General features: G+C 64.6%; 39 protein-coding genes, 1 tRNA gene and 2 pseudogenes. 24 read left to right on the top strand and 18 right to left on the bottom strand.

Going from position 1 to position 40,580, the window contains the following annotated elements:
- From DYZ14_RS21725 to DYZ14_RS21705, 5 genes and pseudogenes are all read right to left on the bottom strand, one after another.
- A pseudogene (locus DYZ14_RS21725) lies at positions 1 to 126 on the bottom strand (electron transfer flavoprotein subunit beta/FixA family protein); the annotation flags it as partial.
- Between the two features lie 182 nt (positions 127 to 308).
- Complete coding sequence (locus DYZ14_RS21720; protein WP_154722637.1) at positions 309 to 1,094, bottom strand: rhomboid family intramembrane serine protease; 786 nt, start codon at positions 1,092 to 1,094, stop codon at positions 309 to 311.
- Positions 1,095 to 1,122: 28 nt separating this feature from the next.
- Positions 1,123 to 1,701 (bottom strand): cob(I)yrinic acid a,c-diamide adenosyltransferase, encoded by a 579-nt coding sequence (locus DYZ14_RS21715; protein WP_154722636.1) that lies wholly within the window; start codon positions 1,699 to 1,701, stop codon positions 1,123 to 1,125.
- Positions 1,702 to 1,716: 15 nt separating this feature from the next.
- On the bottom strand, positions 1,717 to 1,914 hold the full coding sequence (locus DYZ14_RS21710) for a twin transmembrane helix small protein (protein WP_115670277.1): 198 nt from the start codon (positions 1,912 to 1,914) through the stop codon (positions 1,717 to 1,719).
- Positions 1,915 to 1,944: 30 nt separating this feature from the next.
- On the bottom strand, positions 1,945 to 2,778 hold the full coding sequence (locus DYZ14_RS21705) for an SDR family oxidoreductase (RefSeq protein ID WP_154722635.1): 834 nt from the start codon (positions 2,776 to 2,778) through the stop codon (positions 1,945 to 1,947).
- Between the two features lie 97 nt (positions 2,779 to 2,875).
- On the opposite strand from DYZ14_RS21705, the gene DYZ14_RS21700 reads away from it, so the two are divergent.
- A complete protein-coding gene (locus DYZ14_RS21700) occupies positions 2,876 to 3,775 on the top strand; it encodes a YihY/virulence factor BrkB family protein (RefSeq protein WP_154722634.1) in 900 nt (299 codons plus the stop codon).
- On the opposite strand, the gene gluQRS is transcribed toward DYZ14_RS21700, so the two are convergent.
- Entirely contained in the window at positions 3,743 to 4,624 is an 882-nt protein-coding gene (gene gluQRS, locus DYZ14_RS21695) for a tRNA glutamyl-Q(34) synthetase GluQRS (protein ID WP_154722633.1), read from the bottom strand. The genes DYZ14_RS21700 and gluQRS overlap by 33 nt on opposite strands.
- A 53-nt stretch (positions 4,625 to 4,677) precedes the next feature.
- On the opposite strand from gluQRS, the gene DYZ14_RS21690 reads away from it, so the two are divergent.
- On the top strand, positions 4,678 to 5,325 hold the full coding sequence (locus DYZ14_RS21690; protein WP_154722632.1) for a DNA-3-methyladenine glycosylase family protein: 648 nt from the start codon (positions 4,678 to 4,680) through the stop codon (positions 5,323 to 5,325).
- A gap of 97 nt (positions 5,326 to 5,422) precedes the next feature.
- The gene (locus tag DYZ14_RS21685) at positions 5,423 to 5,980 is read left to right on the top strand and encodes an HNH endonuclease (RefSeq protein WP_115670272.1); all 558 of its coding nucleotides are present in this window, start codon (positions 5,423 to 5,425) and stop codon (positions 5,978 to 5,980) included.
- A gap of 7 nt (positions 5,981 to 5,987) precedes the next feature.
- Here DYZ14_RS21685 and DYZ14_RS21680 read toward each other — a convergent pair whose 3' ends face one another.
- Together DYZ14_RS21680 and DYZ14_RS21675 are read right to left on the bottom strand one after the other, a co-directional pair.
- Positions 5,988 to 6,500, bottom strand: coding sequence for a disulfide bond formation protein B (locus DYZ14_RS21680; protein ID WP_154722631.1), 513 nt, complete (start codon positions 6,498 to 6,500; stop codon positions 5,988 to 5,990).
- Positions 6,501 to 6,512: 12 nt separating this feature from the next.
- Entirely contained in the window at positions 6,513 to 7,094 is a 582-nt protein-coding gene (locus DYZ14_RS21675) for a YqaA family protein (RefSeq protein WP_154722630.1), read from the bottom strand.
- 189 nt (positions 7,095 to 7,283) lie between these two features.
- Between DYZ14_RS21675 and DYZ14_RS21670 the strand changes: the two genes are divergently transcribed.
- Positions 7,284 to 7,368, top strand: a tRNA-Leu gene (locus DYZ14_RS21670).
- A gap of 67 nt (positions 7,369 to 7,435) precedes the next feature.
- Here the strand turns inward: DYZ14_RS21670 and DYZ14_RS21665 are convergent.
- Positions 7,436 to 8,303 (bottom strand): annotated as a pseudogene (locus tag DYZ14_RS21665) (LysR substrate-binding domain-containing protein).
- Between the two features lie 118 nt (positions 8,304 to 8,421).
- On the opposite strand from DYZ14_RS21665, the gene DYZ14_RS21660 reads away from it, so the two are divergent.
- Positions 8,422 to 8,829 (top strand): tautomerase family protein, encoded by a 408-nt coding sequence (locus DYZ14_RS21660; RefSeq protein WP_154722629.1) that lies wholly within the window; start codon positions 8,422 to 8,424, stop codon positions 8,827 to 8,829.
- A 42-nt stretch (positions 8,830 to 8,871) separates the two neighbouring features.
- Here the strand turns inward: DYZ14_RS21660 and DYZ14_RS21655 are convergent, their stop codons facing one another.
- Complete coding sequence (locus DYZ14_RS21655) at positions 8,872 to 9,318, bottom strand: hypothetical protein (RefSeq protein ID WP_154722628.1); 447 nt, start codon at positions 9,316 to 9,318, stop codon at positions 8,872 to 8,874.
- Between the two features lie 231 nt (positions 9,319 to 9,549).
- On the opposite strand from DYZ14_RS21655, the gene DYZ14_RS21650 reads away from it, so the two are divergent.
- Complete coding sequence (locus DYZ14_RS21650) at positions 9,550 to 11,187, top strand: AMP-binding protein (protein WP_154722627.1); 1,638 nt, start codon at positions 9,550 to 9,552, stop codon at positions 11,185 to 11,187.
- 15 nt (positions 11,188 to 11,202) lie between these two features.
- On the opposite strand, the gene DYZ14_RS21645 is transcribed toward DYZ14_RS21650, so the two are convergent.
- The 3 genes from DYZ14_RS21645 to secA form a co-directional block, all read right to left on the bottom strand.
- On the bottom strand, positions 11,203 to 12,480 hold the full coding sequence (locus tag DYZ14_RS21645) for a GNAT family N-acetyltransferase (protein ID WP_154722626.1): 1,278 nt from the start codon (positions 12,478 to 12,480) through the stop codon (positions 11,203 to 11,205).
- 2 nt (positions 12,481 to 12,482) lie between these two features.
- Positions 12,483 to 13,886 carry a lipopolysaccharide biosynthesis protein gene (locus tag DYZ14_RS21640; RefSeq protein WP_154722625.1) on the bottom strand — a complete coding sequence of 468 codons (1,404 nt, stop codon included), beginning with the start codon at positions 13,884 to 13,886 and terminating at the stop codon, positions 12,483 to 12,485.
- Positions 13,887 to 14,036: 150 nt separating this feature from the next.
- Positions 14,037 to 16,754, bottom strand: a complete 2,718-nt coding sequence (secA, locus tag DYZ14_RS21635) for a preprotein translocase subunit SecA (protein WP_154722638.1) — start codon at positions 16,752 to 16,754, stop codon at positions 14,037 to 14,039.
- A gap of 242 nt (positions 16,755 to 16,996) precedes the next feature.
- On the opposite strand from secA, the gene DYZ14_RS21630 reads away from it, so the two are divergent.
- From DYZ14_RS21630 to DYZ14_RS21605, 6 genes are all read left to right on the top strand, one after another.
- Entirely contained in the window at positions 16,997 to 17,848 is an 852-nt protein-coding gene (locus tag DYZ14_RS21630) for a peptidylprolyl isomerase (protein ID WP_154722624.1), read from the top strand.
- Positions 17,849 to 17,913: 65 nt separating this feature from the next.
- Positions 17,914 to 19,155, top strand: a complete 1,242-nt coding sequence (gene argJ, locus DYZ14_RS21625) for a bifunctional glutamate N-acetyltransferase/amino-acid acetyltransferase ArgJ (RefSeq protein ID WP_154722623.1) — start codon at positions 17,914 to 17,916, stop codon at positions 19,153 to 19,155.
- 8 nt (positions 19,156 to 19,163) lie between these two features.
- The gene (locus DYZ14_RS21620; RefSeq protein WP_154722622.1) at positions 19,164 to 19,946 is read left to right on the top strand and encodes a GNAT family N-acetyltransferase; all 783 of its coding nucleotides are present in this window, start codon (positions 19,164 to 19,166) and stop codon (positions 19,944 to 19,946) included.
- Positions 19,943 to 20,356 carry an 8-oxo-dGTP diphosphatase MutT gene (gene mutT, locus DYZ14_RS21615; protein WP_154722621.1) on the top strand — a complete coding sequence of 138 codons (414 nt, stop codon included), beginning with the start codon at positions 19,943 to 19,945 and terminating at the stop codon, positions 20,354 to 20,356. The genes DYZ14_RS21620 and mutT overlap by 4 nt, the downstream gene beginning before the upstream one ends.
- 103 nt (positions 20,357 to 20,459) lie before the next feature.
- On the top strand, positions 20,460 to 20,765 hold the full coding sequence (locus DYZ14_RS21610) for a hypothetical protein (RefSeq protein ID WP_154722620.1): 306 nt from the start codon (positions 20,460 to 20,462) through the stop codon (positions 20,763 to 20,765).
- 61 nt (positions 20,766 to 20,826) lie between these two features.
- Complete coding sequence (locus DYZ14_RS21605) at positions 20,827 to 20,994, top strand: Flp family type IVb pilin (protein WP_115670259.1); 168 nt, start codon at positions 20,827 to 20,829, stop codon at positions 20,992 to 20,994.
- Positions 20,995 to 21,082: 88 nt separating this feature from the next.
- On the opposite strand, the gene DYZ14_RS21600 is transcribed toward DYZ14_RS21605, so the two are convergent.
- On the bottom strand, positions 21,083 to 21,982 hold the full coding sequence (locus DYZ14_RS21600; RefSeq protein ID WP_154722619.1) for a methyltransferase domain-containing protein: 900 nt from the start codon (positions 21,980 to 21,982) through the stop codon (positions 21,083 to 21,085).
- Between the two features lie 91 nt (positions 21,983 to 22,073).
- Here DYZ14_RS21600 and DYZ14_RS21595 point away from each other — a divergent pair, with 91 nt between their 5' ends.
- The 5 genes from DYZ14_RS21595 to DYZ14_RS21575 are packed head-to-tail and all read left to right on the top strand — an operon-like array spanning position 22,074 to position 25,015.
- Entirely contained in the window at positions 22,074 to 22,823 is a 750-nt protein-coding gene (locus DYZ14_RS21595) for a ComF family protein (RefSeq protein ID WP_232365632.1), read from the top strand.
- 57 nt (positions 22,824 to 22,880) lie between these two features.
- Positions 22,881 to 23,138 carry a glutaredoxin 3 gene (grxC, locus tag DYZ14_RS21590; protein WP_154722617.1) on the top strand — a complete coding sequence of 86 codons (258 nt, stop codon included), beginning with the start codon at positions 22,881 to 22,883 and terminating at the stop codon, positions 23,136 to 23,138.
- A 13-nt stretch (positions 23,139 to 23,151) separates the two neighbouring features.
- Complete coding sequence (locus DYZ14_RS21585) at positions 23,152 to 24,009, top strand: carbon-nitrogen hydrolase family protein (protein ID WP_154722616.1); 858 nt, start codon at positions 23,152 to 23,154, stop codon at positions 24,007 to 24,009.
- Positions 24,006 to 24,434 (top strand): DUF1178 family protein, encoded by a 429-nt coding sequence (locus DYZ14_RS21580; protein ID WP_154722615.1) that lies wholly within the window; start codon positions 24,006 to 24,008, stop codon positions 24,432 to 24,434. The genes DYZ14_RS21585 and DYZ14_RS21580 overlap by 4 nt, the downstream gene beginning before the upstream one ends.
- Positions 24,431 to 25,015, top strand: coding sequence for a DUF3291 domain-containing protein (locus DYZ14_RS21575; protein WP_154722614.1), 585 nt, complete (start codon positions 24,431 to 24,433; stop codon positions 25,013 to 25,015). The genes DYZ14_RS21580 and DYZ14_RS21575 overlap by 4 nt, the downstream gene beginning before the upstream one ends.
- 25 nt (positions 25,016 to 25,040) lie before the next feature.
- Here DYZ14_RS21575 and DYZ14_RS21570 read toward each other — a convergent pair whose 3' ends face one another.
- The 3 genes from DYZ14_RS21570 to DYZ14_RS21560 are packed head-to-tail and all read right to left on the bottom strand — an operon-like array spanning position 25,041 to position 26,830.
- The gene (locus tag DYZ14_RS21570) at positions 25,041 to 25,592 is read right to left on the bottom strand and encodes a DUF924 family protein (protein WP_154722613.1); all 552 of its coding nucleotides are present in this window, start codon (positions 25,590 to 25,592) and stop codon (positions 25,041 to 25,043) included.
- Complete coding sequence (gene ubiG / locus DYZ14_RS21565; RefSeq protein WP_154722612.1) at positions 25,589 to 26,344, bottom strand: bifunctional 2-polyprenyl-6-hydroxyphenol methylase/3-demethylubiquinol 3-O-methyltransferase UbiG; 756 nt, start codon at positions 26,342 to 26,344, stop codon at positions 25,589 to 25,591. The genes DYZ14_RS21570 and ubiG overlap by 4 nt, the downstream gene beginning before the upstream one ends.
- Before the next feature lie 57 nt (positions 26,345 to 26,401).
- Positions 26,402 to 26,830, bottom strand: coding sequence for a hypothetical protein (locus DYZ14_RS21560; RefSeq protein WP_154722611.1), 429 nt, complete (start codon positions 26,828 to 26,830; stop codon positions 26,402 to 26,404).
- Between the two features lie 499 nt (positions 26,831 to 27,329).
- Between DYZ14_RS21560 and DYZ14_RS21555 the strand changes: the two genes are divergently transcribed.
- From DYZ14_RS21555 to clpB, 7 genes are all read left to right on the top strand, one after another.
- The gene (locus DYZ14_RS21555) at positions 27,330 to 28,085 is read left to right on the top strand and encodes an SH3 domain-containing protein (RefSeq protein ID WP_154722610.1); all 756 of its coding nucleotides are present in this window, start codon (positions 27,330 to 27,332) and stop codon (positions 28,083 to 28,085) included.
- A 218-nt stretch (positions 28,086 to 28,303) separates the two neighbouring features.
- Entirely contained in the window at positions 28,304 to 29,578 is a 1,275-nt protein-coding gene (locus DYZ14_RS21550; RefSeq protein WP_154722609.1) for an aspartate kinase, read from the top strand.
- A gap of 87 nt (positions 29,579 to 29,665) precedes the next feature.
- Positions 29,666 to 31,933: a phosphoenolpyruvate--protein phosphotransferase gene (gene ptsP / locus DYZ14_RS21545; RefSeq protein ID WP_154722608.1), complete on the top strand. Its 2,268-nt coding sequence runs from the start codon at positions 29,666 to 29,668 to the stop codon at positions 31,931 to 31,933.
- 23 nt (positions 31,934 to 31,956) lie between these two features.
- Positions 31,957 to 33,036: a peptide chain release factor 1 gene (prfA, locus tag DYZ14_RS21540; RefSeq protein WP_154722607.1), complete on the top strand. Its 1,080-nt coding sequence runs from the start codon at positions 31,957 to 31,959 to the stop codon at positions 33,034 to 33,036.
- Positions 33,033 to 33,896 carry a peptide chain release factor N(5)-glutamine methyltransferase gene (gene prmC / locus DYZ14_RS21535; protein ID WP_154722606.1) on the top strand — a complete coding sequence of 288 codons (864 nt, stop codon included), beginning with the start codon at positions 33,033 to 33,035 and terminating at the stop codon, positions 33,894 to 33,896. Before prfA ends, prmC begins: the two co-directional genes overlap by 4 nt.
- Positions 33,897 to 34,234: 338 nt before the next feature.
- On the top strand, positions 34,235 to 34,999 hold the full coding sequence (locus DYZ14_RS21530; protein ID WP_154722605.1) for a DUF4167 domain-containing protein: 765 nt from the start codon (positions 34,235 to 34,237) through the stop codon (positions 34,997 to 34,999).
- A gap of 319 nt (positions 35,000 to 35,318) precedes the next feature.
- A complete protein-coding gene (gene clpB / locus DYZ14_RS21525) occupies positions 35,319 to 37,922 on the top strand; it encodes an ATP-dependent chaperone ClpB (protein ID WP_154722604.1) in 2,604 nt (867 codons plus the stop codon).
- Positions 37,923 to 38,060: 138 nt separating this feature from the next.
- Here the strand turns inward: clpB and DYZ14_RS21520 are convergent, their stop codons facing one another.
- Positions 38,061 to 40,010 carry a M23 family metallopeptidase gene (locus DYZ14_RS21520; protein ID WP_154722603.1) on the bottom strand — a complete coding sequence of 650 codons (1,950 nt, stop codon included), beginning with the start codon at positions 40,008 to 40,010 and terminating at the stop codon, positions 38,061 to 38,063.
- Positions 40,011 to 40,580: the final 570 nt, after the last annotated feature.

The following is a 40,580-nucleotide window of genomic DNA, read 5'->3' as shown; positions in this document are numbered from 1 at the left end:
GGCGATTTCATCGAACGGGTTCATCGACATCTTGACGTTGGCCAGCTCCACGCCGGTCCCGTCCGTCTTGACGCGGATCTTGACGTTGTAGTCCACAACCCGCTTAACGGTCACGAGTATCTTCATGGGTTCCTTCCTTCACTGCTCCCGCCGGAAAATGCGCTCAAGCGCGGTCCGCCGATGTTCGAATGGCGACATCGATACGCATTTTTTCCCCAAACACAACGCTCCTGCGAAGGGCGTTCTGATTTTGCCGAAGGAATAATTGACGTTTACGTGCGCGTCAACATTTCTCGTCGCGATTTTGCTCAACGGCCCCAGTGAACGGGGCGCTTCGCCTCAACCGGGGCCGGCAGGACCACCCGCGGAGCGGGCTCGAGGCGATGCCGGACGGCAGCCGGCGTGACGATGGTACGGTCGAACAGCGGCACCCCGCGACGGCGCATGAACAGCACGAGAATTGCGCCTGCCAGGATGCCGCCGACATGGGCGCCCCAGGAGACATTGGTTTCGCCGTCGGCCAGCAACATGAAGAACTGCTGGCCGATCCAGAAGGCCAGTGGCACGAAGGCGGGCAGCGGCAGGGGAAAGCGGAACAGCACGAGGACCCAGATCCGCACCTTCGGATGGAGCATGAGATAGGCCGCGACCACGCCGGAGACGGCACCTGAGGCGCCGATCAGCGGCGCTTGCGACAGCGGCGCGACGAGGGCGTGGAACAGGGCGCCGGCCGCGGCGCAGGCGAGATAGAAGATCAGGAAGCGAAAATGCCCCAGCGCATCCTCGACATTGTCGCCGAACACCCAGAGGAACAGCATGTTGGAGCCGAGATGCATCAGGTCCACATGCAGGAAAGAATAGGTGAGAAAGGTCGCGTCGGGCGGCACGATCACCAGCGAAGGATCGAGCACGGCGCTGTCGAACACCACGGCCGGGATGAAGCCGAAGCCGAAGACGCTCGCCTCCGCCACCGCTTCCGGCGTCAGAAGGACGGTGAAGGCGAAGATCAGGACATTGGCGAGGATCAGGCCGAAGGTGACGTATTGCCGCCGGATGTGCTTGAGGGCGTTGCGGTCGTGCAGCGGAATGAACACTTGACGACCCCCTTGGCCTGTCGGCCGTCTATCGGTTCTTGCCCGGAACCCAGAGAATGTCGGCCTTGCCGCCGTCATTGGCGAAGCGGGCGGCAACGAACAGGAAGTCGGACAGACGGTTGATGTATTTCAGCGCCGGTTCGTCGATCGTCTCGCCTTCGAAGCGCGACAGTTCGACCATGATGCGCTCGGCGCGCCGCGCCACCGTGCGGGCCAGATGCAGATGGGCGGCGGCCGGCGATCCGCCCGGCAGGATGAAGGACTTGAGCGGATCGAGATTGGCGTTCAGCTGGTCGATCTCGCCCTCGATGCGCGTGACCTGCGCCTCGATCACCCGCAGCGGCTCGTAGGACAGCGTCTCGCCGGTTTCGGGCGCCGCCAGATCGGCCCCGAGGTCGAACAGGTCGTTCTGGATGCGCATCAGCATGCCGTCCAGTTCGGGCATTCCGCCGGTGTGCAGCCGGGCGACCCCGATCGTCGAATTGGTCTCGTCGATCGTGCCATAGGCGTCGACGCGCAGATCGTGCTTCAGCCGGCGCGGGCCGGTGACCAGCGCAGTGGTGCCGTCGTCGCCGGTGCGGGTATAGATCTTGTTGAGCCTGACCATCTTGTCGTTCCTTTCCTAGCGGCCGCCGCCGGTCAGCCACAGCGTCAGCATGATCAGCGCGACCGCCACGGCCTGGAGGATCACGCGCATACGCATCAGCTTGTTGGAGGTGTTGCCGCTGCCGCCCTTCATCATGTTGAAAAGGCCCCGGATGAGAACCAGGACGACGAGCCCCATGACGATCAGGGTGAGCACGGTGGTGAAGGTGGACATCGTTTTTATGCGAGCTTTCTCAAAGGTTTGTCAGTCCAGCATCCGCATCAGCCGGTAGAAGAGATCGGCCGGCAGCAGGCGTTTCAGCAAAATGCCCCGCCGGGCTGGAACGGTAACGGGATAATGTGTGCGGGGGCGGGTGGCGGTCAAGGCGTGTTTCAGCACTTTGTAGACGGCGTCCGGACCGAGCTTGTAGCGGTTGACCGGCCCTGTCCCGTCGAGGCGCGCCAACTGACGTTTGTATTCCCCCGCATGGGCGGAATTGTCGAGGTCGACATTTTCCTCGATCATCTTCAGCGCATTGGCGGTGAAGCGGCTTTCGATCGGCCCCGGCTCGATCAGGCTGACGAGGATGCCTGAACCTTCGAGTTCCATCCTGAGCGTGACGGTGAGGCCTTCAAGCGCATATTTCGAGGCGGTATAGGCGCCGCGATAGCGGTAGGGCAGGAGCCCGAGGATGGAGGAGCACTGGACGATCCGGCCCTGGCCGCGGGCCCGCATCAGCGGGATCACCCGCCTGGTCAGCTCGTGCCAACCAAAGAAATTGGCCTCGAACTGTTGTCGGAGAACGTCGGTCGACAGATCCTCGATCGCGCCCGGCTGGCCATAGGCGCCGTTGTTGAACAGCGCGTCGATCCGCCCGCCGGCCCGTCTCGTCACCTCTTCGACCAGCGCGGCAATGCTCGCCGCGTCGGTATAGTCCATCAGCAGGGCCTCGATGCCGTCGGCCTCGAGAGGCTGAAGATCTTCCGGCCTGCGGACGGTTGCGAACACGCGCCACCCGTCGGCGGCGAGCGCCCTTGCGCAATGGGCGCCAATCCCGCTCGAGCAGCCGGTGACGATGATGGTCGCTCTGTCCGTCATTGATTGTTCCCTGTACAAACCGTGCGGGTTTCCCATATTCGTTCGCGGGTGACAATCGGTCCGTCGAGCCAGCGGCCAGCGAAAGCAAGGAGATCTGATGCCGGCGTTCCTGCGCATGCTCTACAAGGTCAGCTTCGACGCCCTCAATCATTTCAGCGAAGACGACGGCTGGGCCATGGCGAGCCATGTGGCCTTGTCGGCGCTGCTGGCCGTCTTTCCCTTCCTGATCTTCGGCACGGCGCTGGCGGGCCTGCTCGGTGCCGACAGCTTTGCCGACACGGCCGTGCATCTGATCTTCGACACCTGGCCGGAGGCGATCGCCAAGCCGCTGTCGGATCAGGTGGTCGAGGTGCTCACCATCCCGCGCGGCGGCCTGTTGACGATCTCGGTGCTGGCGGCCGCCTATTTCGCCTCCAATGGGGTGGAGGCGCTCAGGGCGTCGCTCAATCGCGCCTATCGCGTACCCGAGACCCGCCCCTGGTACATCACGCGCCTCGTCAGCCTCGGTTATGTCATCGGCGCGGTCATCGCGCTCGCCGCCATCAGCGCCCTTCTCGTTGCGGTCCCGGTGGCGCTCGCCTTTGCCGAAAAATGGTTTCCCCTGCTCGAGGATTTCCTCGCCACCGTCTCCAACTGGCGGATCTACGGCACGCTCGCCGTGCTGGTCCTCGGCCTGATGGTCTTCCATCTCGGCCTGCCGGCCGGCCATCGGCGCGTCCGCGACGTCATTCCCGGCGTGCTCTTGACCCTGATCCTCTGGCTCGTCGGCGCGCTGATCTTCGCCTATTATCTCGCGAGCTTTGCCAATTATGCCGCGACCTATGCCGGTCTCGCCTCGATCATGGTGGTGCTGGTCTTCCTCTACATGGTCGGCGCGATCTTCATCATCGGCGCCGAGTTCAACGCGGCGCTTCTGAAATTCGAGGTGTTCGGCCAGAAGGTCCGGGCGGTCGACGTGCCCAAGTCACAGCCCGACCAGCCGGCGGATGTCGGCTGAGGTCAGGCCCTGCCGGCGCAGTTCCCGCAGCCCGGTGTCGCCCTCGCTTTTCGACAGCTTGCGCCCGTCGGCCCCAAGGATCAGCCGGTGGTGATGATAGACCGGGGCCGGCAGATCGAGCAGCCTCTGCAAGAGCCGATGCACCGAAGTCGCATGAAAGAGATCGAGGCCGCGAACGACGTGCGTGATCCCTTGCCGGGCATCGTCCACGGTGACCGACAGGTGATAGCTCGACGGCGCGTCGGAGCGCCACAGCACGACGTCGCCCCAGGCCGCCGGATCGGCGGCGATCTCCCCGGTTTCCCCGTCGCCCGTTTCCGTCCAGGACAGTGGCTCGCCGCATGCTTCGATCGCCCGTCCCATGTCGAGCCGCCATGCGTGGCGGTCGCCGGCGGCGATGCGCGCCTTTCGCTCGCCGTCGGAAAGGCCGCGCTCGAAAGGCGGATAGTGCGACGCGCCGTCTGGATCGCGTGGCCAGGAACGGCCCTGTGCTTCGCTTGCCGCGACGTGCGCCTTCACCTCGCCACGGGTCATGAAGGCCGGATATGCGAGACCGCGGGCAATCAGCCTGTCGAGCGCCGCGCGGTAGTCGTCGAAATGCTCCGACTGGCGGCGCACCGGTTGCTCCCAGTCGAGCCCGAGCCAGGCAAGGTCTTCCAAGATCGCCTGTTCGAATTCGGGTGTGCAGCGGGTCACGTCTATGTCTTCCATGCGCAGCAGCAAACGGCCGCCGAGGGCTTCGGCCCTGTCGGCATTCAAGAGCGCCGACAGCGCGTGGCCGAGATGCAGCAGGCCGTTGGGGCTCGGCGCGAAGCGCAGGGCCGGTCTTTGACGGTGGGACGGGATCATGCTTCCATCTCGCACGAAATGCGGTTCGGGGAAAAGAGCGGGGTGAAAGCGAAATGATCATTGCCAGCCCGGCGGATGTGGCGTTGGGCCTCACCGAGCTCGTCGCGATCGATCCGCGCCTCGAGCCGCTCGCCCGACGCCTGGCGCCGCTGCCGCTGCGTCTTGCCGAACCCGGTTTCGCCGGGCTTGCCCACATCATCGTCTCGCAGATGGTCTCGCGCGCCAGCGCCGAGGCGATCTGGGGGCGGATCGTGGCGGCAACAGGCGGTCTGCCCGCGGCCGGAGCCTATCTCGCGCTCGATGCTGAAACCGTCGCCGGCCTCGGCCTGTCGCGCGCCAAGGCGTCCACCCTCGAGCTTGCCGCCCGCGCCGTCGCCTCCGGATCCCTCGACCTGTCGGCGATCGCTGCGCTCGATGCGGCCGAGGCGATCGGAAGGCTCACGGTGTTCAAGGGGATCGGGTTGTGGACCGCCGAGGTCTACCTGATGTTCTGCGGCGGCCATCCCGACATCTTTCCGGCCGGCGACGTGGCGCTGCGGGCTGCCGTCGGCGATGCTTTCGGCCACGATGCGCGGCCCGACATCCGACAGGTCAGTGCAATCGCCGAGGCGTGGCGGCCCTGGCGGTCGGTCGCCGCGCGGCTGTTCTGGGCGCACTATGCGGCGCGAACGGGCCGGGAGGCCGCGCCGGCGGCCGAATAGCGCGGCACAACGACACCCATCAGGAAGGGGGCTTCACAAGGCTGTCACAACGGACCTAATATAAAAACACAGGTGCCGAATCGATCAGGAGAATGCCTTGACGATTGCAGTCTCACCCCAGTCCTTGCCGGCGCTCGTGTTGAATGCCGACTACAGGCCGCTGAGTTATTATCCCTTGTCGCTGTGGTCCTGGCAGGACGCGATCAAGGCGGTCTTCCTTGACCGTGTGAACATCATCGCCGAATACGACCATTCCGTCTGCTCGCCGAGCTTTTCCATGCGGCTGCCGAGCGTCGTCAGCCTGAAGACCTATGTCCAGCCGACCCGCAATCCGGCGTTCACCCGCTTCAACGTCTTCCTGCGCGACAAGTTCGAGTGCCAGTATTGCGGCTCCGACGAGGACCTGACCTTCGACCACGTCATCCCGCGCGCCCATGGCGGCGAGACCACCTGGGAAAACGTGGTGGCCGCCTGCTCGCCGTGCAACCTGCGCAAGGGCAGCAAGCTGCCGCGTCAGGCACAGATGTTCCCGCACCAGAAGCCCTATCGCCCGACCGTGCAGGATCTGCACAACAATGGCCGGTCGTTCCCGCCCAACCATCTGCATGAAAGCTGGGTCGACTATCTCTACTGGGATTCCGAACTGCAGCCTTAGGCGGTTCTCAGCCGCGCTTGCGGAACGTCGCCCAAAGGGCGATCGCGGCCAGAACGGCACTCGTCAGCACATTCCAGCCGGCAAAGGACAGCCCCAGCACGCGCAGCGTCGCTTCGGTGCAGGACGGCGCCTTGGTCGAATTCAGCGCTTCGAGCACGTTGACCGGGGCTTCCCCGCCGGTCGCCCCGATCGTGCAACTTGCGGGGCCTTCCCAGAATTTCCACTCGACGCCGGCATGATAGGTGCCAAGCCCGATGCTGACGATCATCAGCACGGCGATCACGGCGAACAGGCCGCGCGTGACGGCGGGCGGCAGCTTGAAGATCGACGACAGGATGGCGAGCACGCCCACGCCCACGCCGATGTAGTACGGATTTCGCTGCAAGAGGCAGAGCGCGCAGGGAATGTAGCCGCCGATATGCTCGAAGCCGAGCGCCGAGCCGACGACGACGGCCATGCCAAGCGTCAGGACTGCGGCGATTGCGGTGTCGGATCTTGCGAGGGAGGCGGAGAGGCTCATTGTACGATCCCGTCAGAAGGCGAATTTCACCAGGTAGAAGCCGCCGAGAAGCAGCACCATGAAGAGGGTGAAAAGAAGGCCGAGATATTTTTCGATGAAGATGCGGATCGGCTCGCCGTAACGCCCCAGCAGCCATGCGACGAAGAAGAAGCGCGCGGCGCGGCCGATGATGCTGACCACGGTGAAAACGAAGAAGTTGAGCCCCGTGGCGCCCGAGAAGATCGTCAGGACCTTGTAGGGGAAGGGGGTTATGGCGGCAAAGAGCACACCCCAGCCGCCCCAGGTATTGTACCATTCGGCGATCTGGTTGAAGGAGTTCTCGGCACCGTAAAGCGCAAGGATCGGCTTGCCGATCAGTTCGTAGAGGAACATGCCGATCGCGTAGCCGAGGAAGGCGCCGAGCACCGAGGCGATGGTGCAGATCAGTGCCAATCTGATCCAATGCGTCGGCTTGGCGATCACCATCGGGATCAGCAGAACATCCGGCGGAATGGGAAAGAACGAACTCTCGACGAAGGAAACGCCGAACAGCGCTTTTTCGGCATGGCGCGTTGCCGCCAGCGACATGGTCCAATCATAGAGGCGGCGCAGCATGGTTATTTTCCTGTTCCTCGGGCCGAGCGGTTTTAGTCAAGCGGCAGGCCGCTGTAAATGCCCGGCGCTGCAACGCACCATTCCGATCGAAAACAATCATGTGAACGTGCTTCGGCGAAAAAGGCGGTTGACCGCCTCGGCGCGCTTCGTATAGTCCGGCGCTGTCTAACCGAAACAAGACGCTTCTGTGCCCCATTGGCGGAACTGGTAGACGCGCTCGACTCAAAATCGAGTTCCGAAAGGAGTGCTGGTTCGATTCCGGCATGGGGCACCATTCCACTTTTTCCGGCCGCGGCCACGCCTGCCCGTCGTTTTGACTGCGATGCGCTTGTCAGATCCGCTCAGCACTGCCCCGGAGCGGATTGCGGCAGCATGTCCGTAAGCAGGTCGGCAAGGTTACGCGCCGGCGTCGTTGCGTCCGGGCGCAGTCGGAGTGAGAATTCCGCGTCGGGTAGTTCTGGTAGAGCAAAGGCACTGTCGAGACGGGTGATGCCGTCGGTCGTCATGCGCGCGGTTCGTGCGGTCACGGCGATCCCCGCCTTCAGTGCGGTGGCAAGTCCTGACAGGCTGGCACTGGAGGCCGCAATGCGGTAGCGGCGGCCCGCGCCATCCAGGGCGGCGATCGCGGCATGGCGAAAGCTGCAAGGCGCGTCGAGCAGGGCAAGCGGCACTTCGCCGCCGGCACGTTGCAGGCAATGGGCCGAGCCGAGCCACAGCATGGTTTCGCGAAGCACCATGCGCTCGTCGATCGATGTCCCGTTGCGCATGGCAAGGGCCAGGTCGAGTTCGCCGCGCGCGAAGGCGCTTGCCAGCTCCGCTGATCGCCCGATCCTCAAATCGAGGCGCAGTCGAGGGTGGGTGTCGGAAAACAATCTTAAGATGTCCGGCAACCCGCGTTCGGCGAAATCCTGCGTGCAGCCCAGTGCGATCCGGCCATCGGCGCGGGCGCCCTTGAGGCTGAGCAGGGCTTCGCGGTGGGCGGCGAGAATTCGCCGCGCATGACCGACCAGCGCCTCGCCTGTCGGCGTCAATGTCCGGCCTCTACCGGCCTGTTCGAGAAGTGTGTCTCCCACCACCACTTCGAGGCGCTGCATCTGTGCGGTGACCGCCGATGGCGGAACGGCCGACGATCTCGGCGGCACGCGTCAGCGAGCCGGTGTCGACGAAGGCGAGAAAGGTGCGAAGCAATTCCGGGTCGATCGTTTCCATGCTTCGATATTGTCGAAATATAGCTTCATGACAATTCGATTTTTCTGATTGTTCAGTTCTGTCATTCCTGAGCTTGCCAGACCGCTGGCCTTCGCCACGACAAGAGAGGACATGAACCATGCCGATCATCAACATAGCCGTTACCACGTCACCCGATGCCGAGCGCTCGGCGCGGATCGCGGGAAGAATCACCGAGCTTACCCGCCGACATCTGCGCAAGGATCCGACGGTGACGGCGGTCGCAATTTCCCACATCGACCCGGACCACTGGTTCGCGGGTGGGCAGTCGCTAGCCGCGCAAGGCGCCCACAGTTTCTGGCTCGATATCAAGGTGGTCGACGGCACCAACACCAAGAGTGAACTTGCCGACTATATGGCCGCCGTCTTTTCCGAGCTCGGTTCGCTGGTCGGCAATGTGCATTCGGAAAGCTATGTGCTGGTGCATGAGGTTTCGGCCGCAGCCTATGGCTTCGGCGGCGTCACGCAAGAATATCGCTATATCAAGGGCCGGCTCGACGCGGCGTGACAGCCGCGCCGATCCCGGTCAATGTGCGATTGGCGGGGTGCCTCAGGTCTTTGCCCCCTCCTTCGCCGAGTTGAGATGACCGAGCAGCGCCTTCAATTCGCCGGCGCGCACCAGTTGGGCCGGTGTTCTGCCGCCCAGTTCGGCGATGTGGTGGCTGCGATACCATTTCTCCGCGGCCTCGACCGATCCGAGTCCCCTGACGACGCGTCCAAGCACGAGCCGCTTGGCTTCGGCGGCCGGCATCTCGCCGCTGTCGACGGCGGCGCCAACCTTCCTCAGCGCAGATGTCATCGCCTGTTGCTTCATCTGCATGCGGGCGGCGGAGACTGCCGGGTGTACAGGGGCGACGATGTTGACCGTGGCCGTCGCCGGGCGATCGGCCGCGGCCTGGCCACGCTTTGCATTCGGCGCCTTCGGCAGTAGCCCGGCATCGACGGTAATTTGCCGCAGGGGCTGGGCGGGACGCGGGTTCTTGCCGGGTGTTTTCATCGAATGGGTCTCTGCGATCAGGAAGGGAATTCCGTTCCTTTCCGTAGCATGGCCAAGCCGGCTCACACTCGGTTCGGGACGTGAAGCTTTATTCAATAGGCTAGCACGTCGCTTTCAGCGCTGTCCAGAAATGCAAGACCGCTGGAGCGGGGCCTGACCGCATTCGCCCTTCCATTGTGCAGTTGCGAAATGGATGCTAGCAAAATGGCAGGTCAATACGGAAAAAACCGCATGTTTCTGCCCGAAAGCAGCTCCTATGAGCGTTTGTGTCGCGACTTTGCCTGGGACATCCCCGTAAATTTCAACATTGGCCGGGCGGTCAGCGACGACTGGGCGCGGCATCACCCCGATCGGGTCTGCCTCGAACATTTCTCGGCCGACGGCCACCACCCGTCGATGACTTATGGCCAGCTCTCGGCCCAATCCTCGGCCTTCGCCCATGCGCTGACCGCGCTCGGCGTCGCCCGCGGCGATCGCGTGGCGCTGCTGTTGCCTCAATCGTTCGAGACGGTGATCGCCCATGTGGCGATTTACAAGATGGGCGCCATCGCCCTGCCGCTGGCGCTGCTGTTCGGGGTGGAGGCGCTGGAATACCGGTTGCACGCGGCCGGCGCGAAGGCGATCGTCACCAATGATTTCGGCCTTGCGCGTCTGGACGAGATCCGGCCGCGCCTGCCGGTCCTCGAGCATATAGTCACGACCGGCGCCCCCCGCGCCGGCGCCCATTCCTTTGGCGATCTCGTCGCCGCCCATCCGTCCGCCTTTGCGGTTGCCGATACCGGGCCGGATACTCCGGCCCTGATGATCTTCACCTCGGGCACCACCGGTCCGCCGAAAGGCGCGCTGCATGGCCATCGCGTTTTGCCGGGCCATATTCCCGGTTTTCAGATGGTGCATGATTTCCTCCCCCAACGGGGCGACAAGGTCTGGACCCCGTCGGACTGGGCCTGGGCCGGCGGACTGCTCAATGCGCTGCTTCCGGCGCTGATGCTCGGCGTGCCGGTCGTCTCCTCGCCGGCGCAGAAGTTCGATCCCGACACGGCCTTTCGCATCATGGCCGAGATGAAGGTGCGAAACGCCTTCATCCCGCCAACCGCCCTGCGCCTGCTGAAGTCCGTCGAAAAGCCGCTGGAGAAATACGATCTCGTGCTGCGCAGCATCGGCTCGGCCGGCGAATCGCTCGGCCGCGAGACCTATGAATGGGTCAAGGCGACGCTTGGCATCGTGCCGAACGAGTTCTACGGCCAGACCGAGTGCAATTTCGTCCTCGGGTCGGCCGCAAATCTCGGCGTGACCAGGGCCGGCGCCATCGGCCGCGCCGTGCCTGGCCATCGGGTGGCGATCATCGACGAGGCGGGCCGTGAAGTGCCCGCGGGCGTCACCGGCCAGGTGGCGATCAAAAGGCCCGATCCGGTGATGTTTCTCGGCTACTGGAACGACGAGGCGGCGACCGCGCGAAAATTCGTCGGCGACTGGATGAAGACGGGCGATCTCGGCCGGATGGATGCAGACGGCTATGTCGAATTCTTCGGCCGCGACGACGACGTCATCACCTCTTCAGGCTATCGCATCGGTCCGGCCGAGATCGAGGACTGTCTGGCCGGCCATCCGGCGGTCCGGCTGGCGGCCGCCATCGGCAAGCCCGATCCGCTGCGCACCGAGATCGTCAAGGCCTTCGTCGTGCTGGCCGCCGGCTATGCGCCGAGCCCGCAGCTGGCCGCCGAGATCGGCGACTGGGTCAAGCAGCGGCTCTCCATGCATGAGTATCCGCGCGAGGTGGAGTTCATCGACGAAATGCCGCTGACGACCAGCGGCAAGGTCATCCGCCGGCTCTTGCGCGACCGGGAACCGGCCATCGCCGCAGAATAGGCTCGGGCGGGGCGTTCAGTCGTTGAAGCGGCGCGACAGGATCTTGTCGCGCAGGATGCGGGCGAGGTTGCGGGTGTTGCGGTACAGGTGCAGCTGGGTCGCAGCCTGGCGCATGTCGCGGTCGGCATTGGGCTTCAGGCCGATCAGCAGCGTTCCCATCTCCTCGCGCTCCTTCCAGAAGCGGCTCATGATCGGATGGTCCGGCACGGCGCAGCTGTCGGTGCGTTCGATATTGGCGTCGTCGAGATGCCAGTCGGTGAGGTCGGCGAGCAGAAGCTTGCCGGGCGAGAAGCGGGCATAGCGCTCGTCATAGGCGGTCTTCCACGTATAGGCCTCGCCGGCCATGATGAACACCACCATCGAGGCGATCGCCCGGCCGTCGAGGTCGAGCGTGTGGATGCGCACGGCATCGACTTCGGCAAGGTTGGTGATCGCCTCGCGGGCAAAGGCGGCGCGGAAACGGTCCATGACCATGGCGGAGCGCTTTCGCCCCTTCCAGCCGCTCGCCTCGAGCGCCAGGAACTCTTCCATGCGCAGGCGGATGTCGTCTGGCTGGCGGGCAACGCTGTAGCTGACGCGCCCCTGTTCTCCCAGCAGGCGGAACTGCCGGCGCATGTCGCGCAGGTGGTTCTTGGCGATCGTCGACTTGAGATAGGCGTCGCCGTCCTCCTCGCTTTGCAGCATGGGGCGGTCGAAGGTGTTGGTGACGGTCAGCGGCAGGTCGCGGCCGATCGCCACCGCTTTCAGCAACTGGGCAAATCGGCCGTTGAGGCGCAGGTCCGGCAGGACCAGCACACCCGGCAACCGGGCCTCCGGTCGGGCAAGGGCCTCGAGCATGTTGTCGATCGTCTCCGCCGCACCTTCGGCGTCGACCAGCGGCGTGCCGAGCGGGCCGAACGGATTGGACCAGACGCGCAGGATCGACGGGCCGACGGAAAAGCCGGGCTTCTCGACGGAGAACGGCATCATCAGTCGCACGCGGCTGCGGCGTGCGTCTTCGTCGCGGATGACGGCGAGGCGGATTAGCCTTTCCTCGAGCCGCGGCATGGCGGGTGCGAGGAAGCGCGGGGCGAAGAAGACATTGGCCTCCATCACCCGATAGGTGAGGAAGTCGAGTTCCTCCTGCAGGTCGTAGCCGACGCGGCCGGGATAAAGGCTGAGCTGCCGGCCGGGCCGGCCGACGTCGAGACGCATGTCGGCGGCGGGGCGACCGTCCGTCTCGCCCGCCAGCTTTCCAACCAGCCGGTTGGCATTGCTGTTCATGCTCTCGCTGTAGATCGGTGGTTCCACCATGATCAGGACGTCCTCGTCTTGTTCAGGATCGCCAGCGGGTCGGCAAAGGCGAAGAGCACGATACCGAGCGAGGAACGCACGGCCAGATGCAGCAGGATCGCCTCGACCAGCATGGCCGTCGCGGTGGCGATTGCCGCGCCGGTCAGTCCGTAAAGCGGGATCAGCGTGATGTTGAGGCCGATATTGCTTGCCAGCGCCACAACATAGACCGAAACGCAGAGCTGCTGCTTGCCGGCCATGGTGAGCAGCACTTCCCCGGGGCCGACCATCGCCTTCGACAGGCTGCCGGCAAACAGGATCGCCATCAGCCAGTAGCCGGCGGTGAACGCGTCTCCGAACAGCGACAGCAGCAGATTGCCGGTCAGGAGTACGCAGGTGCCGACAGCCAAGGACGGCCAGAAACTCCAGCGCACCGTGGTGCCGGCGAAGACGGCGAGCGGGCGGAGATCGTCGGCCGCCATCATCGCGGAAAAGCGGGGCGCGGCCGCCGCCTTGACGGCGAAGAAGACGAACTGCACCAGCGCCATGGTCTTGGCGGCGGCGAAATAGATCGCCACCTGGTCCGGCTCGAGATAGAGCCCGACCACGACGACGTCGGAATTGGTCAGGAGGAAGCCGAAGCCGTCGATCAGGAAGATCGGGATCGCCACCTTGAACCAGGCGAGGAAATCGATCTTGCGCGGCCCGGCGACATAGCGCTCCTGCAGCCTGCGGTCGATCGTGAGAAACTGGCCGAGGCTCGTCACATAGGTCGCGGCAAGCGCCGCCTGCATCGCCGTCGTCGCCGTCTGCGGCGCGCCAAGGGCGACGGCCGCCAGCATGAAGCCGAGGATCAGCAGCGGGCGGACGATATAGGTCGGCGAAAGTGCCGCCACCGGCCAGCTGTTGGCCCGCGCCGTGCCGTCCAGCACGTCGCCGAGCGCGATCATCGGCAGTGCCAGGAGGCCGAGGAACAGCGGGATCATGTAATAGGCCTCGATCGCCTCGCCGAAGACGTGCAGCACGGCAAAGCCGATGAGGGCGAGCGCGCTGGCCGAGCTGATCGAGAAGACCCTGGCCGTCATCGTCAACCCGCGGATCTCGTCGCGCTCGTCGCGGGCGTCATATTGCGGCAGGAAGCGGATGACGGCGGTGTGGAAGCCGAGGCAGGAGAGGTTGCCGAACAGAACGACCAGAACCCAGACGAAGACGAAGATGCCGTATTCGAACTCGCCCATCAGGCGGGCCTGGATGATCTGCGAGCCGAAGGCGATGGCGGCCGAGACGACGCGGATGGCAAAGGCGATCAACGCCATGCGCTGGGCGCGCGCCGTCTCGTCCTTGCGCGACAGCGCCGAGGCGAGCTTGTGCAATGCCGGGTGGAGGCCGGATGGCAGCAATTTCTCCGCTGTGTGGATGACCGCCATGATCGACAACAAGGTCCGCTGGTGACGCAATAACAGCGCCGAACTTGTCAGATCACGGTTAAGAAACGGTTCGTTCCTCGCATCCGCGGACAGCGAAAAGGCGACCTTTCGGCCGCCTTTTCGCACTCCATTCACCGATCGTGCCCGCCGTCAGGCGTTTTCATAGGCGCCGTGGCAGTGCTTGTATTTCTTGCCGGAGCCGCAGGGGCAGGCGTCGTTGCGGCCGACCCGACCCCAGCTCGAGGGATCGTTCGGATCGCGGTTTTCCGGTGCGACGAAGGGAAGGGCAGCGACGGCCGAACCCTCGCCAAAATCGTCCTCGCCGGTGGTGGCATCGACGTGATGGCCTTCCATTTCCGGCACGGTCGGGGCCGGCGGGGCTTCCCGAACCAGTTCGACGCGCATCATCTGGGTGGTGACGGCGTCGCGCAGGTTGGCGAGCAGCGCCTGGAACAGCTCGAAGGCTTCGGCCTTGTATTCCTGCAGCGGGTCGCGCTGCGCATAGCCGCGGAAGCCGACGACCGAGCGCAGGTGGTCGAGGTTGACGATGTGCTCGCGCCACAGGTTGTCGATCGTCTGGAGCACGACGGAGCGCTCGACATAGGACATGATCTCCGGGCCGAACCGCTCGGCCTTGTCGGCCATCGCCTTGTCGGCGGCTTCGGTGATGCGCGCCACCATGTCGTCCTCGGCAATGCCCTCCTCGGCGGCCCAGGCCTCGATCGGCAGGTCGAGATTGAGGGTGACGGCAACCTGCTGCTTGAGGCCGGAAACGTCCCACTGCTCGACATAGGCGCGCTCGGGGATATGCGTGCGCACCATGCTCTCGATGACTTCGTGGCGCATGTCCTCGATCGTGCCGGACACGTCGGTCGCGTCCATCAGCTCGATGCGCTGCTCGAAGATCACCTTGCGCTGGTCGTTCAGCACGTCGTCATACTTCAGGAGATTCTTGCGGGTGTCGAAGTTGCGCGCCTCGACCTTCTTCTGAGCCCGTTCCAGCGCCTTGTTGATCCAGGGATGGACGATGGCTTCGCCTTCCTTGAGGCCGAGCTTCTGCAGCATCGAATCCATGCGGTCCGAGCCGAAGATGCGCATCAGGTCGTCCTGCAGCGACAGGTAGAATTTCGAGCGGCCGGGGTCGCCCTGACGGCCGGAGCGGCCGCGCAGCTGGTTGTCGATGCGTCGGCTCTCGTGGCGCTCGGTGGCGATCACGTAAAGGCCGCCGGCTTCGAGCGCCTTGGCCTTCAGTTCGGCCACCTCGGCCTTGATCGCTGCGGTCTTGGCGTCGCGTTCGGCGCCCGGCTCCATGCCCTCGAGCTCACGCTCGAGACGCATGTCGAGATTGCCGCCGAGCTGGATGTCGGTGCCGCGGCCCGCCATGTTGGTGGCGATGGTGACGGCGCCGGGCACGCCGGCTTGGCTGACGATATAGGCTTCCTGTTCGTGGTAGCGGGCGTTCAGGACCTTGAAGTCCTTGAAGCCGCTGGCGCTCAACATGCCGGCCAGGAGCTCGGACTTCTCGATCGAGGTGGTGCCGACCAGAACCGGCTGGTTGCGCTCGCTGGCGGCCTTGATCTCGTCGATGATCGCCTTGAACTTCTCGTCGAAGGTCCGGTAGACCTCGTCATCCTCGTCGATACGCTGGATCGGCAGGTTGGTCGGCACTTCGAACACTTCCAGCCCATAGATGTTCTGGAATTCCTCCGCCTCGGTCGAGGCCGTGCCGGTCATGCCCGCGAGCTTGCCGTACATGCGGAAATAGTTCTGGAAGGTGATCGAGGCGAGCGTCTGGTTCTCCGGCTGGATCTGCACCTTTTCCTTGGCTTCGAGCGCCTGGTGCTGGCCCTCGGAATAGCGCCGTCCCGGCATCATGCGGCCGGTGAATTCATCGATGATGACGATTTCGTTGTTGCGGACGATGTAGTCCTTGTCGCGCGAGAACAGCTTGTGGGCCTTCAGCGCATTGTTGATGTGGTGAACGATCGCGACGTTCTCGACGTCGTAGAGCGAGGCGCCCTTCAAGAGGTTCGCTTCGCGCAGCAGGTTCTCGAGCTTTTCCGTGCCGACTTCGGAGAAATTGGCCGAGCGCTGCTTCTCGTCGATCTCGTAGTCTTCCTCCGACAGAAGCGGGATGAAAGCATCGATCGTGGTGTAGAGATCGGAGCGGTCGTCGAGCGGGCCGGAAATGATCAGCGGTGTGCGGGCTTCGTCGACCAGGATCGAGTCCACTTCGTCGACGATCGCGTAGTGGTGGCCGCGCTGGACCATCTGGCCGCGCTCGTACTTCATGTTGTCGCGCAGATAGTCGAAGCCGAGTTCGTTGTTGGTCGCATAGGTGATGTCGCAGGCATAGGCCGCGCGACGCTCGTCGTCGGTGATGCCGTGGACGATGACGCCGGTGGTGAGGCCGAGGAAGCTGTAGAGCTTGCCCATCGTCATCGAGTCGCGCTTGGCGAGATAGTCGTTGACGGTCACGACATGCACGCCCTTGCCGGCAAGCGCGTTGAGGTAGACCGCGAGCGTCGCCACCAGCGTCTTGCCTTCGCCCGTCTTCATCTCGGCGATGGCGTTGTCGTTGAGGATCATCGCGCCGACCAGCTGCACGTCGAACGGCCGCATGCCGAGCGCACGCCGGGATGCTTCGCGGGCAACGGCAAAGGCCGGCACCAGCAGGTCGTCGATCGACTTGCCTTCGGCCAGCATCTTGCGAAACTCTTGCGTCTTGCCGGCGAGTGCCTCGTCGGACAGCGCCTTCATGCTCTCTTCGAGCGCGTTGATGGCGGCGACCTTCGGCTGATAGGAGCGAATGCGGCGCTCATTGGCCGAACCGAAGAGTTTGCGGGCGAGCCCACCAAGACTGACCATTCGATGGTCCTTTCTGACCTTCGTCATATTCTTTGCGCGTCCCTGCCTGCCGCAGAATTTCGGCGATTGGACGCAGAGCAGCGGGAAACGGCTCTGGACGCGCGATTGCGTGACAGATAAGAGGGGGGTCGAATGATGTCAACGCCACAGGGCGGCCGGAAAAGCCCGGCCTGGCGTGCGTTTGACAATTTTTCGCCCGATTTGAACGGTCTTGAAACGGTTCACCTTCCGAAAGGTTTCTTATGCTTCGTCTTCATAAAATCGCGCTTGCCGCCTGCGTTGCGTTTATCGGGCTGCAGGGCCAGGTTCTTGCCCAGGACGCCGATGCCGTCGTCGCCAAGGTCGGCAAGCTGGAAATCACCCAGTCGGACCTCGACCTGGCGATCGCCAATCTCGATCCGCAGCTTGCCCAGCTGCCGGACGAGCAGAAGAAGGTCGCCGCGCTGTCCGGCGCGATCGACGTCAAGCTGCTCGCCGGCAATGCCGATGGCGAAGGCCTGAAGGACGATGCCGAATTCAAGAAGCGCATGGCTTTCATCGCCGACCGCGAACTGCACAACATCTACTTCAAGAAGCATGTCGTCGATGCCGTCACCGAAGACGATGTCAAGGCACGCTACGAGAAGGAAATCGCCGCCCTGCCGAAGCAGGAAGAGGTCAGCGCCCGGCATATCCTGGTGAAGACCGAGGAAGAGGCCAAGGCGATCATCGCCGATCTCGATGCCGGCAAGGACTTCATCGAACTCGCCAAGGAAAAGTCGACCGACCCGAACAAGTCGGAAGGCGGCGATCTCGGCTACTTCACCAAGGGTCGCATGGTTCCGGAATTCGAGGAAGCAGCCTTCGCCATGGAGAAGGGCACCTACACCAAGACCCCGGTCAAGACCCAGTTCGGCTTCCACGTCATCAAGCTCGAGGACAAGCGCGATGCCGCTCCGCCGGCCTATGAAACGGTCGCCCAGCAGGTCCGCCAGCTGGTGATGCGCGACAAGTATCTCGAGATCATCGAGAAGGCCAAGGCCGAGCAGACCGTCGAGATCCTCGACGAGGCGCTGCGCAAGGGCTACGAGGACGTCAACAAGCCGCAACAGTAATCGGCGAGTTTGATCGAAACACGGGCCCGCATTTGGGCGGGCCCGCTTCATTGCAGGCAGCGAAGATGAGCGCAACCGTTTCCCCCCTGGCCCCGAAGTCCTATCCGGACATGCCGCCCATCCGCGGTCTGCGCATGGCGACGGCCGCCGCCGGTATCAAGTACAAGAACCGCACCGACGTGCTGCTGATGGCTTTCGACCGTCCGGCCGCCGTCGCCGGCGTCTTCACCAGGTCGAAGTGCCCGTCTGCGCCGGTCGATTTCTGCCGCTCGAACCTTGCCAATGGCGTGGCGCGCGGCGTGGTCGTCAATTCCGGCAATGCCAATGCCTTTACCGGCCTCAAGGGCAAGGCGGCAACCGAGCTTACGGCGAAGTCGGCCGCTGCGGCGCTCGGCTGCGGCGAGAACGAAATCTATCTGGCTTCCACCGGCGTGATCGGAGAGCCGCTCGACGCCACCAAGTTCTCCGGCGTGCTCGGAGATATGGCCAAGGGGGCTACGGGGGACTTCTGGCTGGAAGCGGCAAAGGCGATCATGACCACCGACACCTATCCGAAGGTGGCGACGCGCACCGCCGAGATCGGTGGCGTAACGGTGACGATCAACGGCATCGCCAAGGGTGCGGGCATGATCGCGCCCGACATGGCCACCATGCTCTCGTTCGTCGTCACCGACGCCGACATTGCCGCCCCGGCGCTGCAGGGCCTGCTTTCGGCCGGCGTCGAGCCGACCTTCAATTCCATCACCGTCGACAGCGACACCTCGACCTCCGACACGCTTCTGTTGTTTGCCACCGGTGCTGCCGGCGCCGACGGCCAGGCGACGATCGAGACGGCCGACGATCCGGCGCTCTCGGGTTTCCGGCTGGCGCTCAACGATCTGCTCAAGGACCTGGCGCTGCAGGTGGTCCGCGACGGCGAGGGTGCCTGCAAGATGGTCGAGATCACCGTGACCGGCGCCGAGAGCGATCTCGCCGCCAAGAAGATCGCGCTGTCGATCGCCAATTCGCCGCTGGTCAAGACGGCCGTTGCCGGCGAAGACGCCAATTGGGGCCGCATCGTCATGGCGGTCGGCAAGTCCGGCGAAATGGCCGACCGCGACCGGCTGGCGATCTGGTTCGGTGACATCCGCGTCGCCGTCAACGGCGAGCGCGACCCCGCCTATTCCGAAGAAGCAACGACCGCCGTGATGCAGCGCGAGGACATTCCGGTCCGTGTCGACATCGGGCTTGGAAACGGCAAGGCGACGGTCTGGACCTGCGATCTCACCAAGGAATATGTGGCGATCAACGGCGATTATCGGAGTTGATCGCCGCGATGCCCTCAGCCGACACCGATCAGAACCTGCCGCTCGTCCGGCGCCTCGAAGCCGTGGGATTTCGGGCCTGGCCGGCGACATCCGTACAGTATGACGGCAGCTGGCAGGTCCGGCTTTCCGGCGGTCACCCGTCGAAGCGGCTGAATTGCGTCGTCGCGCTCGATCCGTCCGACAGCCGCGACATCGCCATCCGGCTGGAGAAGGCGGCGCGCAAGTTCGAGGCCCATGGCCGGCCGATCCTGGTGCGCGAGACGCCGTTGACGCCGAAGCCGCTGATCGACCTCATGCAGGCCGACGGTTGGGAGCGGTTCGAAGAGGTGGTGACCCTGACGCTCGACCTGACCAGGATCGATCTGCCCGAAGGCACCCTCGATCATCTGCCGAGCCATGACGTCGGCCGCTATGTCGATGCCGATCTCCTGGTGCATGGCAGCGACCCGGCACTGAAGCCGGCGCTGGCCGAGGTGGTGAGTTCGATCAAGCCGCCGTCCGGGCTGTTCGTCATCGAGGACAAGGCGGCGGGGCCTGTGGCAGTGGCGCTTTGCGTGCAGGACAACGACCTCGCCGGGATCATGTCGCTTGCGGTCAAGGCCGACCGGCGCCAGCGCGGCCTCGGGCTCGAGATCGTCACGGCGGCGCTGCGCTGGGCGCGGATGCGCGGGGCGAGAACTGCCTGGTTGCAGGTCGTGGCGGACAATGCGCCGGCACTGGCGCTCTATTCGAAGCTGGGCTTCACCGAGGCCTATCGCTACGCCTACTGGCGCAAGGAGTCTTCCGCATGAGCAATGGCGGCAAGCCCATTCTTCTCGTCGCGGCCTGCGCGCTGGTCGATGCCGACAACCGTATTCTCCTGGCGCAGCGCCCCGAGGGCAAGTCGCTCGCCGGTCTCTGGGAGTTCCCCGGCGGCAAGGTCGAGGCCGGGGAAACACCGGAAGAGACGCTGGTTCGCGAACTGGAGGAAGAACTCGGGATCGTCACCAAGGTGCCGTGCCTGGCGCCGCTGACCTTTGCCAGCCATACCTACGAGACCTTCCACCTTCTGATGCCGCTCTACATCTGCCGTCGCTACGAGGGCATTGCCCATGGGCGCGAGGGGCAGGCGGTGAAATGGGTGCGCTCCAAGGCGCTGCGCGATTATCCCATGCCGCCGGCCGACGAGCCGCTGATCCCCTTCCTCCAGGATCTTCTTTAGCTCTTTCCAAAATTTGCAGACGTTCTTAACGCAAAGTTTACGGGCCTGGGGCAAACCTCGGTTTTGTTGTTCATGCGTTCGAAGCGTGTGTGTGGAGCGGAACATGGCAAACGAGGATTTCTGGAAGACCGTTCGGTCGAGAGAACGGTCTTCGCATCTGTCCGGCAGGACCGGCGTACTCAACATCGCGCTCCTGTTCGGCATGGCGGCGATTGCGCTGTCGCTCGTCGTCACCCCCATGCTTTCCGACCGGACCGACAAGCGCAGCCTGGCCTATCAGCCGGACCAGGTCGACATGATGAGCACCGGCTCGATCGGCCGATCGGACGGGAACAAGCGCTATACCATCCGCCGCAGCGTGCTTCAGGAAACGCCGGGATCCGTCTGCATCGTCGGCGACGGCTGCTGAGCGAAAGGCCCGGCCGACCGGGGGCGCCGCGAGCGGCGTCGACATGCCATCAGGAGAGAGCATGCATCTCGTTTTGAAGTTCATCGCCGACCGCCGGGCGGCCACCGCCATCGAATACGGCCTGATCGCCGCGATCATCGGCCTGGCGCTCATTGTCGGGTTCGGCGCCTTCTCCGATTCACTGGCCGCGATGTTCCAGAGGATCAGCACGGTCATCAGCGGCACCTGAAAACAAGCGCATCTTTCCGCCCTGCGTCGCGTCGCTGCCCGAATTTGCGCCATGCGCGACGGGCCAGAATGGGCCGGTTTTGGACGTTTCAGGTATCCCCCTTCGTCGTGGGCAAAGGCCCCCTTGTCGGATCGAGCGCATCGGCCAGCCGCATCTTGGCCGAACCGGGCTTCAACGGCTTTTGCTGGCTTTCATGCGGCGCCCAGCCTGAGACGAAGATGATCGAGAAGGTGGCTCGGATGCGTCCGTCCGGGTCCGCATAGCGCTCGGCATAGCGTTCGGCGGCGTTCAGGAAGAAGGCGCGGCCGACCGGCTTGCGGCTGCGCCCCAGGAGCGGGTTGGCCATGCCCATGGCTTTCAGGTCGCGCATCAGAGCGAACAGGTTGTCGTAGCGGACTGTGAAGCTCTCTTCGTCGATCACCGGCAGGGTGAAACCGGCGCGCTGCATCAGGCCACCGACATCGCGGATGTCGGGGAAGGGAATGACGCGGGGACTGGCGCCGCCATAGAGCTCGATCTCAGTGGTGAGCAGCACGTCGCGCAGCTCGCCGAGCGTGCCGGCCCCGGGGATCGCGGCCAGGAACAGGCCGTCGGGCTTCAGGGCACGGCGGATCTGCACCAGCACGCCCGGCGTGTCATTGGTCAGGTGCAGTGCCAGCGGCGAGAGCACGAGGTTGACCGATTGCGGCTCGAGCGGCACGGCCTCGAAGGGCGCTTCGGTCAATGGTTCGCCGTCGACGGAGAAATCCTGATGGGTCTCGACCCGGTCGAGCCTGTCGATCTTGCCGGTCTGCAGCGCCAATCGGCCCGTGGCACCGGTACCACCGTGCAGCTCGATCGCATGCTCGAAACGGCGCTCGACCAAGGAGAGCCGCTCGGACAGCTCGCGGGCCGCGATCTCCAGGAGGAAGTCGGTGCCGGTGTCCAGCCGGCGACGGGCGCGCAGCCGGTTCGCCGTCACCAGGTCCTGATCGAAAATCCGTTCCATCCTGTCCGCTCCAGTCAAAAACTCGGTCTGGCAAAGGCGCCGGCAAGCGCCTAAAGTCAACCGCATGCCGGGTCAAATAGTGCAAAAAGCCGTGTCCGTCAGTGTCGCCGTGCCGATCGGCATCGCGGCCTTGCTGCGCGACATCGTCTTTCCGCCGAGCTGCGCCCACTGCCATTGCCGCACCGGCCGGCACGGGGGGCTCTGCCCGCGCTGCTGGTCGTCCATGCGCTTCATCGAGCGGCCGTTCTGCGAAGTGCTCGGCACGCCGTTCAGTCATGATCCCGGCCCCGGCATGCTGTCGGCCGAGGCGATCGCCCATCCGCCGGTGTTCGACCGGCTGCGCAGCGTGGCGCTGCACGAGGGCATTGCCCGCGATCTGGTGCATGACCTGAAATACCGCGACCGCACCGATCTCGCGCCGATGATGGCAGGATGGATGGTGCGGGCGGGTGGCGAGGCGCTCAATGCCTGCGACGCCGTGATCGCCGTGCCTTTGCACCGGTCGCGGCTCTTTTCGCGCAAGTTCAACCAGTCGGCCGAGCTCGCCCGGCATGTGGCGCGCCTTTCGGGCAAGCCGTTCAGCCCGCGCGCGCTTCATCGCCGCAAGCGGACCGCCCAGCAGGTGGGGCTGACCGCCAATGCGCGGGCGCTCAACGTGCGCGGTGCCTTTGCCGTGCCGGAAAGCTGTCTGCCGGACGTGTTCGGCCGACGCATCGTGCTGATCGACGACGTGTTCACCACCGGGGCGACGGTCAGCGCCGCCACCCGCGCGCTGAAGCGGGCTGGCGCCGTGGAGGTTACCGTTTTGACCTTTGCAAGGGCTTTCTCCGGTCCTATATGACGGACAGGAACCACAATCTTTCCGGCACTTGCCGGTTTCACCCGACCGGAGACACATATGGCATCCGTGACCATCTATACCCGCCAGGGCTGCGGCTACTGCTCGCGCGCCAAGGCGCTTCTTGCCTCCAAGGGCGTTTCCTTCACCGAACACGACGCGACCGGCAATCCGGATTTGCGCCAGGAGATGATCGCCAAGTCGAACGGCGGCACGACCTTCCCGCAGATCTTCATCGGCGACCGTCATGTCGGCGGCTGCGACGACCTTCACGCGCTGGACCGGGCCGGCAAGCTCGACGCCCTTCTGGCGGCTTAAGGAAAAGTAAACCATGACCTTCAAGGCTGCTGCCATCCAGATGTGCTCGGGCGTCGACCCGGAAAAGAACGCCGCTTCCATGGCGCGCCTCGTGCGCGAAGCTGCCGGCCATGGCGCGATCTATGTCCAGACGCCGGAAATGACCGGTGCCGTGCAGAAGGACCGCCCGGGCCTGATGGCCATCCTGCGCGACGAAGAGCATGATACCATCGTCAAGACCGCCGGGGATCTGGCGCGCGAACTTTCCATCCATCTGCATGTCGGATCGACCGCGATCCTGCTGCCGGACGGCAAGATCGCCAACCGGGCCTTCCTGTTCGGACCCGACGGCCACAAGATCTGCGCTTACGACAAGATCCACATGTTCGACGTCGATCTCGACAATGGCGAGAGCTGGCGCGAGAGCGCCGTCTACCGGCCGGGCGACAAGGCGATGGTCGCCGATCTGCCGTTCGCCAAGCTCGGCTTCGGCATCTGCTACGACGTGCGCTTCCCGCAGCTGTTCCGCGCCGAGGCGCTGGGAGGCGCCCAGATCCTGACGACGCCCGCCGCCTTTACCCGCCAGACCGGCGAGGCGCATTGGGAAGTACTGCTGCGCGCCCGGGCGATCGAGAACGGTGCCTTCGTCATTTCCGCGGCCCAGGCCGGCGTGCACGAGGATGGCCGCGAAACCTTCGGCCACTCGATGATCGTCGATCCCTGGGGCAAGGTGCTGGCCGCAGCCGGCGGCACGGGCGAGGCGATCGTGCTGGCTGACATCGACATTGCGGCAGTGGGTGCTGCGCGCGCCAAGATCCCCAATCTGAAGAACGCGCGCGACTTCGAGCTCAGCATGCAGCCGGAACTCGCGAAAGGGGGCGTCACCGTTTGATCCGCTATTCGCTCATCTGCGACAAGGGACACGACTTCGAGGGCTGGTTCTCGGAGAGCGGCGACTTCGACCGCCAGAAGGCGAGCGGCTTCCTCAGCTGTCCCGCCTGCGGTTCGCTCGAAGTCTCGAAGGTGCTGATGGCCCCTTCGGTCTCGACCGCACGGCAGAAGGAAGCGGTGCATGCGCTGGCGGTGACCGAGGTGCAGAAGGCGGCGATGGCAACGCTGAAAGAGGCGGTCGCCTCGATCCGGGCCAATAGCGAGGATGTCGGCGATCGGTTTCCCGAGGAGGCCCGCAAGATCCATTACGGCGAGGCCGAAGCGCGCGGCATCATCGGCGAGGCGTCGATCGCCGAGGTGAAGGCGCTGGTTGACGAGGGCATCGAGATCGCGCCGCTGCCGGTGCTGCCGGACGACGTGAATTGAGCGTCGGCGAACATCACCTGGCGATCTATAATTTTGGTGTGCACGTTGCGCCATATGGCGATCCGGCGGTCAACGGCTTTGCCCTGCGCGAACCGCTGAACTTCGAAGCGGCCGTCCGGGCTGTCGGATACGTTGGGCGTTCCGGTTATGACGGCGAGCCCGGTCCCGAGACCTGGGGCGTTCAGATCTTTCCTCGGTATCTTGAGGGCAGCGGACGCGATTCCGGTCCTTCGTCCCTGTCGCTCTGGCGCGACATCGAGTGCCTGATGGCCTTTTCCTATTCGGGTGTCCATGCCGACGCGCTGAAGCATGCGCGGCGCTGGAACGTGCCGCAGCAATGGCCGCCGCTTGTCCTGTTTTGGGTACAGGCCGGACGGCAACCGGAATGGGCAGAGGCGGTAAGGCTTTTCGAGCATTTGGCGGACTACGGTCCGTCGCCCGCGGCGTTCACCTTCAAGCAGCCCTATGATCCAGAAGGCCGGCCTTATCTCATCGACCGGGCACGGGTGAAGGCGATTTCCGCCGAAAATGCCGAAGGGCAGACGGACCTGATGCAGATCGTTCTCGGCTTGCCGGCTTGACCACGTCGCTGCCACCGACCCCATCTCACCCCTTGAAACCGCCGGCGTCCAGATAGGCCTGTTCCGCGGGCGTCGTCGCGCGTCCGAGCGCGGCGTTGCGGTGGGGGAAGCGGCCGAATTTGGCGATGATGTCGCGGTGCTCGACCGCCCAGCGCAGGCTTTCCGCATCGCCGGTCTCGTCGCGATGGGCGCTGAAGAGCTCCATGCTGAGCGCCTGGTCGGCGGGGTCTTCGGAATGCTCGAAGGGGAGATAGAGGAAGGGGCGGAGCTTGGGATCGACCGCGCGGTCAAAGCCCTGCTCCAGCGCGTTGCGGGCGATCAGCCGCGCCAGGCCGTCGGTTGCGAAGGCGTGGCCGCTGCCGCGGAAGAGATTGCGGGGGAACTGGTCGAGCAGGATGAGGAGGGCAAGCGTGCCTTCGGCCGCCTGCTGCCAGTCGGCGAGGTCGCCGCGGGCTGCGGCGAAATGGGTGTCGAGAAAACCGTCGCGAATCGCCGCGTCGAAACCGTCGTCCTTGGCGAACCACTTTGACGGTCCAGCCTCGAGCCAGAAGGAGATGACGTCCTTGGGCGACGTCATGCAGCGGCTGCCGGCCGGCGGGCCAGCATCATGTAGTTGACATCGATGTCGGCGGACAGGTTCCACTGGTTCTGCAGCGGATTGAAGAAAACGCCCTTCATCTCGACGACGTCCATGCCGCTCTTTGCAAGCGGTGCCTGGAGCTCTTCCGGACGTACCAGTTTCTCATATTGGTGGGTGCCGCGCGGCAGCCAGCCGAGCACGTATTCTGCGCCGACGATGGCAAGGGCGGCGGCCTTCAAGGTGCGGTTGATGGTCGAGACCAGCATCAGGCCGCCGGGGCGGACCATCGAAGCGCAGGTGGTGATGAAGAATTCGACGTCCGCGACGTGCTCGACGACTTCCATGTTGAGGACCACGTCGAAGGTCTCGCCGGCCTCGGCGAGCGCTTCCGCCGTCACGGCGCGATAATCGACCTCGACGCCGGTCTGAGCCGCATGGGTGCTGGCAATGCCGATATTGCGCTCGGAGGCATCGGCGCCGAGCACTTGGGCGCCCATCTTGGCGACCGGTTCGGAAAGCAGGCCGCCGCCGCAGCCGATGTCGAGAATGCGCAGACCCTCCAGCGGACGATGGGCCTTGGGATCGCGGCCGAAATGGGCTGAGACATGATCGCGGATATAGGCGAGGCGGACGGGATTGATCTTGTGCAGCGGCTTAAACTTGCCGGTCGGATCCCACCACTCCGCCGCCATGGCGGAAAAACGGTCGACTTCAACCTGATCGATCGTGGTGCGTGCTTCAGCGCTCATTATCGGATCCTCTCTGCACGGATATTGCTTTTCAAGTCGGCCGATCGGGCGGCAAAGTCAAGGGTCCGGGTGGTCGCGGGCGAGGCGTGCGTCAAGGCGGCGTTGCCGCCGGTTCGGCTTCTTGAAACAGTATTCCACGGTGAGCGGATCGTCCTCGCTCAGCATGGCGTCGATCTGTGGCAGTGTCGTTTCGACGAAATGGTCGAAGATTTCCGCTTCCGCATTCACGATGCAGAGCGGAAGGCAGGCGACGGCGGTGCCGCTCAGGCCGAGGTCGCGCTCCCTGGCGATCGCCGGACCCTGGCGTGGCGTGGCGAGCATCGGGCCGCTGCAGAGGCGGTTGCGACGACAAGACCGATTTCGGCACAAGGGGCGGTTGAGCCTGTCGCAGCGATAGCGCAGGTCGAGCGTGCCGACGATCCGCCAGCGGGCCTCGTGGCGCTCCTCGCGGGCGCGCTCGAGTTCGGGATGGTCGGTCTTTGCCATGGCTCTCGCGTCCTTTCCCGGGCACGGTTGATCGTTCACGCGGGCGAAAACCCCGTGGCTTGCGGGTCTCTCATTCTTCCGGCCATTGGCCGGGGCGCCCGGCATGCCGGGCAAACTTAAAACAGTGACACGCAGGGCGCCCCGTTTCGATGATTTTTGCCACCCAGTTCCTTGTCCCTCTACAGCCCCGGAAACCGACGCCTTGGGTGCCGCACAGGCACGTCCCTTTTCAGGGAGGGGGACCGACTTAGGGCAGCCTGCGACATCCTCCCGCGTTTCAGAAGGACCCTTCGCAGCACCGTTCCCGCCTCGCCGGCAACGCTATCCGGTGTATCCGCGGCGGGACGGGCAAGAGTATCGCATGGCGGCGAAGCACGGGGACAACGGGGCGCCGAAAAAATGCGGGGCTGGAACAAATGGATGAACCGGGCGTTCATGAGTGGTTCATTCGCAAGCTTGTAGAAGAAGCGCATAAGGGAATACCCGAGGAGACACCCCTATGAATTATCTCAGGAAATTCGTCCTTGGCGCGGTGTTTGCCGCTGCGCTTCCCGCGCTCGCCGCGGCGGCGCCGGCCTATTCCACGGCTAATGTCAACATGCGCTCCGGGCCGAGCACGCAATACCCGCCGGTGCTGGTCATCCCCGCCGGAAGCCGGGTCGACATCCAGGGCTGCATGCAGTCGGCCAATTGGTGCGATGTCGCCTATGCCGGCTATCGCGGCTGGGTGTCGGGCAGCTATCTGCAGACGACCTATTCGCAGCGCCGCGTCTATGTCGACCCGCAATATTATCGCCCGCTGGGCATTCCGACGATCACGTTCTCGATCGGCAACTATTGGGATCGCCATTACCGCGATCGCGATTTCTACCGCGACCGCGACCGTTGGAGGGACGGCGAGTACCGGCCCCGCCCGCGTCGCGACGACGACGACTGGCGCCGTCCGCCGGTGCGTGATCCGGATTGGCGTCGCCCGCCGACCCGCGATGATGATGATTGGCGCCGCCCGCCGACGCGCGATCCCGATTGGCGCCGCCCGCCGACGAGGGACCCCGACGTTCGTCGTCCTCCGACGCGTGACCCTGACGTTCGTCGTCCGCCGACCCGCGATCCCGACGTTCGTCGTCCGCCGAAGCGTGACCCCGAGGTGCGCCGTCCGCCGAAGCGCGAGCCCGACAGCCGCCGCGACGACAAAACCGTCCCCAGCCCGAGGAAGGCCATGTGCCCGCCTGGCGAGCCCTGCCTGTTGCCTTGAGCGACACACGACCAATCAAGATGGAACGGCGATCATAAGATCGCCGTTTCGCTTTCATGGCCTTTGCACCGCGCGCAAAGGGATGGTCAGTAGGCCAGGGCCATTGAACTCCCCGGTTCTTTTCGATATGAGACCGCAACTTCGCCCATCGACCTGTTCGCGGGCGTTTCTTCCAAGGGGCGCCGGCGTGCGTCCATCAGCGCGGCGGTATCGAAGGCATGGCTCGCATCGTGATGAAATTCGGCGGAACCTCCGTCGCCAATCTCGAACGCATCTACAATGTCGCCCGGCATGTCAAACGCGAGGTCGATGCCGGCCACGAGGTGGCGGTGGTCGTGTCGGCAATGTCCGGCAAGACCAATGAACTGGTCGACTGGGTGCAGACCATGCCGAAGGTCGCCGGTGCGGATTCGCCGTTTTACGATGCGCGCGAATATGATGCCGTGGTCGCTTCGGGCGAACAGGTGACGTCGGGCCTTCTCGCCATCGCGCTGCAGTCGATGGGCATCAATGCCCGGTCTTGGCAGGGCTGGCAGATCCCGATCAAGACCGACAATGCGCATGGCGCGGCCCGCATCCAGGAGATCGACGGCACCGACATCATCCGCCGCATGGGCGAGGGGCAGGTGGCTGTCGTGGCTGGCTTCCAGGGCATCGGCCCGGACAACCGCATCGCGACGCTGGGACGTGGTGGCTCGGACACTTCGGCGGTGGCAATCGCCGCCGGCATCAAGGCCGACCGCTGCGATATCTATACCGACGTCGACGGGGTCTACACGACCGACCCGCGCATCGAGCCGAAGGCGCGGCGGTTGAAGAAGATCGCGTTTGAAGAAATGCTGGAAATGGCCTCGCTCGGCGCCAAGGTGCTGCAGGTGCGCTCGGTGGAGCTTGCCATGGTCCACAAGGTGCGCACCTTCGTGCGCTCGAGCTTCGAGGATCCCGATGCACCGGGCATGGGCGACCTTTTGAATCCGCCCGGTACGTTGATTTGCGATGAGGAAGAGATCGTGGAACAGGAAGTAGTCACCGGTATTGCCTATGCCAAGGATGAAGCGCAGATCTCGCTGCGTCGGCTTGCCGACCGGCCGGGTGTTTCCGCCGCGATCTTCGGGCCGCTGGCCGAGGCGCACATCAATGTCGACATGATCGTCCAGAATATCTCGGAAGACGGTACCCGCACCGACATGACGTTCACCGTGCCTTCGGGCGATGTCGACAAGGCGCTTTCCGTGCTCGGCGACAACAAGGGCACGATCGGCTATGACGTGGTGCAGAGCGAAAAGGGCCTGGTGAAGGTCTCGGTCATCGGCATCGGCATGCGCAGCCATGCCGGCGTTGCCGCCACGGCCTTCAAGGCGCTGGCCGAAAAGGGCATCAACATCAAGGCGATCACCACCTCGGAAATCAAGATTTCGATCCTGATCGACGGCCCCTATGCCGAACTCGCCGTTCGCACTTTGCATTCCTGCTACGGCCTCGATAAGAATTGATTCCGTAGAGCGGGTCCGCCTCCCGCCGCCTGGCGTCGCGGGCGGCGGTTCCGCCCGACCAATGACACATTCGGGAGCAGCCACGCGATGAGAGACCTTTCCGCGGGTCCGCGCGTCCTTCTCAAGCGGTTGCGCGAGTTGATGGCGGAACCGCTCGAGCCACAGGAGCGCCTTGACCAGATCGTTCGCCAGATCGCGAGCAACATGGTCGCGGAAGTGTGTTCGGCCTATGTGCTGCGCGCCGACGGGGTGCTTGAGCTCTACGCGACCGAAGGCCTCAACAAGGATGCTGTCCACCTCGCCCAGCTGAAGATGGGCCAGGGCCTGGTCGGCACGATCGCGGCGTCCGCCCAGCCACTCAACCTCTCCGACGCTCAGGCGCATCCGGCCTTCCGATACCTGCCGGAAACCGGCGAGGAGATCTATCATTCCTTCCTTGGCGTGCCGATCCTGCGCGCCGGCCGCAGTTTGGGCGTTCTCGTCGTGCAGAACAAGGCGCAACGCAACTACCGGGAAGACGAGCTTGAAGCGCTCGAAACCACCGCCATGGTTCTGGCCGAGATGATCGCGACCGGCGAACTGAAGAAGATCACCCGCCCGGGCCTGGAACTGGACCTGACGCGTCCGGTGACGATCGATGGCGACGGCTATAACGAAGGCATCGGGCTCGGCTATGTCGTGCTGCACGAGCCGCGCATCGTCGTCACCAACCTGCTCAACGAAGACACCGAGACGGAAATCCGACGGCTCGCCGACGCGCTCGGTTCGCTCAGGATCTCGATCGACGACATGCTGTCCAGGCGGGAAGTGTCGATGGAAGGCGAGCACCGCGACGTGCTCGAGACCTATCGCATGTTCGCCCATGACCAGGGCTGGGTCCGGCGCATGGAAGAGGCGATCCACAACGGACTTACGGCGGAAGCCGCGGTCGAGAAGGTGCAGAGCGACACCAAGGCGCGGATGATGCGCCTCACCGACCCCTATCTGCGCGAGCGGATGCACGATTTCGACGATCTCGCCAACCGGCTGTTGCGCCAGCTGACCGGTTTTTCGCCGCACAGCCAGACCGAGAGCTTTCCGGCCGATGCGATCGTCTTTGCCCGCGCCATGGGGGCGGCCGAGCTTCTGGACTATCCGCGCGCCAACCTGCGTGGCCTGGTGCTGGAAGAAGGCGCCGTGACCAGCCACGTGGTGATCGTGGCGCGCGCCATGGGCATTGCCGTGGTCGGCCAGGCGACGGGCGCGGTGGCGCTGGCCGAAAACGGCGACCCGGTGATCATCGACGGAGACGACGGCAAGGTGCATGTGCGGCCCGTGGCCGACCTGCAGAAGGCCTATGAGGAGAAGGTCAAGCTGCGCGCCCGCCGCCAGGAGCAGTTCCGCGCGCTGCGCGACGTCGAGCCGCTCACCAAGGACGGCAAGCGGATCACGCTGCAGATGAATGCCGGCCTGCTGGTCGACCTGCCGCAGCTTGCCGAATCGGGGGCAGAAGGCATCGGCCTGTTCCGCACCGAATTGCAGTTCATGATTTCCTCGACCATGCCGAAGGGCGAGGAGCAGGAGAGCTTCTATCGCAGCGTGCTGCGCCAGTCGGGCGGACGGCCCGTCACTTTCCGCACGCTGGATATCGGCGGCGACAAGGTGGTCTCCTATTTCCGCGGCCATGAAGAGGAAAACCCGGCGCTCGGCTGGCGGGCGATCCGCCTGTCGCTCGACCGGCCGGGCCTGCTGCGCACCCAACTGCGGGCGCTGCTGAAGGCGGCCGCCGGCGGCGAGCTGAAAATGATGTTGCCGATGGTAACCGAGGTCGGCGAAATCCGGGCCGTGCGCGAGCTGATGCAGAAGGAGGTGCAGCACCTCTCCAAGTTCGGTCATCCGCTGCCGAAGAAGCTGCAGTTCGGCGCCATGCTCGAAGTGCCGGCGCTGATGTGGCAGCTCGACGAGCTGATGCAGGAGGTCGACTTCGTCTCGGTCGGCTCCAACGACCTGTTCCAGTTCTCGATGGCGGTCGACCGTGGCAATGCCCGCGTCTCCGACCGCTTCGACGTGCTGGGCCGGCCGTTCCTCAGGATCCTGCGCGATATCGTGCGCGCCGCCAACCGGCACGAAACGCCGGTGACGCTCTGCGGCGAGATGGCGGGCAAGCCGCTTTCGGCGATGGCGCTGCTCGGCATCGGCTTCCGCTCGATCTCGATGGCGCCGACGGCGATCGGCCCGGTCAAGGCCATGCTGCTCGGGCTTGACGTCGACCAACTGAGCCGGGAGCTCAACACGGCGCTCGACGATCATCATTCGCATCTGCCGCTCAGGGACATCCTTGTCGGCTTTGCCGAAGACAACAATATTCCCCTCTGACCGAATATAACGTGGAGTAAAGGGTGGCGAAGCTTCCTGTCGAGAAAATGCGCGAACTCGAACGCCGGTTCGGCGAGATAGAGGCGCGCATGTCGGCGGGGCCTGCGGCCGACGTTTACGTCAAGCTCGCCTCGGAATATTCCGAGCTTCAGCCGGTGGTGAAGAAGATCCGCGAATACGAGACGGCGATCGCCGAGCTGGCGGGGTTAAAAGCCCTGCTTGCCGACAAGACGACCGACCGCGAGATGCGCGACCTCGCCGAGATGGAAATGCCCGACGTCGAGGCGCGCATCGAGGGTCTGGAAAAGGACATGCAGATCCTGCTCCTGCCCAAAGATGCCGCCGACGAGAAGAGCGCGATCCTGGAAATCCGCGCCGGCACCGGCGGGTCGGAAGCCGCGCTGTTCGCCGGGGACCTGTTTCGCATGTATGAGCGCTTCGCCTCCACCAAGGGGTGGAAGGTGGAGGTGCTGTCGGCCAGCGAAGGGGAAGCGGGCGGCTTCAAGGAAATCATCGCGACGATCACCGGACGCGGCGTGTTCTCCAAGCTTAAATTCGAATCCGGCGTGCACCGCGTGCAGCGCGTGCCGGAAACGGAAGCGAGCGGGCGCATCCACACGTCTGCGGCCACCGTCGCCGTGCTGCCGGAGGCCGAGGAGATCGACATCGAGATCCGCCCGGAAGACATCCGCATCGACACGATGCGCTCCTCGGGCGCCGGCGGGCAGCACGTCAACACGACCGATTCGGCGGTGCGCATCACCCATCTGCCGACCGGTCTCGTCGTCACCTCCTCGGAAAAGTCGCAGCACCAGAACCGCGCCAAGGCGATGCAGGTGCTGCGCTCCAGGCTCTACGACATGGAGCGGCAGCGCACCGACAACGAGCGCTCGGCCGATCGCAAGAGCCAGGTGGGCTCGGGCGACCGCTCCGAGCGCATCCGCACCTACAACTTTCCGCAAGGGCGCGTTACCGACCACCGCATCAACCTGACGCTCTACAAGCTCGACCGGATGATGGAGGGCGACATCGACGAAATGGTCGATGCGCTGATTGCCGACTACCAGGCCGGGCAGCTGGCGCAACTGGGCGAGCCGACATGAGCGGCGCGGCTCGGCTCGGCGCGGTCTTCGCCGAGACGCGGGCGGTGCTTACCGATGCCGGCTTTGCCGATGCGGCGATCGAGACGCGCATCCTTCTGGCCGGCCTGCTCGGGCTTTCGACGACGGAGATCTTCACGCAGGGCGACCGGCCGGTGACGGAGCGCGAACGCTCGGTGATCGCAGACGCGGTGGCACGACGACTGAGGCATGAGCCGGTCCACCGCATTCTCGGCCACCGCGAATTCCACGGGATCGACCTCAGGCTGTCGCCGGACACGCTGGAACCGCGGCCCGACACCGAGGTGCTCGTCGATGCCGTTCTGGCCCACCTGAAGCGCATGGCGGCGCAGAAGGCCGTCGTCAGCATCCTCGACATGGGCACCGGCACCGGGGCGATCGCGCTCGCCCTGCTGAAGGAATGCCCGCAGGCGCGCGCGCTCGGCAGCGATATTTCGCCGGGTGCCCTTCAAATCGCCGCGGCCAATGCCCATCTCAACGGCGTGGCCGAGCGGTTCGAGACGCGTGAGAGCGCATGGTTCGAGGCGATCGACGAGAGCTTCGACATCATCGTGTCAAATCCGCCCTATATACCCACGGACGTGGTCGAGTCGCTGGAGCCGGAGGTCAAGGATTACGACCCCCGCAAGGCGCTGGACGGCGGTCGGGACGGCCTGGAAGCCTATCGGGCGATCGCCGAAAATGCATCGCAGCATCTGCTTGCCGATGGCATCGTCGGTGTCGAGATCGGCTACGACCAGCGGGAAGATGTCGTGCAACTCTTTGAACAGAACGGATTTTCCCTGATCGAATGGCACCGCGACCATGGTGGCAATGATCGGGTCCTGCTGTTTACACGGTGAAGCCGGACGGCGACTTGCTGCGTATGCTAAGGATAATTGGGCTTTTGAAAGAAAAGGCTTGGTTTTCCAGATGAAGCGTAATAGTTTGCGGGCACGCAACGGGCAGCAGGGAATGAACGAGATTCGTTCGGGTCTGGGTTTGCCACGTTTTCATCTCGTGACCGGGCTTCACGGGACGAGCAAATCCCGATGCGTAACTCAGTAAACTTGACTATCACCAGCGGCACGAGAGCGATGGCGCAGTATGCCCGCGGCACGCAAAGCCTTGGTCCGGTCCGAACCAGAACCAACAGCGTTGCCATTTATCAGCACAACAGAAAAATTCAGGTGAATTATCGATGAGGCCAGGACAGCAGAACAAGCGCGGCCGCGGACGTAACGGCGGCGGCGGTGGTGGCAGCGGTAGCGGTGGCGGCAATTTCAACCGCAAGGGTGCCAACCCGCTGACCCGGACGTATGACAGTTCCGGTCCTGACGTGAAGATCCGTGGCACCGCCCAGCACATCGCCGAGAAATACGCGACGCTCGCCCGCGACGCACAGAGCGCCGGCGACCGGGTCATGGCGGAAAACTATCTGCAGCACGCCGAGCATTACAACCGCATCATAGCCGCCGCCCAGGCGCAGATGCAGGAGCGCTTCCAGCGCGACGACCGTGACGAACGGGACGATCGCGACGAGCGGGACGACCGCAGCGAATACAACGACCGCGATGGCGACGACATGGACGGCATGGACGAGCCGACGATCGGTTCGCAGGCCGCCCAGCCGCAGCAACAGCAGCGGCCGCAACCGCGACCCCAGCCGCAACCGCAGCAGCAGCCGCAGCGACCCCAGACGCAGCCGCGCCAACCGCGCCGCGAACAGCCGGAAATCGCCGGGACCGGGCCGCAGCCGGTGCTGGACGAGATGCCGGCCGAGGCTGTCGCCGCCGCCGCGGAAAGCGCTGTCGAGGGTTCGAGCGAGCGCCAGCCGCGCCGCCGCAACGCCGCCAGCCGTCCGCGCCGCCAGCCGCGCCGGGCCTCTGGTGAAGAGGGTTCGGAAGGCGGCGATGCAGCCACTCCGGCCGATGCGCCGGAACCGGCGCTTGCTCCTTCCGAGTGATCGGACAAGGCGATGATCGGATCGAAACCCCTTCTTCCTTTCGGAAGGAGGGGTTTTCGCTTTTTGGGGCAGATATCGACGCTGTCGACCGCCAGGCCGTTTGCCCCGCCCAGGAAAGGCTCTGGGTCGTGCGCGCTGGAATTGCGCTTCGTCAATCACCGAACTTTTGCCCTAAACCGCTCTTTAAACGCCGAAAATCCTTCCCCATATCTCGGTTGAAGGGACGAGGAAGTCCCACAGGGCCCGCCTTTTCAGGGGGTTCCATCTCAACCGCCGCGCTGTGCCGAACGGGCAGGGCGGCTACCGGAGACAGGCAGATATGAACATCGAAAAATATTCCGAGCGCGTCCGCGGCTTCCTGCAATCGGCCCAGACCCAGGCGCTGTCCGAGGGCCACCAGCAATTCACCCCCGAGCATGTGCTGAAAGTGCTGCTCGACGACGACCAGGGCATGGCGTCGTCGCTGATTGCCCGCGCCGGCGGTGACGCTAAGGAAGCCCGCATCGCCAATGACGCGGCGCTTGCCAAGCTGCCCAAGGTTTCGGGCGGCGGCGGTCAGGTCTATCTGTCGCAGCCGCTGGCCAAGGTGTTCACCACGGCCGAAGACGCCGCCAAGAAGGCTGGCGACAGCTTCGTCACGGTCGAGCGGCTGCTGCTGGCGCTGGCGATCGAGACCTCCGCCTCGACGTCTCAGACGCTGAAGAAGGCCGGCGTGACCGCGCAGGCGCTGAACCAGGTGATCAACGAGGTGCGCAAGGGCCGCACGGCCGACGGCGCCAATGCCGAAGCCGGCTTCGACGCCCTGAAGAAATATGCCCGGGACCTGACGGCGGAAGCCCGCGAGGGCAGGCTCGACCCGGTGATCGGCCGTGACGACGAAATCCGCCGCACCATCCAGGTTCTTTCGCGCCGCACCAAGAACAATCCGGTGCTGATCGGCGAGCCGGGCGTCGGCAAGACGGCGATCGCCGAAGGCCTGGCGCTCCGCATCGTCAACGGCGACGTGCCGGAAAGCCTGAAAGACAAGAAGCTTATGGCGCTCGACATGGGCTCGCTGATCGCCGGCGCGAAATATCGCGGCGAGTTCGAGGAGCGGCTGAAGGCGGTTCTGAGCGAAGTGCAGTCGGAAAGCGGCGAGATCATCCTGTTCATCGACGAGATGCACACGCTGGTCGGCGCCGGCAAGGCCGACGGCGCGATGGATGCCTCCAACCTTTTGAAGCCGGCGCTCGCCCGCGGCGAACTGCACTGCGTCGGCGCGACCACGCTCGACGAGTACCGCAAGCATGTCGAGAAGGACGCGGCGCTCGCCCGCCGGTTCCAGCCGGTCATGGTCAACGAGCCGAATGTCGAGGACACGATCTCGATCCTGCGCGGCCTCAAGGAGAAATACGAGCAGCACCACAAGGTGCGGATCTCCGATTCGGCGCTGGTGGCGGCCGCGACGCTGTCGAACCGCTACATCACCGACCGCTTCCTGCCCGACAAGGCCATCGACCTGATGGACGAGGCCGCCTCGCGGCTGAGGATGCAGGTGGATTCCAAGCCCGAGGAGCTCGATGAGCTCGACCGCCGCATCATGCAGCTGAAGATCGAGCGCGAGGCGCTGAAGAAGGAAACCGACGTCGCCTCGGCCGACCGGCTGAAGCGGCTCGAGGCCGAGCTGGTCTCGCTCGAGGAGGAGGCCGACGCGCTGACCGCCCGCTGGCAGGCGGAAAAGCAGAAGCTCGGTCTTGCCGCCGACCTGAAGAGGCAGCTCGACGAAGCCCGCAACGAACTGGCGATCGCCCAGCGCAAGGGCGAGTTCCAGCGCGCCGGCGAGCTTGCCTATGGCGAGATCCCGAAGCTCGAGAAGCAGCTGATCGAGGCGGAAGCCCAGGACGGCAATGCCCGTGATTCCATGGTGCAGGAGGTCGTGACCCCCGACAACATCGCCCATGTCGTCTCCCGCTGGACCGGCATTCCGGTCGACAAGATGCTGGAGGGCGAACGCGACAAGCTGCTGCGGATGGAAGACGAACTGGCGAAATCGGTGGTCGGCCAGGGCGATGCGGTGCAGGCGGTGTCGCGGGCGGTGCGTCGTGCGCGTGCCGGCCTGCAGGATCCGAACCGGCCGATCGGCTCGTTCATCTTCCTCGGCCCCACCGGGGTCGGCAAGACGGAGCTGACCAAGTCGCTCGCCCGCTTCCTGTTCGACGACGAGGCGGCGATGGTGCGCATCGACATGTCGGAATTCATGGAGAAGCACTCGGTCGCCCGCCTCATCGGCGCGCCTCCCGGCTATGTCGGCTATGAGGAAGGCGGGGCGCTCACCGAGGCGGTAAGGCGCAAGCCCTACCAGGTCGTGCTGTTCGACGAGATCGAGAAGGCCCATCCGGACGTGTTCAACGTGCTGTTGCAAGTGCTCGACGACGGACGCCTGACCGATGGCCAGGGCCGCACGGTGGACTTCAAGAACACGATGATCATCATGACCTCTAACCTCGGTGCCGAATACCTGACCGGTCTTCGCGACGACCAGGACAGCGAGGCGGTGCGCGGCGAGGTGATGGAGGTGGTGAAGGCCTCGTTCAGGCCGGAATTCCTCAACCGCGTCGACGAGATCATCCTGTTCCACCGGCTGCGTCGCACCGAGATGGGGGCGATCGTCGATATCCAGATGAAGCGGCTGGTGGCGTTGCTCGCCGAGCGCAAGATCGTCATCGACCTTCAGCCGGATGCGCGCGAATGGCTGGCCGACAAGGGCTACGACCCGGTCTATGGTGCGCGTCCGCTCAAGCGGGTGATCCAGAAGTTCGTCCAGGACCCGATGGCCGAGCAGATCCTGTCCGGCACGATCGCCGACGGCTCGACCGTCACCGTCAGCGCCGGCACCGACCGGCTGCTGTTTGAGACGGCAAAGACGGTCAGCGAAGCGGCCTGATCAAACGACCCACGTTCACGCAATGATGAAAGGCGGTCCCTTCGGGGTCCACCTTTTTGCCGTCATGACGGAGAGCCTTCTTGATAAGCTGGCGGACTGAACCAGTGTGACGCTGCTCGCGCGCCTCCTCAACCGGTGTCAGTTGCTCGCCATTTCCGGCGGCTTGCCGCCGGAGGTCAGCAGGGCGTCGATGCGCTGGCGTTCGGCCTCGAACTTGGCGAGCGTCTCGCCCTCGAGCGACTTGCCGCCGGGCAGGCGGACGCGCAAGGGGTCTACCTTGGTGCCGTTGACGATCAGCTCGTAATGCAAATGCGGTCCGGTCGACAGCCCGGTATTGCCGACATAGCCGATCACCTGGCCCTGGCGGACCGTCGCGCCCGGCTTCACGCCCTTGGCGATGGCGCTCTGGTGGTTGTAGGAGGTGACGTAGCCGTTGGCATGGCGGACCAGCGTCTGGTTGCCGTAGCCGCCACTGTCCCAGCCGGCCTTTTCCACCGTGCCATTGCCCGAGGCGATGATCGGCGTGCCGCGGGGTGCGGCCCAATCGGTACCGGTATGCATGCGAGAATAGCCGAGGATCGGATGGCGGCGCATGCCGAAGCCCGACTTGAAGACGCCGTTCGGCACGGGATTGCGCAGCAGGAACTGGCGGATAGACTTGCCGTTCTCGTCGAAATAGTCGACCGAGCCGTCATCCGGATTCTGGAAGCGGTAGAAGGTCGTGACCGTGTCGCCGAAGCGCGCGCGGACATAGAGAAGTTCGCTCTCGTCGGTCGCCTCGCCGTTCTCGTCCTCGACCGAGAAGAAGGCCTCGAGCGTATCGGTCGGCTTCAACTGCGCCTGGAAGTCGACATTGGCGGCAAGCAGCTTGACCACCAGCGCCGTCATGTCGCGGTTCATGCCGTAGGAGAGCGCGGCGCGATAGATGCCGTCATAGACGCGCGGCAGGTCGCGGGCGGAACTGGGCATTTGCGGGGCGTTCTCGTCGAAGGCGCCGGCCACGGCATCGAGCGGCGGCGGCTCTTCGCCGCCGACCAGCCGACCGGCATCATTGACCGCCAGCGTCACCACATGGCCCCGGTGGCGATAAAGGCTGATGCGCACCACCCGGGCCTCCTCGCCGCGCTGGATGATGCCGATGCGCAGCACGTCGCCTTCGGCAAGCTCGCTCCCACCGGCATGCGGCTCGAGCGCGCGGGCGATGTCGCCGGCCTTGGATTTCGGGTAGCCGGCGGCCATCAGCACTGCCTCGATCGGCTGCGGACTGCGAACCGGCAGGACGTCGTCGGCATATTCCGGCGTCTCGGGCGTCAGGATCTCCGGTTCGGCGACGCTCATGTTCTGCTCGACGACGCGGGCGGCAAGGCCCGCGGCGATGTCGACGCCGGCATCGCTGTCGAAGCGCTGCGGGTCGATGTAATAGAGCGCGGCGACCTGGGTCGAGCCGTCGGTGAGCACCGAGCCATTGGTGCGGACATTCTCCTCGACCTCGTCGAACGACATGCCGCCGGCAAAGGGCGTGGTGCTGCCGGAGACAGGGAAGGCCGTCGTCTTCAGGCTCACCTCGGATTCGACGTCCGAGCCGTAGATCGTGCCGGTGCGCACCGCGCCCGGCGCGACCTTCTCGTCGGCGGCGAAGATCGCCAGCGGATCGAAGGCGGGATAATTCTCCTGGGTCTTGTAGTTCATCGCCAGCTTCATCTTGACATGGGCGAAGGGCTGGCGCCGCACCACCTCGCGCTCGCCGTCATGGGTGACGGTCGAGACCTCGAGGATCGCCTTGTCGACCGGGCGGGCGGCGATCTTCGGACCGAGCAGCCGACCGCCGCGCGACACGCTCTTGAGGTCCGGGTCGGCGGCGGGGTCGCCGGTCGCCGCATAGGCCTCGGCCGGGATCGCCAATTGCTGGCGACCGTCGAGGGCGGCAAACAGGGCAACGCCCATCAGGATGCAGGAGGTGATGCCGGTCAGAAAGGTGCCGGACAGCCAGCGCAGCGAAATCTCCCGCCGGTCGGGCGCGCGGTAGCCATCCGCCAGGATCGGCGGCTCGGTTCCAAGCGATCGTACCATGCTTCGATCCGTCATCATCGGTTGGCTATCGTTCCCTTCGTGTCGCGCGCAGACCGCGCGCGCGGTCCTCCATACTGGCCGACCAGGCTGGCCGGCGCCATAATCAGCATGTTTTGGCCCGGTCCGTCAAACCTGGCCGGCAAACCTGGCCGGATCGGGCCTATAAGGAATGCGCGCGACAGTCTTCGACATGCTGTTAGAGAGCAATTGTGGAATTCCCGCGGCCGGGGATCAAGAAGCTGCGGGCGGGGTGGTCGGCAGGCGGGGAAAACCGGGCAGGGACGAGCGGATTTCGGCATCGGTACCGCGTGAAACTGTATTTCCCCATGTTTATCAATGGCCTGTCATATTTTGTGAGATTTTTGTAAGAGTACTGTTGACGGGAAAAGGGAGTGGCCGTATAAGCCGCTTCACCGAACGAGAGGGCGGCGCCGACGAGGCGAGCGGCACTCTGGTTCAAAAGAAATCTTCTGGAAATTGGCTGAGATGCTGATGGGTTGCCGGGCTTGATGGTTTGGCGGGAAGTTTTCGTGACGGTTTAGTATCGTCTGTTTTTTGACAATTGAAGATGAGAAGAAAGAGAAACGT

The organism is Ciceribacter sp. T2.26MG-112.2 (assembly GCF_900492205.1).
GTDB classification, from domain to species: Bacteria; Pseudomonadota; Alphaproteobacteria; order Rhizobiales; family Rhizobiaceae; genus Allorhizobium; species Allorhizobium naphthalenivorans_A.
Note: the sequence above shows the minus strand (reverse complement) of the source record. Positions and strands in the feature narration are given on the sequence as shown.

Bases quoted from the DNA above. Each gene is read 5' to 3' on its own strand.
- DYZ14_RS21715 (WP_154722636.1), bottom strand. From the start codon at position 1,701: ATGGTCAGGCTCAACAAGATCTATACCCGCACCGGCGACGACGGCACC.
- DYZ14_RS21710 (WP_115670277.1), bottom strand. From the start codon at position 1,914: ATGTCCACCTTCACCACCGTGCTCACCCTGATCGTCATGGGGCTCGTC.
- DYZ14_RS21705 (WP_154722635.1), bottom strand. From the start codon at position 2,778: ATGACGGACAGAGCGACCATCATCGTCACCGGCTGCTCGAGCGGGATT.
- DYZ14_RS21700 (WP_154722634.1), top strand. From the start codon at position 2,876: ATGCCGGCGTTCCTGCGCATGCTCTACAAGGTCAGCTTCGACGCCCTC.
- gluQRS (WP_154722633.1), bottom strand. From the start codon at position 4,624: ATGATCCCGTCCCACCGTCAAAGACCGGCCCTGCGCTTCGCGCCGAGC.
- DYZ14_RS21690 (WP_154722632.1), top strand. From the start codon at position 4,678: ATGATCATTGCCAGCCCGGCGGATGTGGCGTTGGGCCTCACCGAGCTC.
- DYZ14_RS21680 (WP_154722631.1), bottom strand. From the start codon at position 6,500: ATGAGCCTCTCCGCCTCCCTCGCAAGATCCGACACCGCAATCGCCGCA.
- DYZ14_RS21675 (WP_154722630.1), bottom strand. From the start codon at position 7,094: ATGCTGCGCCGCCTCTATGATTGGACCATGTCGCTGGCGGCAACGCGC.
- DYZ14_RS21660 (WP_154722629.1), top strand. From the start codon at position 8,422: ATGCCGATCATCAACATAGCCGTTACCACGTCACCCGATGCCGAGCGC.
- DYZ14_RS21655 (WP_154722628.1), bottom strand. From the start codon at position 9,318: ATGAAAACACCCGGCAAGAACCCGCGTCCCGCCCAGCCCCTGCGGCAA.
- DYZ14_RS21650 (WP_154722627.1), top strand. From the start codon at position 9,550: ATGTTTCTGCCCGAAAGCAGCTCCTATGAGCGTTTGTGTCGCGACTTT.
- DYZ14_RS21645 (WP_154722626.1), bottom strand. From the start codon at position 12,480: ATGGTGGAACCACCGATCTACAGCGAGAGCATGAACAGCAATGCCAAC.
- DYZ14_RS21640 (WP_154722625.1), bottom strand. From the start codon at position 13,886: ATGGCGGTCATCCACACAGCGGAGAAATTGCTGCCATCCGGCCTCCAC.
- secA (WP_154722638.1), bottom strand. From the start codon at position 16,754: ATGGTCAGTCTTGGTGGGCTCGCCCGCAAACTCTTCGGTTCGGCCAAT.
- DYZ14_RS21630 (WP_154722624.1), top strand. From the start codon at position 16,997: ATGCTTCGTCTTCATAAAATCGCGCTTGCCGCCTGCGTTGCGTTTATC.
- argJ (WP_154722623.1), top strand. From the start codon at position 17,914: ATGAGCGCAACCGTTTCCCCCCTGGCCCCGAAGTCCTATCCGGACATG.
- DYZ14_RS21620 (WP_154722622.1), top strand. From the start codon at position 19,164: ATGCCCTCAGCCGACACCGATCAGAACCTGCCGCTCGTCCGGCGCCTC.
- mutT (WP_154722621.1), top strand. From the start codon at position 19,943: ATGAGCAATGGCGGCAAGCCCATTCTTCTCGTCGCGGCCTGCGCGCTG.
- DYZ14_RS21610 (WP_154722620.1), top strand. From the start codon at position 20,460: ATGGCAAACGAGGATTTCTGGAAGACCGTTCGGTCGAGAGAACGGTCT.
- DYZ14_RS21605 (WP_115670259.1), top strand. From the start codon at position 20,827: ATGCATCTCGTTTTGAAGTTCATCGCCGACCGCCGGGCGGCCACCGCC.
- DYZ14_RS21600 (WP_154722619.1), bottom strand. From the start codon at position 21,982: ATGGAACGGATTTTCGATCAGGACCTGGTGACGGCGAACCGGCTGCGC.
- grxC (WP_154722617.1), top strand. From the start codon at position 22,881: ATGGCATCCGTGACCATCTATACCCGCCAGGGCTGCGGCTACTGCTCG.
- DYZ14_RS21585 (WP_154722616.1), top strand. From the start codon at position 23,152: ATGACCTTCAAGGCTGCTGCCATCCAGATGTGCTCGGGCGTCGACCCG.
- DYZ14_RS21570 (WP_154722613.1), bottom strand. From the start codon at position 25,592: ATGACGTCGCCCAAGGACGTCATCTCCTTCTGGCTCGAGGCTGGACCG.
- ubiG (WP_154722612.1), bottom strand. From the start codon at position 26,344: ATGAGCGCTGAAGCACGCACCACGATCGATCAGGTTGAAGTCGACCGT.
- DYZ14_RS21560 (WP_154722611.1), bottom strand. From the start codon at position 26,830: ATGGCAAAGACCGACCATCCCGAACTCGAGCGCGCCCGCGAGGAGCGC.
- DYZ14_RS21555 (WP_154722610.1), top strand. From the start codon at position 27,330: ATGAATTATCTCAGGAAATTCGTCCTTGGCGCGGTGTTTGCCGCTGCG.
- DYZ14_RS21550 (WP_154722609.1), top strand. From the start codon at position 28,304: ATGGCTCGCATCGTGATGAAATTCGGCGGAACCTCCGTCGCCAATCTC.
- ptsP (WP_154722608.1), top strand. From the start codon at position 29,666: ATGAGAGACCTTTCCGCGGGTCCGCGCGTCCTTCTCAAGCGGTTGCGC.
- prmC (WP_154722606.1), top strand. From the start codon at position 33,033: ATGAGCGGCGCGGCTCGGCTCGGCGCGGTCTTCGCCGAGACGCGGGCG.
- DYZ14_RS21530 (WP_154722605.1), top strand. From the start codon at position 34,235: ATGAGGCCAGGACAGCAGAACAAGCGCGGCCGCGGACGTAACGGCGGC.
- clpB (WP_154722604.1), top strand. From the start codon at position 35,319: ATGAACATCGAAAAATATTCCGAGCGCGTCCGCGGCTTCCTGCAATCG.
- DYZ14_RS21520 (WP_154722603.1), bottom strand. From the start codon at position 40,010: ATGATGACGGATCGAAGCATGGTACGATCGCTTGGAACCGAGCCGCCG.